Genomic DNA, 57512 nt, shown 5'->3' with positions numbered 1-57512 from the left:
AAAACGCAAAAGTACGCATAAAAAAACTAGTAATGCTACAATGCTACTTTCAACTTGAACGATTAATGAAGAGGCTTGATAGCTAGTAAAGCTAAACTATAACTTTTGATTCCAAATTATATTGATGGCTTGCCAATATTTTATGTGAAAATCCATGCTTTCCTCATCGATCCATTCGTATAGGTATTTCTGCTTACCCTTAGGAGTAAACTGGTATTTGTTATCACTTTTATACAAGCCAACTCTTTCGGGGTGAAACTGAACAGCAAATACATTGGGGTAATGAACGTGAAACATGGCTTCTATAATCTTTTTATCTTCCGAAGTGGCACTTACCTTAAACCCTTTCCCTAATGTTTCAACAGCCTGGTGGTGATAACTATTAACCATTGGAGCGGTATCTGATGTTATTTCTAGCAGATCAGGAAAGAAGAAATCGACAAATGAAATGCTGTGAAAATACGAACCACTTAACTTTCTTTTTAAATGAGGGTGAGTGTGTCGGTAGTAGTTTCGATGAATTTCGTTTTTTTCCAGATGCTTTAATCCTTTCTTTTCATCACTATTGTATATCTCATCTGGTATGTCTTGTATTAATGTTCCGCCAGTTGCAATATTCATAGTCTGCATACCCAAACAAATACCATTGATGAAATAATCAGGTTTTTGAGCAATAAGCGGCGTGTATTCATTGTTTTGATAGCCGCCAAGCAAATGATATAAAAAGGAAGCCTCAAAGTAATGGCGATAAGGATCGCTGACAATCGTTCTTGAATGCGCTTCTTCACCATAGATTGTTGGGGGGATATCAGGACCTCCAAAAAAAATGGCTCCATTGCTTTCTGTAAAAAGTTTCATAAAAGTCTGTGAGCAGGCGTTCTGGCAATACAGACTATCTTCATATAGTGTGTCAGCAATAGCAACTATTTTCATGTTAATGCTGCTCAAGGTATCAATTATACGATGCGATTGTGCGTAATCATATTTCTCATCCTTGTGATAAACACCAAACACTTCACTTGAACCAAGGTCGAGTAATTCTTTTTCGTGCAAGGTTACTATTACTTCAATCGTCGATTGGGTTGGATGCATTATTAATAAACGTTTGTCAATGTTGTTAACGGCAGTGTCGTTGGGTAATTGGGCGCTAACGGTAATTCCTAGAAATAAAAGAAAAATTGTAATATAATGCATGCTGTATTTATTTAGCACTAAAGGTATAAAATGATTAATTATATTCCATCCTGTTTAATCAGATTGATTAAATTTTAATGGTAATACAAAACAATGTGAGTAGAAATAGGTTATTATCTATTATAGAATTAAAACTAAATTAAAATCGAATAAATCTCGCTAACAAAATCATTTTACCCTATGAGCGTATTAGTTAAAAAAGATTCGAAAGTAATAATACAAGGATTCACCGGTGGTGAAGGTACATTTCATGCTACTCAAATGTTGGAATATGGAACCAATGTTGTTGGTGGTGTAACACCAGGTAAAGGTGGGTCAGAGCATCTTAAATTACCGGTTTTCAATTCTGTTGCAGATGCTGTTGCAAAAACTAACGCAGATGTTTCAGCCATTTTTGTCCCCCCTCCATTTGCAGCCGATGCCATTATGGAGGCAGCCGATGCTGGTATAAAAGTTATAGTATGTATCACGGAAGGTATCCCCACTTCTGACATGGTTAAGGTTAAGCAATATCTGGAAGGAAAAAAAGCGCGATTAATCGGCCCTAATTGTCCTGGCGTTATTTCTCCGGGAGAAGCCAAAGTTGGTATTATGCCTGGTTTTATTCACCAAAAGGGAAGTATTGGTGTGGTTAGTCGGTCGGGAACTTTAACCTACGAAGCGGTTGATCAATTGACCAAGCAAGGATTAGGTCAAAGTACTTGTATAGGTATTGGTGGCGACCCGATTATTGGAACAACTACGAAGGAAGCTGTTGAATTATTAATGAATGATCCGGAGACGGAAGGCATTATAATGATTGGTGAAATTGGCGGAAGTATGGAGACTGATGCTGCTCGTTGGATCAAAGAGAATGGCACGAAACCTGTTGTTGGTTTTATTGCAGGTCAAACGGCACCAAAAGGTCGCAGAATGGGACATGCGGGAGCTATTATTGGTGGTAAAGATGATACTGCTGAAGCAAAAATGGCGATTATGAGAGAATGTGGTTTGCATGTTGTTGAATCTCCAGCCGATTTGGGGTCAACAATGGTGGCTGCCCTGAAGAAATAGTTTAAAAGAAATAGATGAGAGAGCCGGGATTGTAATAAGTTCCGGCTTTTTTATATCAATTAAATAAAAAAATCATAGGTAAAATGCCGTTGTATAATCAAAGGGGCTTTAGAAATGAAATGTACTAAAGTCGCATTTTGATTAGCAAACGGTATTAGTTGCTTTTAAGTTCAAAATGTGATAGTTCTCCTTCAAGTTGCTGAGCGGAAGAATTAAGCTGCTCACTACTTTTTAATAATTTACTGGCAATGTTTTTATTCTTCTGCATATCATTGTTCAACTCCCTTAGGGTAGTAGATAATTGACGAATGCCATGGTATTGTTCGGTATTATTGGCTGATATTTGGTTAATGTACTGTGAGTTTTCTTCTAGTTTGGGAATAAGTTCTTCCATGTCATTCCCAGCCTTTTCAGACATCATCAGTGCCTTTCTCGACAATTTTTCAATACCTGCAGTAGCGGCTAAACTTTTATCGGCGAGTTTTTTTACCTCGCCAGCAACAACTGAAAAACCTCTGCCTGATTCGCCAGCTCTGGCAGCTTCAACGGCGGCATTTAATGAGAGAATATTTGTTTGTGTTGCAATATCCTGTATGATTGAAATGCGTTCTGCCACAGTACCCATTGCCTCTCTCATCTTCTGAGTGGCACGATTACTACTTTTTATGCTATCCAGGGCAGATTCGGATAAACTAATACTATGTTTGGCATCAGCCGTATTTTGCTCAATGTCATTTGTAATTTTTTCTATTACCGAGTTAACCTCTTTTGTTGAAGAATTCATTGACGAAGCAACTGTTGAAATCCCGTCAAAATCACTCCCAAGTTGATGCGAAGTGGCCTTTATATCGTTTGATTTTTCTCGCGCCACAGTTATTGTATTATTCAAATCATTGATCACCCTTTGCAGAGAATTGTTTAGAAGATCAAGTTCATTCTTCTCACTTTTGTGGCTTAAGTTACTTGTTAATTTACCTTGTGATATTTCAGACGTAAGGACTGTTGTTTGTGCAATGGGCTTGACTAATTTTGATGTTATTAGATAAATAGCTCCTGCCAGGATTATGAGGCATGATACGCCAATAACGAGTAGTTGTGTTGCGAAAATATCCGAACCAGAAGTTTCGTTAAATGAAGCATTGTGGAATAAGAGGGTAAGGCTTATAAAAACAATGAAAACAAGGCTTGAGGCAAATATTAAAAAAACGGAAAGTTTCTTCTTGAGACTTAACTTCATTTGGGCGAATAATATGATGTGTGCAATATTGAGCTAAATATATAAAAAACTCGATATTTCTATATAATACTTTGACCAATGGTTTGAAAGTATTGGTTTTTGTTGGTTTTTTGTCCACAATTGAATCTGGTCATTGAACGGGTTTGTTATGTTATTTGGAAAAAATATGGTAAAAACCTGATAAATGTTTTACTTTTGTTCATCAAATTGAAAATCAAAGCTCTGTTTGAACTTTGAAGGGAAATGGTCAAATAATAGAGTTTTATAATAATTATTGAAATGAAGTTACTAGAAGGAAAAACTGCCATTGTTACTGGTGCTGCTCGCGGTATTGGTAAGGCTATTGCTATTCGATATGCACAAGAAGGGTGTAATGTTGCATTTACTGATTTAGCTATTAATGATGCTGCTTTGGAAACTGAAAAAGAACTTGAAGCTTTGGGAGTGAAAGCTAAAGGTTACGCTTCTGATGCCAGTAATTTTGATGATACACAGAAAGTTGTTGCTGAAATAGCAAAGGATTTTGGACAGATTGATATATTGGTTAATAACGCTGGAATTACAAAAGATACCTTGTTGATGCGTATGACTGAAGATCAGTGGGATGCTGTTATTAACGTAAACCTTAAATCTGTTTTTAACTTTACAAAAGCAGTTCAGCCAACAATGTTACGTCAGCGTTCAGGTTCTATTATTAACATGAGCTCTGTTGTTGGAGTTAGTGGAAATGCTGGTCAGGCTAACTATTCTGCCTCAAAAGCTGGTATGATTGGTTTTACTAAATCAATTGCTAAAGAATTAGGTTCCAGAGGTATTCGTAGTAATGCGATTGCTCCTGGTTTTATCATTACAGAAATGACTGGTAAATTACCTGAAGACGTGAAGAAGGAATGGGAAAGTCAAATTCCTTTAAAACGGGGAGGTACACCGGAGGATGTAGCTAATATCTGTATTTTCTTAGGTTCTGATCTTTCAACATATGTAAGTGGACAAACTGTTCATGTTTGTGGTGGAATGAATATGTAAGAGTATTTAGGGGCTTTTCTGAAAAGTTCTTTAAAATATAGAATAAAAAGGGTGGTTTTTAATCACCCTTTTTTATTTTTATGCATTCGTGGTACTATTTTTGGTGCAAGAGGTCGATGTGAATGAATTGTGAAATTGGCAATTAATCATTTTTATTAACCTACAACCTACTTGAATTAATGAAGAAAATTGCAATTGTTATATGGTTTATTGTTGTCTTGGTTGGGTGTAAGTCCTATTCAGTATTAAATTACGATGTGCTTAAGCCTGCTAAAAATACCATACCCCCAGAAGTAAAATCCATTGTCTTAGTCGACAATAGTTATCCATTTGTTGATAGTAGTATCCACTTTCTTGAGGTAGATGGAGAAATAGAAATTCTTGATTCCATTTGGGTAGAGGCATTTGCAGATAGTGTTCTGTTGAGTTTAAAGGAGAGTTTACTTTCACAGAATTTTTTCGATACGGTTTTTATTGATACCACTAATTATAATGAGCTCTTATTGGGTAAACCATTAAAGAAATTAACCGCTTTTGAAGTAAATACGATTTGTGCCGAATTTGGCGCAGATGCAGTTTTAGCACTGGATGGGTATAAATATGGCTCAAAACTCGAGATTGTTGATTATGGTGATTCTCAGGGTGCATCATTGGATGTTAATGCAACTTGCTATTGGCGCTTTTATGATTATTATTCACAAACTATTTTGTTTGAAGACCTGCAACAAGATACAATTTATTGGTATGAGGAAGGATCTTCAGCTGTTCATGCCGCAAGTAAATTGCCTAGTATTAAGAATGCTATTAGTGAAATAGGTTTTTATATTGGAGATGCATATGTCAATCATTTGGTTCCTACCTGGGAAACGAGAGAACAACGGCTGTTTATCGCAGGTAATTCCTATTTTGTAAATGCTGCTGAGTGGTATGGTAAATCTAATTACAAAGAAGCTGAAAAGTTATGGGCTTATGTATTTGAGCATGGAAAAAACTTTGAAAAAGCCAGAGCTGCACATAATATTGCTATTTCTTTTGAACAGCAGAATGAAATTGCTTCTGCCTTGAAATGGGCCTTTAATAGTTATAATATATATCGGGAAATCAAATCACCAATATATGCTGAGGAAGTGGCAGAATCAAAAGATTACTACATTTATCTAGCACATCGTAAATCGGAAGTTGAGAAACTGGATCAACAAATTGGAGGAGGATTATGAAGTTTTTAATTGGGTTATTTTTGTGTAGCATTTTCGTTTCGTGTTCCTCGCAAAAATCAGACGAGCAGAATGAAACATTTATTCTCTTATCAAAGAATGGCTATCAATCAATTTCTGTAGTGGATATTCAAACAGGTAAAGTTATTGTGGCAGATAATCAAAATCAGAGATTAACACCAGCATCGTTAACAAAGCTTTTTACCAGTTCGAGCGCACTTGAAATATTGGGGGCAGAATTCTGTTTCAACACACATTTATACTTCAGTAAGCAAGATCAAGTATTATATGTGCAAGGCGCAGGAGATCCTACTTTGGGTTCCGCACGATTCGAAGAAACAGTGCCCGGTAATTTATTTAGAAAGCTCTCTAATGAATTAATAAGAAATGGAATTAAGTCAATTGATGGCGATATAATTATTGATTGTAGCAGATACAATGGGCTTGTTTATCCTTCAAAACGTATTTGGGAAGATATGGCCAACTATTATGGTGCTGTGCCCTCTGCTTTATCGTATAAGGAGAATACTTTTGCGATGACACTTCGTTCTTCAAATGTGGGAGAGAAATGTCAAATAGTGAATTTGGAGCCTAATCCGGGTGTTGAATTTCAATGTAACGTTTTTGGAGCAAATAATAAAAAAGACAGTGCTTATATATATGGCCATCCGAATATGGGAGAATGGTATGTGAGTGGTACCATCCCTGCTAATCGAAAAGCATTTAAGATAAAAGGAGTCTTGCCCAATCCCGCCTTTACCTTTGGTCAGGATCTAAAAACATATCTAAACGATAATGGAATTGATGTGATGGGGAGAGTTCGGGTTGTAAATAATAAAGTTTTGTCAGGAAATGAGGATATAATATATACGCACAATTCACCAGGCTTAAATAAAATTATAGGTGTTGTAAATCAGAATAGTAATAATTTATATGCCGATCACTTATTATTTGAGCTTGGACAATCATCAAAGTTGGCAAATTGGGACGAGGGTACACACCTGTTAAATTCATATTGGCAAGCGAGGTTGCCTGGGTTCAAAGCTCAATTTTACGATGGTAGTGGTTTGTCTCCATTTAACAAATTTTCGGCTAATGATATGGTCAGTTTATTGATATATATGGATAAATCAAACGCATCTGTAGATTTTAGAAAGTCACTATCCGTTTCTGGTGAAAAGGGAACATTAAAGCGATTTCTTAAAGAAGAGAAAGCAGGTTCGGTTATTGGAAAGAGTGGTTCCATGACTGGTGTTCTGGGGTATAGTGGTTATTTGCAAACAGATTCTGGTCGTGAGTTGGCATTTTGTGTATTGGTCAATAATTTTACTGAGCCTTTCTCTGAAATTAGAGCAAATATCGAATCGCTCCTGAGTGAGCTTATTCATGAAAATTAATTTCTGATTAAATTAACAAAATGATTGGAGCAAAATTGTTCTTACTTTTTCTTTATGTTTTATTGCCTGCATTGGCTATTTACCTTTGCGAAAAATACCAATTCCTAAACCGTATTGGTTCCGTTGTTCTATGTTATGTCTTTGGTTTGGTATTAGGGCCATTGGGAGCTTCCAGTTCTGAATTCCATAATCTGTTAGAAATTCTAATGTCGATATGTGTGCCCTTGGCCATCCCTCTTTTGCTGTTTTCTTCTAACGTTAAAGAGTGGCGTAAATTGGCGGTGCAACCCTTCTATTCTTTGCTGTTTGCCATGCTAGCAGTAATTATTTCTGTGGCTTTGGGTTATTTAATTTTTAATGGTAGATCAATAGAGGGGTTCGATAAAGTAGGGGGGATGTTGGTTGGGATATATAGTGGTGGCACGCCAAACCTTGCTTCATTAAAACTTATTTTAGATGTTGATGAAGATGTTTATTTGGCAATTCATTCGTACGATATGGCTATTGGGGCTGTTTATCTGTTTATTTTAATGAGTTTTGGTCAAAGGCTATTTCAATTGATTTTACCAAAATATACAAAATCAGATTTACCAGTTGAAGCGTCTGATTCAAACAGTAGTTTAATCTCCTTATTGAAAGGAAAAAGTACAAGGGGCAAGCTAATTACGGTTTTATTTGTTACAGTAGTGATGGTTGCAGTGGCTGGAGGAGTGATGTTGCTCATGCCTGAATCAGCACAAATGGTTGTTTTTATTTTTCTGATTACGGCCTTTGGAATTTTTGGGTCTTCCATGAAGACAATTCGAACAACTGAAGGATCCTTTGATATGGGCATGTACCTCATTCTTATCTTTAGTATTGTGGTGTCTTCAAAAGTTGAGATTAATAACTTTACCAATATTAATCCTTCTATATTTTATTATATCACCTTCGTTGTTTTTACAAGTTTAATATTACATGTTTTTTTAGCACGCTTAAGAAAAATTGATGTTGATACGGTTATTATTACATCAACAGCATTAATATGTAGCCCCCCGTTTGTACCAGTAGTAGCAGGATCTTTACGTAATCGAAACATCATTGTACCAGGACTTACGATCGGACTTATTGGCTACGCTGTTGGTAACTACTTAGGATACTTAATGTCATTATTGCTCACACTTCTTTAAAATAGATAATTGAGTGTAATGTACAGGCCAGAAGTACCATCTTGCCGATCAAGAGCAAAACCATAATCAGCTGATAATACGAAATTCTCGTTGAGCGCTGCCTTCAAGCCGAGGCCGTAACTCCAGTGGGGTTTTTCTTTGTCGTCGTTGAAGAACATCGCATATTCGTCGTCAGGTACTAATGATTTATCGATTTCATATTTTTGAGATATCCATCCCATATCAATAAAATAATTGCTTGCCAAATAGAAATCTTGCTTAAAAAGTTTGGAACGCCACATTTTCCATCTGGCCTCAAAATTAGCTAAAACACCACCGTCACCAACAACACGATTTCGATTAATACCTCGTAATGTTTTTGCACCACCAAAACCTTGTGATGTTGCAGATGTTAGAGCACTGGATGCAAAATGTGGTAATAGATAGAATGGAATATCTCCGGTAATTTTATGTTGCCACCCAATGCGATAAGCTAATATGAAACTCTTTTTGGGTGTAAAAGAAAAATATTGGCGATGAAATAAGTTTAAGCGCAAGTAGCTACTTGTTTGACTGGATAAAAATGAGGGCATGTAAGATAAAAAGGCTTCGGACCACATGCCTTGTGATGGATTGTTTAGTACGTTTCGTGTATCGTAAGAGAGCCCTCCTTTTAGGTAACTATGAATGCCACCCTCTGCTTCCTCTTTTGAAATGATGTTCCAATCCAAATACTTTTCGTACAAACCATCAATGTCTGGTAGTTTATCGTCTTTTTTATTTCGCTTATTAAGACGATCAATGTCAACGGATTTAATGTCAAATTTAAACATTACTAATCCGCCAATCCATTCAAAGGGCGAGTCTAATCCGCCTATTCGACCTTTGAAATTAGTTAGTATACGAAACATATCTCGATGGTGGCGATAAAAAACGCGTGATTTATAGTCATCCGATTTACTATCCTCCCAAGCTGAATTGTATTGAGCATCGTATCCATTAAAGCCATAAAAATCCATTGCTAAATCTCTAAACCAGGTTATATCTGCTGTGGTTCGGATGTTTTTGATGGCTGTTGGCGAATCGTAATAAAAGCGCAGTAGTGTTGATCCCGCAGTATACCTCGATGCTTCGGCGTAAAGTGAATGCTCATAGTCAGGATATCTGCTCCCATCACCATACCAGTACAAGTTTGTTAATGCTCCATACTGAAAACCTAAATCAGCATCGAATGAAATTGCCGGTAAAACTCCCAGTGTAAAACCTTCCTTCTGGTATGTGGAATCAGTTTGTCCTGTTATATAAGAGGTATTCAAAAGAACACAAAGGATGAAAATGGCTACTGGTAGATGATTTTTCATATTTGTAAAGTTAACTTGTTCTGTTTAAAAACAAAAGCCTCATTTGCACCTTGCTAATAAGGCTGTTAGAAGTATGTCAATTTATTTAATTGTTCGTTAGAGTCTTTTAGGTACGTGCTTATCAGTTGTTCGTGTTTCGTGTGCTAGATCTTTAAAAGGTCGGGGTTCAGTCTATAACAACATAAACTACTGCCTTCTGACTAAAACCGAACAAACTGTTGTAAGGTATTATTCTTTTTTTTCTCTTCGAGCGATTTAGTCATTTGACATGATTAGAATGATTACTTTTGTTTTAGAATTAAGAACAATGGTGAGAGTTTTAAAAACTGCTGTGGTACAGCAAGATATTATTTGGGAGAATGCGACTGAGAATTTAGGTCGTTTGGAAAAAATAATTGGTGATTTTAAGCAGGATTTGGATCTTTTGGTATTACCAGAAATGTTTCATTGTGGCTTTACTATGCAACCTACAAATGTGGTGCAAAAACCTGGAGGTGCAGTTGTAAGTTGGATGCATAAAATGGCAAAAATATTGAATGCCTGCGTGATGGGCAGTATTGTTGAACAGGTGGAACAACAATTTGTGAACCGCTTATATGTTATTGATCCAAATGGTGAAGAAAGTATTTACGATAAACGACATTTGTTTCGAATGGGTGGTGAGAATAAGGCTTATAAATCGGGTGACGAAAGGTTGATTGTAAATATAAATGGTTGGCGTATATGTCCATTAATATGTTACGATTTGCGATTTCCAGTTTGGAGTAGAAATCGAAATGATTATGATGTTTTAATTTATGTAGCAAATTGGCCATCAACTCGACGTGATGTATGGCGTTCTCTTCTCAAAGCGAGGGCGCTAGAGAATCAGTCGTATGTGATTGGTGCCAATCGTGTTGGAGAGGATGGTTCTAATAATTATGCAGGAGATTCTATGATGATTGATGCTAAAGGGAAGGTTTTAGTAGAGGCAAGCGAATTTGTTGAAGAAGTTATTTATAGCGAATTAAGTTACAATGACCTGCATCAGTTTAGAGAAAAATTTCCAGTATGGATGGATAGTGATGATTTTGAGATTAAGATTTGATTTTGTATTAATGTGTTCGAATTGAAATTTTAGAAAGATTATATGTGGGTTCTATTGTGTTTTAGTTTTAATCTTGTTAAATTGTATTAGCCGTGTAGTAGTGAGAACTAATTACGGTTGTAACTTGGTAATTAATACGACAAGTGTGATAGTGTTTAATTGGTAGATTTAAAACATTTAGTAATGAAGGTATATAAAGTATCTGTTTCGGATGATAAAGTGAAGTTTTTTAAGCAATTGTTAGATAATCTAAATATTGATTATTCTGTGGAAGCAATTAAGAAAGAAACAAAAGTGAATATTAAGAAAAGTGTTTCGAAACCAAAAGTTCAAGCTGTGAAGAAGGAGTTGCATTCATCGTACAAGCAAAAAAATACGCAGGAGGGGCAAAAAAGTATTCAGGAAGTATTAAAGAATTTGGAACAATTAAGGGGATAGTAGCTTGTTATGCTATTTACTTAGTTAAATTGTCCGAGTTTATGTAAATGAGTGTTAATATTGGTATGATAATTGTTTAAGTAATTACAGAATTTAATCACAGTTATTATCAATTATCACCCTAATTGTAATTTGAATACTATAATTTGGTGTTGGTTAATTGAAACTAACCACAAAATTAAAATACCATGAAGTCATTAGCAATCATTTTAAGCCTGTTTATAGCAAGTTCAAATTTGTTTAGTCAAGAACGGTTGTTGTCGGAGAATGAGCAGATTGAAACAACGGTTGATAAATTGCCACGTTTAAAAGGAGCGAGGGGGAGTTTTAATCAGTTTATTTCTAAAAAAATTACTTATCCTGAGAACGCTAAGCTAAGAGGTGTTGAGGGAGATGTTTGGGTAGCTTTCGTTGTTACCAAAGATGGAGAGTTAGCTAATGTAAAGGTTGATAAAAGTGTAGATCCTATATTGGATGAGGTTGTTTTGCGCTTTGTTCGAAAATGTAAAGAATGGAAACCCGGGGTTTTAAATAGGGAAAAGGTAAATACTCAAATGTTAGTGCCTGTCAAGTTTACGCTCTCAGATAATGAGCGAAGTTTAGCAGAACAATTAAAGCAATTTGACCATATGGACGTTCCTCCATTATTTGTAATTGATAATAAGCCAATTGTTGGTTTAACTCAAATTGAAGATTACAATGTACGGTCGATTCGTGTTATAAAAGGTGATAAGGCTGTGGCTTTGTATGGAGAGCAAGCAAAGAACGGTGTTGTTGTTATTACTTCAAAAAGAGGAACACCGCCAATTTATTAACTAGCGGTGTTTGTGCTATTTTATTTTTTGATATTCGTGCTTTCAAATATTTTGTCTGCCGATTTGGCTATGAATCCATTAAATAACGAGCCATTTTTCATTTTATATCTTCTGGCAAATTCGTAATAACAAGAAGGAATTTGATAGCTTCCTTCGTAAAATTCCACTTCAATCATATCTGCAAGTGTGCTTGATTGCTCAAGAAATTCCTGAGGTGTTCCTTTAATTTCGCCACCTGATGTGTTTAAAGGGAAGCCGTTTTGTTTCAGAAACGAATTGACTTTTTCAAGTGATTCAAAGTTATTTAGTGTATTGACTAATACGGTGAAGTGGTTAACTTTAAAACCGATAGCGTATAACCATGCTGCATATTCCGATTCTTCTAACAGACTTTCATAAATCTTATATTTGGGTTTCTCCCAGATGTTTCCTGCTGTAAGAATTTCTTCTCTATCAGGTATTTGGTTAAGATTCGACTTAACATGTTTGTTTAAAATATCTTGTGATTTTTGCGATAATAGCTGTGTCTCAAGTTGGCTAATAAATATCTTAGGTGCCGAAGGATCATCAGAATATTCGTAGTGTTTTGCTGTTAACTTTTTTTGTTCAAATCGATAATTAGCCGTTTCTTTGTAGCCTCTTTCAAGAAATGGCTTTGCCAATACATCTATATTTATTTCAGGATAATTAAATGTCCGAAAAGCAATGTGGTCGTTTATAATCGACTCATTTTCATTTTGAAATAAACGGTGTATTTTTTTAACTGATGGATTAATGTTTTGATAATCATTGAATAAGTGGTCGAGTAACTGCTTGTGTGTTGTCATATGTATGTAAATTTATTGTAAGCAAGCTTTAATTCATTATAAACTGTAAGTTATAAAAAATTATTAAAGAAAAGAGGGTGCAATTTATTGGGTTTTGAAATCGATAATTGATCAAATGCTTACAATCTGTAAGTGCTAATAAATCTTAAATAATTTGGCGCACTATTTTCTGTTTTTAAACATCTTAAATAGATGATAAAACGCACATGTAATCTGCAATTTTCAATGTAAATTTGCAGCAAATTGTTAAATACAAACTTTTTTAAAGACAAAAATGGAATTCATTGAACAGCTAAAGCTTAAAGCTAGTCAGAACAAGAAACGCATTGTTCTTCCTGAAGGGTTAGAAGAGAGAACCTTAAGAGCGGCAGATGCCATCTTAGGAGAAGATTTTGCGGAAATTGTACTTATCGGAAATGCCGATAAAGTGATGGAGTCAGCATCTAAATTTGGTTTAAACCATGTTAGTAAGGCAACTATTGTTGATCCTGATCAACATGATAAAATGGATGCGTATGCCGATATGATGGTTGAAATCCGTAAGAACAAGGGACTAACTAAAGCTGATGCTTTAAGTTTAATTAAGAATCCGTTGTATTTAGCAGTCATGATGATAAAGGCTGGAGATGCAGACGGTGAGGTTGCTGGCGCAGATAATGCAACTGGTGATGTGTTACGACCTGCATTTCAATATGTGAAGACAGCTCCTGGAATAAGTGTTGTTTCTGGTGCTTTCATTATGATTTTAAAAGACAAAGAGTTTGGTGAGAATGGTATGATGGTATTTGCTGATTGTGCTGTTCATCCAAATCCTACTGCTGAAGAATTGGCTGAAATAGCTGTTGCAACAGGTAGAACTACTCAGTCAATTGCTGGTATAGAACCAAAAATTGCCATGTTAAGCTTTTCAACTAAAGGGAGTGCTAAACACGAGATGGTTGATAAAGTAACGAAAGCTACAGAATTGGCCAAGCAATTGGCTCCTGATTTAAAGATTGAAGGAGAGTTGCAATCAGATGCTGCTATTATTCCTGCTATTGGCCAGAAAAAAGCGCCTGGAAGTGAGATTGCAGGACAAGCTAATGTTTTGGTTTTCCCAACCTTGGAAACTGGTAATATTACTTACAAATTGGTTCAGCGAATGGCACATGCCGAAGCTATAGGGCCTGTATTGCAAGGTATGGCAGCACCTATCAATGATTTATCAAGAGGTTGCTCGGTAAGCGATATTGTGAATTTAGTCGCGATTACTGCTAACCAAGCAGCAGGTACAGTATAAAGTTTATTAAAGAGCCAGTTTATCTGGCTCTTTATGATTTAGGTTAGATGATAATACTGGTTTTAAACAGCGGAAGCTCATCAATAAAGTTTCAGTTATTCGAAATGAATGACCAAGGGCAGCAATTGCTGTCGAAGGGAATTGTCGAAAGAATTGGAATTAAGGGTGGTGTTCTGAAGCAATGTATTGGGGGTGTTTCTCAGGTTGTTCTTGAGAAGGATATTCCTGATCACACCATTGGTATAAAACTGGTATTTGAAAATCTGACCAAAGGAGCTAATGCAGTTCTGAAAAATCTTTCTGAAATAAATGCAGTTGGGCATCGTGTTGTACATGGTGGCGAATTGTTTAAAGAAAGTGTGTTAGTTGATAATGCTGTGAAACAGCAAATAAAGGAATGTTCTGAGCTGGCTCCCTTGCATAACCCGGCAAATCTGAAGGGAATTATGTCTGTTGAAGCTTTGTTAGATTCAATTCCTCAGGTAGCAGTATTCGATACTTCGTTCCATCAAACAATGCCCACTAAGGCTTACCTCTATGGAATCCCATATAATTATTACGAGAAATATAAGATTCGACGATATGGGTTTCATGGTATAAGCCATAAGTATGTTGCTGAGCAAGCAGCTGAGATGTGTAATAAAGATTTTACTAATTCGAAAGTTGTGACTTGTCATTTGGGCAATGGTGCTTCGGTAACAGGCATAAAAAATGGCGCATCAGTTGATACATCTATGGGTTTTACACCTGTAACTGGTTTAATGATGGGTACGCGATGTGGCACGCTTGATCCAGGCATTCTTTTATATCTTGAAGAAAAAGAACACCTTAGTATTAAGGGGATTAACAATCTTCTTAATAAAGAAAGTGGGCTTCAAGGTGTCTCTGGTTTGTCATCCGATATGCGGGATATTGAGAAGGCGGCGGATGACGGTTTGTACAGAGCTAAATTGGCTTTCGATATGTACACCTATCGTATCCGAAAATGGATTGGATCATTTGTTGGAGTGATGAATGGGATTGATTTACTTGTTTTTACTGGAGGAATTGGTGAAAATTCGTTTAAAGTCAGAGAGGATGTTTGCAAGCAACTTTCGTTTTTTGGAATTACGATTGATGAGGAGAGGAATGTTGGGCTTTGTGGCCAAGGTGGCATTATTTCAGCATCAAATTCAAGCGTGGCGGTTGCGGTTGTCAACACAAATGAGGAACTTGTTATAGCTCAGGAAGTTTTTAAAATAGTAAATAACTAATTGGAATAACTAAAACGTATATAAATGGCTGAAATTCTTGTAGAACCCATTGAATCCTATGCATTAGGTCAAAAGAAAAGAGGTAAAACCTTATTTTCTAAAGTTGGCGTTGTTGGATGTGGAAAAGAGGGACAAAACATTGCTCGTATTGCTAGTTGGCATGGCATGGAAGTGATCTTCATTGAACTAAGTGAGGAAAAAATTGATCTTGCAATAAACAATATTGGCAAAGAGTTAGACATTCGCATCGAAAACTGGGGATTAACAGTTAGCGAAAAGCGTGCGATAATGAGTCGTATTAAAGGCTCAACAGATTTTAATGAGTTAGCTGATTGTGATTTTGTAATTGAGGCTATTCGTGCTGATAACAGTGGTGAACGTAGCATCGATGCTCGTAAAGAAGTTTTCCGTCAAGTAGAAAGTGTTGTTAGCAGCGAAGCAATTATTGCTACCAATGCTACAACGATTGTCATTACAGAATTAGCTTCTGAATTGAAAATTCGTGAGCGTTGTGTTAGCTTACACTTCTTTGTAACTTCTCCTGAGGCTCGTATTATCGAGGTTGTTAAAGGCTTGTATACTTCTGAAGAGGTTTATGAACGTGTATGTACATTTGTAAAATTGATTAATCGCGATGTTATACCAGTTGAGGAATCGGCAGGTATTGTTAGCGTACGTTTGTATGTTACTCTTTTAAACGAAGCTTGTGCTACTTTAATGGAGGGTGTTGCAACGCTCGAGAATATTGACAAAACAATGGAAGTTGGTTTAGGAATGCGCTTAGGGCCTTTCAAAGCTGCTGATGTAATTGGATTGGATAAAGTTGTTAAGTGGATGGAGAACCTACATGAAGAATTTGGAAATCAAAAATTTGCACCTTCTCCATTGGTTCGTCGTCTTGTACGTGCTAAGCGTTTAGGAGCACATGTAGGTGTTGGTTTTTACCGTTACGATCAAGAAGGAAATATTGTTGCTTCTGATGATACAGCCGGTAAATTTAAATCATAATCCATTACAATTTAATTAAGCTTTAAATAAGATGGAGCATGAGGTTTATATGTAAATTGAAGGTTTCATTCTTAAATATAAAAATAGAAAGATGAAACGAGCCATGAGAGAAAGTTTTCACACACGAAGATGACCAAATTGGCGAGTTCCATCCCGATAGCTATCGGGAGACAATTGAAAGCAAATTTATAGGCATATGAAAATATTAGTTCTGAACTGCGGTAGTTCATCTATTAAATATCAATTATTTACCATGGCGGGCTCTGACTGGGACGTGATGGCCGCTGGTGTTGTTGAGAAGATTGGTTTAAAAGGATCATTCTTGAAGCATCAAAAAGAAGGAAATGAAAAAGTATTACTTGAAGGTGAGATTTTAGATCATCAAGTAGGTATCGATTATATTTTAGGAGTGTTGGTTAGCGAACGTCATGGTTGTTTAACCAAACTTGAGGAAATTGACGCTGTTGGTCATCGTGTGGTGCATGGTGGTGAGGAGTTTAATTCAAGTGTATTCATTACCAACGAAGTGATTCGTAAAATGGAAGAGTGTATTGATTTAGCACCATTGCATAATCCTCCAAACTTAAAAGGTATTGAAGCTATCAGTCAGCTATTACCAAGCGTGCCTCAGTGTGGTGTGTTTGATACGGCTTTCCATCAGACTATGCCTAAGCAAGCATACATGTACGCAATTCCTCAATCTTTATATAAGAAATATGGTATTCGTCGTTATGGTTTCCATGGTACGAGTCACCGCTATGTTTCAAAGCGTGCTTGTGAGATATTAGGCGTTGATTATAAAACTCAAAAAATTGTATCATGTCACCTTGGAAATGGTGCTTCTGTAGCTGCCATTAAAAATGGTGAATCAGTTGATACATCAATGGGTTTTACACCGCTTGAAGGTTTGGTTATGGGTACGCGTGCCGGAGATTTAGATCTTGGCGCAGTGACTTATATTATGGATAAAGAGTTGATTGGTACACGTTCGGCAAGTACTTTGTTTAACAAACACAGCGGTATGCTTGGCTTAACAGGTATTTCATCCGATATGCGTGAGATTGAAGATGCAGCCAACAATGGTGATGCTGCGGCTCAGCTAGGTTTAGATATCTATGATTACCGAATCAGAAAATACATTGGTTCTTATGCAGCTGCAATGGGCGGTATTGATATCTTAATTTTCACTGGTGGTATTGGTGAAAATGCAGATGTAACTCGCGCAGGAGTTTGTAAAGATCTTGAGTTTATTGGGTTGGAGTTAGATCCTGAATTAAACAATGGATTAAGAGGCAAAGAGAAGGTGATCAGTAAAAAAGATGCCCGTGCAACTGTTATGGTAGTACCTACTAATGAAGAGTTGGTAATTGCTCTTGATACTAAAAATATTGTTGAGGAATTGGCTAACCGTTAAGACGATAATTACTAATTAGATTCAATAAATAATGTTTAAATCCCTTACAGATCTTCAGACCCTTATTCAAAAGAATAAGGTGAAGAAGAAATTAGTTCTTGCGGTTTCGCAAGACGCGCATTCGCTTGATGCTGTACATAGTGCTTTTCAAGCTGATATTATTGAGCCTATTTTAATTGGATCACGCCCTGATACGGAGACTATTATTGCCGAAAAAGGCTATGATTTCACTGGTGCAACATTTATTCATGAGTTGGATGATGTGAAGGCTGTTGAATTAGCTGTGCGTATGGTGCATGATAACAAGGCAGATATCTTGATGAAAGGTAAAGTAGCAACGCCAGTTTTACTTAAAGGTGTGCTAAACAAGGATTGGGGACTGCGTACTGGTAGTTTGCTTTCCCATTTTGCTTTATTCGAGGTTGAAACCTATCATAAGTTGATTGCTATTACGGATGTGGCAATGAATATTGCGCCTAACTTGAAGGATAAAATCGCCATTGTGAATAATTCAGTGGGGTACCTGAATAAAATGGGTATTGAAAAACCTAAGGTTGCAGTATTGGGTGCCATTGAGATGGTGAATGAAAGTATGCAAGCAACGCTTGATGCCGCATTACTATCAAAAATGAATCAGCGTGATCAGATTAAAAATTGCCTGATTGATGGGCCTTTGGCTTTTGATAATGCAATTAGTTTTGAAAGTGCTAAGCATAAAGGTATCAAGAGTGAAGTTGCTGGTGATACTGATTTGTTGTTAATGCCAGATATTGAAGTTGGAAACGTTTTGTATAAAACTTTGGTTTTCTTTGCAAAAGCAAAGGTTGCCTCGGTTATACTTGGTGCCACAGCTCCAATCGTATTAACTTCCCGAAGCGATTCGGAAGAGTCTAAATACAACAGTATTCTTTTAGCCGCAATGGCTTAATATATTACCATCCGCTTGCATTTGCGAGCGGATGTTTATGAAAATCCCAAAATTGAACAAGTAATGAATTGTAGTAAAATTCTAGTCATTAACCCTGGTTCTACTTCAACAAAGATTGCAGTTTATCAAGGTTGTGAGTCTGTTTTTCTTAAGACTTTGAGACATTCATCAGAGCAATTAGCTCAGTTTGAAAATATTTCAGCTCAATTTGAGTTTCGTAAAGAGACCATACTTAGCGAACTGATTCAAGCAGATATTGAAATCGATGATTTTGATGCTATTGTTGGTAGAGGTGGTTTGGTTAAGCCTATTGAGTCGGGTGTTTATGAGGTAAATGAGCCTTTGAAAGCCGATTTGCGAAAAGGAGTATTAGGAGAGCATGCCAGTAACTTAGGAGGTTTAATTGCTGATGATATTGCTAAAACTATTCCTAATGCACGCGCTTTTATTGCTGATCCTGTAGTGGTTGATGAGTTGGAAGATGTAGCTCGCGTTACCGGGCACCCTGACATGCCACGTCGTTCAGTATTTCATGCCTTAAATCAAAAAGCTGTAGCAAAGAATTATGCCAAAGCAATTGATCGTAAATATGAAGATATTAACGTCATTGTTGCTCACCTTGGTGGTGGTATCTCTGTTGGAGCTCACCGTAAGGGAAAAGTGATCGATGTAAATAATGCTTTGGATGGATATGGTCCATTTTCACCTGAGCGTGCAGGTACTTTGCCTACCGGTGCATTAATTGATATGTGTTTCAGCGGAAAACATACTTATGAAGAAATGCGTAAGTTAGTGAACGGTAAAGGTGGTATGGTTGCGCATTTAGGAACTAATCAGGCCCATGAAGTTGAAGCAAAAGCCGTAGCAGGAGATGAGCATAATATGTTAATCCTAACTGCAATGGCTTATCAGATAGCTAAAACGATTGGAGGATGTGCTACTGTCTTAAAAGGTGAAGTAGATGGTATTGTAATTACTGGAGGTATTGCTCATGATAAGACGGTAATTGCATACATTAAAGCCATGGTTGATTGGATTGCTCCAATGAAAGTATATCCTGGAGAGGATGAAATGAAAGCATTGGCAGATAATGCTTTGAGTGTTCTTTCTGGAGAAGTAACTTGTAAAGTGTATCAATAATAATTGATAATCGAAATAGTAAAGATTGCCATGGACTTTGTCTGTGGCAATTTTTTTATATCTTAATCCAAATATAATAAGGGTTATGGAGGGTATAAATGCATATTATTTAATAATTGGTGCTGCTATAGTGATTATAGTTTCTTATTTGTTTAATGTTATTGCGCGTAAAACTAATATTCCAAGTGTCATATTGTTAATTGTTTCTGGATATGCAGTTAAAGAATTAATCGGTTTTGAATTTAATGAAGCGGATTGGTTTTTGCCATTGGAGATATTAGGAATTGTTGGTTTAATACTAATAGTGCTAGAGGCGGCTTTAGATTTAGAGTTGAAGCGGAGTAAAGTTAAAATTATCTGGCAATCATCCTTGGTTGCCACCTTGTCTCTTTTTTTTAATACTTTTTTTCTAGCCTATGGTATTCAGTTTTTCATAGGTAATATGGATTGGCTAACAGCCGTAATTTATGCAATCCCATTAGCTATAACTAGCAGTGCTATCGTTATACCAAGTGTTGCCGGCCTTAATCGTGAAAAACGAGAGTTTCTTATTTACGAGAGTACCATATCAGATATTCTTGGAATTATGTTTTTCTACCTTTTGGTCGAAAACCTGGATACACAAGGTGCAACTATGGTTGGGCTTAATGTACTTTCTAATATTGGTGGTACCTTAGTGCTGAGTGTGTTGATTTCCTATGCCATGATTTTCTTGTTTCAGAAAATGCGCTCAGATGTTAAGCTCTTTTTATTTTTTGCCGTTTTAGTGCTCATCTATGGCATAGGTAAACTATTCCATCTGTCATCCCTTTTAATGATTTTAGTGTTTGGATTAATATTAGAGAATCGAACACTGTTTTTTAGTGGCAAATTAAAACGTTTTCTCGATGAGGCGAATGTAACAAAGGTGCTTGGTGAGTTTAAGCTTCTTACCCGAGAGAGTTCTTTTGTAGTTCGCACTTTCTTTTTCTTTGTATTAGGTATATCCATCACGCTTGCGGGTGTTTTTGTACCGTCCATACTAATGCTTACTACTTACTTTATAGTGGGCATGTATGGCTTTCGATGGTTAATTTTTAAGCTCATTTTTAAACGCGATTATTTTCCTCAGTTTTTTATAGCGCCTCGTGGATTAATATCTGTTTTGCTCTTTTTTGCCATTCCGAAGGAGTTTCGTATTAATGATTTTGAATTGGGAATTCTGTTATTATCCATAGTTGTAACCAGTTTAGTAATGGCATGGTCTTTGGTTCATGATAGCATGGGGAAACATGGTCGCATTAAACGTTATTTATTATTTCGTAGAATGGTACAGCGAGGTCAATCGATTTCTCGAAAAAGAGAATCAAATGCGAAGAAATGATTGTGGATTCCGAAACCTTTTAATGATATTATTGTAGAAAGTTGTATGCTTAAAAAGATTATAATACTTCCGTTATTTTTTATTGGTTTTTGGTCAAGTGCGCAAGTATCGCATGGTGGTTCTCCTGATTTTGTAAATGACAACTTACAATCAATTGAATTAAGTGCAGATCTTGAACCGATGGCCAAAGCAATGAGAGAAGATGAGCTGAATAAGGTAGGACCGCTAAAGTTTGCTCAAGCAATTTTTGTGGATTATACACCAAAGAATTCAGGTAGCTGGGAGATAGGGTTGGATGGAAAAATGGTTTGGCGATTGGCATTAAAATCCGCAGGTGCAAAAAGTCTGAATTTGATTTTTGATAAATTTAAACTATTAGAAGGTGCTAAGCTGTTTGTTTATAACAAGGAGGGGAGCCATATTCTAGGCTCTTTCACTGAAGAAAATAATAAACAATCAGGTTTATTTGCAATAGCACCAGTTATGGGTGATGAAATTATTGTTGAGCTGCAAAGTGAAAGTTATAATGCTTATGATCATGAATTGCAAATTAGCGCAGTAAATCACGATTATTTGGGGGTGTTTGATTATTTGAAACGCTTCAGTGATTTTAATGATTCAGGTGATTGTAATATTGATGTTAACTGTGATGATGGTTTGTCCGATGAAATAAAGCGATCGGTATGTAAAATGGTTGTACAGATTGGTCATGGTTCTTATTTATGCTCAGGTACTATGGTAAATAATACTGAGTATGATGGGAAAGCATATCTTGCAACAGCTGGTCATTGCATCGATGGAGATCAAACAGCACAAAACATTATATTTTACTTTAATTTTGAATCACCAAAGTGTGGTGTAGCACTGGCTGGTACCGATGCCCAAACCTTATCAGGAGCTGATGTGAGGGCTTATGTTGAGAATATGGATTTTGCCTTACTTGAAATGTCCAGCATGCCACCAGAAACATATCGACCTTATTGGGCAGGATGGGATAGGACTACTAACTTAAGTCAAAATGCCTTTTCTGTGCATCATCCAAGTGGAGATATTAAAAAAGTTTCTGTTACTAAAACTATTCCAATAGAAGAAGATTTTATATTTGGAGGAAAATTTATTGCTGATTGTCATTGGGAAGTGGCTGAGTGGGAGAGTGGTGTTACTGAGGGCGGATCGTCAGGCTCTGGTTTATTTACTCAGGAAGATAAACTAATTGGCTTTCTCTCTGGTGGAGAGGCTTATTGTGGTAATCCATACAACGATTATTACGCGCGCCTTAATAGAGCATGGGATAACCATCCGGAAGATACTAAGCAATTGGCCAAATGGCTCGATCCAGCTGGTACAGATGTAAATGACTTGGTTGGCTTCGATTTTTATGAAGGAAATATTCAACGCATTAGTTCTTTAACTGATGGTTTGGCACCAGATACCCTATACAGTAATAACTTTAAAGGCTCTTGGGGAGGGAATAACGAACGAAACTATTCGGCCTTTGCACATCAATTTACAGAATATAGTTCAGCAACGTTACATGGAGTTTACGTGTTGCCGGCAAAAAGTAAATATAATTCGGATGAAACCATCAATGTTAAAGTGTGGTCAAGTGATAATGATGAACCAACAACTATTTTGGCTGAGAAGAATAATATTACATTAAAGTCAATGTACTCAAGAGAAACGCTGATTGAGTTTGAAGATCCATTAACCATTAATGGTTCATTTTTTATTGGCATAGAGTTAAATAACCCTAGTTCAGTAGATACATTTTCTCTTTATAATGTGATTGAGTCGGGTGCTGCTTTGCCTTGCAATAAAGCATTTATCAAAGACAATGGAACATGGAAAGCCTTTAGTACTTTACATCCACAAGATGATTATGGGGCTTATTGGTTTGATTTCCTAGGTTCTGATATGAGTTTGTCAACCGAAGTATGTAGCACTGATGTTGAAAGCCCAGGTTTTACAGCAATTAGTCCAAATCCTGTTCGTAATGGTTACTTGAAGTATCAAACAAATATTGAGGATTTAAGATCGGTTGAAGTATATACTGTTAACGGGCAGCTTTTAATAAATTACACACGAGATGGCGAACAAAAAGGCGAATTAAAATTACCCGCTAATGCAGGTAGTGGCCTCTACATTGTTGTATTTAAGGGTGCTGTTGAGCAATCAACCGAGCGTATGTTGTTAATTAGGTAATATTTCTAAGATTTAACCTTTAAGTTGTCGAGACAGAAATACGAAGGTATCTGGTTTTCTTCAAGGTCATTAATTGATGAAGTCAATTTAAACCCAATGGAAACCACATTGCCTAAATCCTCAAGGTCAACTGTTGACCAGGATGAAATAATTTGTCTTTCGGCTATGGTTTCAAAACGATAATCGGCTAAATAATATTCAACTACTCCGGTAGTTGCTCCGCTTTCGTCGTATCCTGTAATGGTCAATAAAAAGAAATCTTTATCTTCCTTTTTCTCGAAGAATTGGTTCATGCTTATATAGGCAAGCGTTGTATTGTTAACTTCTATCGATTTAATAGCATGACTTTTTCCGTCGCTAAAACGAATGTGGTGATTTATACTCTCTGATTCTTTGAATACAGAAAATAGCTTTGAGTCATCGGCACCGGATGAATTGTAAACACTAAATTGATTTGATGCATCACCGGTTATTTTATCCGTATTATCACTTACGGCAAAACCACTCCAGGTTTCAATATTAGCATCGGGGTTGTGGTTACTGAACTCAATGTGATCAAATACAAAATACCCTCCATCAGCTTGATTATTATAGCCATCGTCGTTAAGATTCTCAAAATCATCGAAAGTTACAATGTCAAGATTGTGAACCGGAATTTCCATTTGATCCGATCCTGCCGAAGTCGTTACCGTAAAGGTATAATTGAAAGTAGCTAAAATTTGGTCTTCAAATACCAGGTCACGTTCTGTTTGAACAAGCTCTTCATCTAGTATCCATTCATAATTAGATCCTTCATCATAGGTGATTTTTGGAATAATTACTAATGTACTGTCCTTATCAATATCAAAACCACCCTCCGGCATATCCAAGTAAACCGTAGGCGCAGGAAGTTCCTTACTGTGGTCCTTACAGGCTGATAATGAAATCAATGAAAGTACAACTATATTTAAAAATAAGATCTTCATTTACAATAACTTTAAATAATGGTCCAGAAATCCTGGAATCTGTTCAGCTGCTAGTCGTTTGGCTTTGATTTGCTTGTTTTTATCAAGAATGTATATGACAGGTGTACTATAAATATCGTAGTTACTTCTAAAACCACTTTTATTATAGGGGTCGTATAAATGAATCCATTCCTCTAATGCATTGTCTTCTATAAATTTTTGCCAAGGTTCTTTTTCATGCTGTGTGTAGATTGCTATAATTTTAACCCCTTTATCGGCATATTTCTGCCACACTTCTTTATTTAATCTAGGGACCTCTTTTTCGCAATGGCCGCATTCGGGCTCCCAGAAGATGAGAATTGTAAATAAGGCATCTATTTCGCTTAAGCGAAAAACTTCTCCAGTAATTGATTCCATCTTAAAATCCGGGGCAATATTGCCAATTAAATTGGGTTTGAGTTTATCAACGCGCTCTTGTAGTTTGGCAATAAACTCCTCATTGGCCCAATCGGCTTTTCCACTGAGATAATATTTTTCACCAACATGAACCATTACACGATCCATTCCCATTACTTTGCTTTCGTTGGCCCAGTTGAATAGGAATTTAATAAGATAGTCTTGAACTTCATCACATCCTTCAGCTTTTTCTATCATCTGGTCTATCCCTTTGTTTATTGTGTCGGGTACAACAAGTGCCTGACTCAGATAACGTTCAATTTTATTAGCGAAATAAGGCGTGCGTAAAAAACGTTCATCCTGAAAGTCGATATTGTCGAAATAATGTGCTTTGTAATAATCAAATCGTTTCTGTTGTATTATAGAATCAGGGTTTGCAGTACCTTCGGGAGCATTCATTTCTGGCACTTCTACTTCTTGAAGACCTTGTAAGAATGATGCAAGAAATGTGTTTGGGTTGGCTTGAATGAGTTGAAGTGCTTTCTGTTGAACTTCATCACCCATGTCCCGAAGTTGTTGTTGTAGTTTCTCTTTATTACTAGTCTCTTCTTCAGCTTTTAATACATCTTGTATGCTTTTAGCTTCACGTTGTTTTGTTTGAATAAACTTTTGATATTCTAAAAAATTACTGCTTTCATTAGAGCCGTTGATTATAATGGAATGAGGTAGGTTGTTGGCGTCAATATTTATATTTAGCTTCTGCTCTTTACCAATTAAAACATCAAATAGTTTTTCGCTATTGAGATATATAACATAAATGCCTTGTTTTAAAGGGGCATTACCTTCAAAAGTAAAACCGCCTTCAGGATTGATATAGGCAGTATCTTGCACTAACATCTGTTTGTTAAAGTGGTAACCTAAGATGATAGATGTGTCATTGCTATTGCTTACTGATACATTAATATTATGGCCTTGTGCATTACTACTAAATGTAGCAATAAGTAGTATGAATAAGAGGGGTATGTATTTTATATTCATGATTGTAATTTCTGTTATTCTGATCAAAGTGTTGAATAATAACCTAATTTATAAAAATCGAACAGCCACAAATTTGGACTCTTTGAATGCATTGATTTTTCAATTGCTTTATTGGTTTTTCGATATGCAAATCTAATGATAGGCAATAAGCCTGCCAACTTGCTAAGTTCATAATACTTGATAATTTTTATTCTTTTTTTTACCAGCTTGTTGTTTTGCTTAACACTCATTATGAGTTTTAAGGTTTCTAGTCGGTTTCTGTTTTTTAATATGAATTCATCGTTACTCTCCAGACCAATATGTGTGACAGCATTATCAATGTGATTAATGCATATTCCTTTTTCTTCAAGCTCAATACCAAACATTGTATCCTCATGCCCCGATCGTTTAATGCTTGCGTTAAAGCTAACTTTATCAAATAGTTCTTTTTTAGCCAGAAAATTGTTGGACATAAAACTTTTGTTGGGAATAATTCGCCTTTGTTCAGCGTTAAAATCTTCCCTTTTTTTACCAACTTTCCATCTTAAGGATTTATCTGCCGACGGTAACTTTATGGGGTGCACACGTCCTCCATAAGTTATTAAAATGTCGCTTTTTAATAATGGTTGATATTTCTTAAGGTAGTTTTTTGGCAAAGCAGAATCACTATCTATAAAAAGTATATTAGAAAACTTAGCCCAAACCGCCATTTGATTTCGTGTGGCGGCGCATCCTATGTTTTCTGCTGCTTCATAATACCGAACTTCATTTATAGTTTTTAATTCTGCAAATAGATTCTTAAAACTTTGGTCAGAACCATCGTCATATACAATTATTTCAATGTTTAAATCTATAACCCTGGCTTGATTAATTAATTCAGTTATTAAAGGACGAAGGTCGTAGTTGTATACCGGAATGCAGATTGAAAGCATGTAATTAGATGGATTGAGTTTTTAATTTTAACCATTCTTTTACATCACCTTCAAGTTGCTGTTCTAGCAAATCTCTCACTTTTGAATGATAATCGTTTAACCAGATCTTCTCCTCATCAGTAAGTAGGTTTGTATCAACGGCATTTAAGTCAATAGGACAAAGTGTAAGTGTTTCGAAATTCATGAAATTACCGAATTCGCTTCTTAAGGCCTTATTGCAAAGAATAAGGTTTTCGATACGAATTCCATGTTTGCCCTCTCGATAAATCCCTGGTTCATTCGAAGTAATCATGCCCGCCTTCAACTCAACTCCATTGTCTTGTGGACGAATGCTTTGTGGGCCTTCATGCACATTCAAGAAGTGGCCAACACCATGTCCGGTGCCATGTCCATAATTTAAGCCTTGACTCCAAAGTGCCTGACGAGCTAAAATATCTAAATGAACACCACGTGTGCCTTGTGGGAAAGTTGCTTTGTCGAGGGCTATATGTCCTTTTAATACTAGCGTGAAATCTTTCTTTTCATCCGAACTTAATTCGCCAAGTGCTATTGTGCGAGTAATATCAGTTGTTCCTTCGAGGTATTGACCGCCTGAATCAATCAGATAAAATCCTTGAGGTTTAAGTTCTGCTGCCGAATCTTTTTCAACAGAATAGTGAACAATAGCGCCATTGCCGGCATAACCACTTATGGAATTAAACGAATCGCCTTGATAGTTTTCTTGTTGCTTTCTAAATGATTTCAGTTTCTTTGCTGCAGAATACTCATCAATATATTCTTTACCAATAGCGCTATCTAACCAGTGAAGGAACTGCACTACAGCCACCCCATCTTTAACCATTGCCTTACGAATGTTATCTATTTCCGTAGGATTTTTAATGGCTTTTAATTGGTTTATCAAACTCTCTTCTTCAATTTTTGCAGCTTGCGATGGGAGGTGACTGAAAACAGAACTGTTAACACGATTTGGATCTACAAGAATTATTGAATCTTGTAACATGTCTTTTATGAAGGCATAAAAATCGTTGTATAAGAATATTTTAATTCCCTCGCTAGTTAGCTGTTTACCTAAGGTAGAAGTTAATTTATGTGGATCAATAAACAGATTAATCTGATTTTCAGTTATGATCAGATAGGAATGGAAAACAGGGTTGAATGAGACATCAGTTCCTCTGAAATTTAAGAACCAGGCAATCTCGTCTAAAGCCGCAATCACATAATGTGTAGCGCCTTTTTCCTTCATCAACTTTCTTATGAATTGGATTTTCTCTTTTCGACTGACACCACAATATTTAGTTTCTAATTCAAAAATACCATCTTCCGGAATTGGAGGGCGTCCTTCCCAAACTTCATCTTCAAGTGAAAGTCTGCCATCCAGACGTATGTCAACTTTTTTTAGTGTTTTGGCCAATTCGCGATAAGCATTTACGGTTATCATTTTACCGTTAATGCCAACAACACTTCCTGAGTGTAATTCCACGCTTAGCCAATCTTTATAATCCGGCGTGTCAGCTTCCCCCATTTTAAATAAGGTGATCTCAGCTTCGTCCAGCTGTGTTTCGGCTTGAAGAAAATAGCGTGAATCAGTCCATAAACCAGCACCTTCCATTGTAACAACTAAAGTGCCTGCCGAGCCAGTAAAGCCCGAAAGCCAATCTCTAAACTTCCAGTGGTCTGCAATATATTCACTTAAATGTGGATCGCTGCTCGGAATAATATAGGCATCAACTCCTAGTGAGCCCATATAACTTCTTAACTTAAAAATATGGTCGGCTGCTGACATAGTTATTTGTTTTGAATGTTTAAATCGGAATGTTCGTTAAATAAGATAAACTCAGAAGTGACTATTTCGTCGCTGCCAATTTTTCCGGAAAATGATAATTTATCGTATTCTTTAATTAATCGTAGCAACGATGCATTGGGATGGGAAAAATTACCACTAGTAACTTCTCCATTTAAATGATAGCTTAAAGAGCCAGGTACTTTAATGCTTGTGTTGACATTTTGATTTGAAACCGTTAATTGCTTAATACTTTCTTTTAGGTCGATATTTAGCAAGCCATTATTTATCTCAAAATGGCCGTAGCTATTTAAATTTGTGCATTGAGCGATTAACTGCTTACCCTGTACTGTTGCACTGTCGCAATTGTTGAGTTGTATTCTGTCTGTAAATGATTTAATATCTGCTCTTGCGCTATTTTCTATTGTTAGCATCGAATATTCACTCTCAGCATCGAGTTGAATTAAGCTGTCTGCACTAAAAGTACAATTCGAAAAAGTGCCATTAACAGCGTTTGTTTTTTCAACCAAAGCTTCAATAAAATTCAATTTAAGTTCGTGCTGAATTAAATTATTTGATTGAAGCAAATGTAAACGGCCATATGATTGATCAAGAATGATTTGGCCAAGAATGTTTTGAATGATTATATCACCAAGTTTATTTTTAATTTTTAGGTTTAATCGACTTGGCAGTTTAATGTGGTATTCGATGTTGAATGGGTAATTTGAGAAAAACTCTTCATCAAATTGAGTGCGAAATATTAATTTTTCTCCTAGTTGGGCACGTTGAATAGAAATAAAATCAAGCACTTCTTCGGCTCCATTTGGTCCTGGTGAGTTAACATTGATCAGTGTATGTATTTCAATATTTTCTTTGTCCCAACCTTCAATTGTAATATTTCCGTGTTGATTTTTTAATTCCAGCAGCTTAATTCCATCCGCTTCAATCTCTATTTTTTCTTTGATGCCATAGCCATTTTCATTCTTTGAATATTCTTGCCCGCTTGCCCCAATGCATATAAAAAGAAAGGTTAATATGGAAATCAGTGAATTATGTGTTGTGTGTATCATGTTTCTTACCAGTTATAGCAGGCTAATTTAATCAAAAATAAAGGGGTTTTAAAATAATCCTTAAACGAGTTGAATGCAAAGAACACTGGCATGGTTTAATGTCGTAGAATAAGTCTCTAATTAACGGTTAATAACCATGTGCAGCTTTCCTTTTTTTTTACCTTTGCGGCTTCTTATAATTTTAATTTTTTAATGATGAAAAAGAATAATTTTTTTAGTGTGAATGTGATGTGTTTTAAGCAGTGGAAAGGCAACAACTATGCCATATTCAATAGTTTAAACCGAGTGCTGAAAATAGGAACTTTAATGGCGGCTTATTTTTGCTTGTTTGGTATGAAGCAAACTTTTGCACAAACGGATACTGCTTCGATAAATAAGAAAATAAATCTTGAGGAGGTCGAGGTTTCGGCTCGTCGTTCGCCAGCGGTTTACTCCGAGGTGGGACGCGTTCTACATGTTATTTCCAGAAAGGAGATTGAATCCCTGCCAGTGCATAGCGTTCAGGATTTGTTACGTTATGCTTTAAATGTAGATGTTCGCCAACGTGGCCCGCTAGGTATTCAGGCCGACGTGAGTATTCGAGGCGGCTCATTCGACCAGGTGATGATTCTGTTTAATGGCATTAATGTTACTGATCCGCAAACAGGTCACCTTAGTTTAAATCTACCCGTCAGCATGCAAAGCATTGAGCGTGTTGAAATATTGGAAGGACCTGGTGCTCGTGTATATGGGCCAGGAGCTTTTAGTGGAGCCATAAATTTTGTGACTGGCTCAAAAAAGAATGATAATCTTACCGTAAATGCCATGGCAGGCGAACATGGGCTCTACAATGTTGCTGCCAATTCTACCATTAACACTGGTATATTAAAAAGTTATGTAGCTGCTGATATTGCCTCAAGCGATGGCTATATCCATAATACTGACTTTAAAGGTCATAGTTTATTTTACCAAGGTCAATTAGATTTTGGACATGAGAAGCTTGATTTTCAGCTAGGACAAAGCAAAAAGGAATTCGGAGCCAATTCTTTTTATCCAGCAAGTTTTCCTAATCAATTCGAGACAAATAAAACAACATTTGCTTCTGTCGCTTTAACGGCAGGATCTATTGTTAAGGTTTCGCCTAAATTATACTGGAGAAGACATCAAGATCGTTATATGCTTAAAAAAGAGGACCCAAGCTTCTATGATAATCATCACTTAACTGATGTTTATGGAGCAAGTGTTAATGCTTCGATGCCTTGGTTTTTAGGAACTACCTCTTTGGGTGGAGAGATGCGTGGAGAAAATGTCTGGAGTAATAATTTGGGTAATTTAATGGCAAACCCAATTGATGTGCCAGGACATGATGCACAGTTCGACAAATCATATCACCGAAATAATGCCTCATCTTTCATTGAGCATGTTTACACTTATAATCGTTTTTCTGTTTCCGCAGGAGTATTAATGAATTGGAATTCATCATTAGGATTTAAAGTTGATTTTTTCCCAGGTATTGATGCCAGTTATTGGTTTAATGATAATGTTAAAGTTTTTGCTAGTGCTAATAAAGCTTTGAATTTACCTACTTTTACTGATTTGTTTTACGATGGTCCTATTGCAGAAGGGGATCCTGAGTTAAAGCCAGGTGAGGCATGGACATATGAAGGAGGCCTTAGGTTATCAAGGAGTTGGATAACTGGTCAAACTAGTATGTATCTCCGAAAAGCAGACAATGTAATTGATTGGGGTAAAGCTGGTGGTGAAGCAACATATACACCAAGAAACTTATCTGATATTAATACGTTTGGTTTTCAGGTTGATGGCCGTTTAGACTTTGATGCATTATTTGGCGATATTCTATTAAATTATTTTGAAGTAGGTTATTCATATCTTGATCAAGCTAATGGGGATGTGCCTGCGGATTATGAATCTGTCTATTTGCTTGATTATCTAAAGAATAAAGTGACACTTGGCCTAAATGTGAGTGTGTTTCAGAAGTTAAGTTTATCGGTAAAGACAATATATCAGGATAGGCAAGGTTCTTATGAATCATACCCATCAATGGATATTGTAGATTATAAGCCATTCTGGTTAACCGATCTTCGTTTGCAATGGAGTGAGAAGAAATACAAAGTATTTATTGATGCTAATAATTTATTTGATACGCATTATTATGATTTAGGAAATGTTCCACAACCTGGAAGATGGATGAAAGCTGGCGTTCAAGTTAGTTTAGATTGGTGAAAAAGTTGATTGTCTGAATAAAATAGTGGCCGGTTTCTATCTTTGGAAATCGGCCTTTTTTATGCCTTTATTATTTTCATTTCACACGCTTGACAATCAAAGGCGAGATGGTAACTGTCTTTCTCATTAAATAGTGTGAGAGGAAGTAAACCTTTGGCTTCCGGGTGTTCTTTTAAGCATTTGCCTTCCATGTATAGTATGCAATGCTTGGTACTCATTACTTCAATAGAAGAGTGAGGGGCTGATTTTTCATACCCCCAATCACTTAATGTAACGCCGTGTCGCTCGTAAAATTCTTTAGCCTTTTGATTTGTGATGTTTGCTTTAAAGTCCACTTTTTTTGTTGGAAAAGGAATGTTGTTAGGACTTATTGCTCTTTCTGTTCTTTTGTATAATCGAATGCGCTTTGAGATGTGTTGTTCGCATAATTCTCGTCTAAGATGATTGAGCTGCGACATTGGTACGAACCAAGTGTTGTCGAATTCGATACTAAGATTATTTACTTCAAAAGGTGTGTTGCCAAATTTTGATAATTGTTTCTCTATTTGAGTTAATGTTTTGTTTGCATCCTTCGCCAATTCTGCATCTGAAATATCTAGTGTGTTGGAACTGATAAGGCCATCAGAGTCACATAAGTTGAGAGTTAGCTCTTTGTTAGTTTCAACTAGCGAGAGGTCTATGTTAATTTTGCGTACCGTTTGGTTTTTATTTATTTCTTGCTGAAAACTAATGTCGTGATTCCTGTATAGTTCAAGACCTTTTGATAAACCATTCATTTGGTTTGGAACTATTTGTTTTCCATTAACTGTATTGATATTGAAACCAGATAATTGCTTTTTTTTATTTAAGAAGCAAAGCCCATCACCATTGTGAAGAGTTAAGTTTGTATCTATTTCGAAATGTTTATTTTCAATATGCGTTATGCGCCCTACCTTTTCTCCCAAAGCCTTAGGGGTGTGAATCGACCAAGGTTTATCACTTCTTTCATTTAAATAATAATGAGTAAACCCACGATTAAAGCTTTTTTGTGGTTCGGGACTGAATTTACTTATACTTCTGCCGCTTGAGGCTTTTACCAAGTCACTTCTTTTGTCAATAATTTGGTCTAGCTGCTGGCGGTAATGAGCTGTTATATTGGCAACATAGTCTTTATCTTTTAAGCGCCCTTCAATTTTAAACGATGTTATTCCGGCATCTATAATGTGTTCTAAATTTTTTGTTTGATTCAGGTCTTTTAATGATAAAAGGTGTTTGTCTTTATAAATAAGTTTGCCGTTTTTGTCTTTTAATGAATATTTTAATCGACAAGGTTGGGCGCATTCGCCACGGTTTGCGCTGCGCCCATTAATAGCTGCACTCATATAGCATTGGCCACTGTAGCAAACGCAAAGTGCACCATGTATGAAGTATTCTAATGGTACATTTGTTTTTGAGCTTATCTTATTTATTTGATTTAAACTTAATTCACGGGCAAGAACCACTTGATCAAACCCAACTTCTTCCAGAAATTTGACTTTTTCTACTGTTCGATTATCGGTTTGTGTACTTGCATGAATTGGAATGGGAGGTAGTTCCATTTCTAATAGACCCATATCCTGAATAATAATGGCATCGGCTCCGATCTGATACATTTGATGAATCAACTCCTGCGCCGTTTTCAATTCTTTATCGTACAGCACAGTATTAATGGCAATATATACTTTGCTATTAAAGAGATGAGCATGTTTGATTAGTTCTTCTATATCTTCAACGGAATTACCGGCTTGTTTTCTTGCGCCAAAACCTGGACCACCAATATATACAGCATCTGCACCATGATTAATGGCTGTAACGCCGCATTCGAGGTTTTTTGCTGGAGCTAATAATTCTATTTTTCGATTCATGTGTTTGTATTTTGTTCTTTGTTGCCACATGGAACTTGCCAAAATAAATCATGCACATGTGTGTGAAGCAATTCTCATGGCTCGTTTCATAAATGTGTCTAACAATGCTGGATAAATAACAAACGCTCATGTAATCTCACTAAAATTCGAATATTCATTATTAATTCATATTTTTGCTTGGCTTGCGTTTGTTTAAGCAATTGACAAAAATAAGCATATTATTTGACCCCATACACATGCAGCATTTTGATGTTATTATAGTTTTTGTGGTGATTGCTTTCATATTGATTTCCTTATACAAGGAATTGATGGGGGCGGCATTTACATTTTTTATAGCAGTAATGACATTGGGTGTGTTTGGAATCTTAACACCTTCGGAGATTCTGGCGGGATTTGCAAATGAACAGGTTGCGGTCATTATTATGTTATTACTCTTGGGGGATGCCATTCGGCAAACATCCGTTATTGAAATATTCTTTGCACGTATTTTTCCTGTTTCATCCACGTATAAGAGCTTTTTACTCCGAATGATGCTATGGGTTGGTGGTTTTTCAGCATTCTTGAATAATACACCTTTGGTTGCGGTTATGATGCCCTATGTACACCAGTGGAGTAAGCGTAATAATGTACCATCATCCAAATTATTAATTCCCTTATCGTATGCTGCTATTCTTGGCGGTTGTGTTACTTTAATTGGAACGTCTACCAACTTAATTGTAGGTGGTATGGTAAATGATCAGGACATCATTCCAGGTATGAGGCAATTGGAGATGTTTGATTTCTTTTGGGTGGGTTTCCCTATGTTAATTCTTGGATTCTTGTATTTGTATTTCTTTAGTTACAGGTTGTTGCCAAATCGGACTACGGTAATTGACGTTTTTAAGGAGTCGGAACGAACTTACCTTGTTGAAGCGGAAGTTAGGAACCAGTCGAGTTTAATTGGAAAGGTGCTTAAAGACGTTGATATTAAAGGTAAATATGGATTGCTGGTTGTGGAGATTTGTCGTGGAAAAGAGATCTTTCAAATTCGTGAAGGTAATTTTGTTTTGGAGGAGGGTGATTTATTGCGCTTTGCTGGCGATCATACTAATATTGCTCGACTTTTAGCCGATACCAGTGATCTGGTTGTGCCGTCGGTGGGGATGATGTCGAAGTTGAAACGATCACAAATTGTTGAAATAGTGATATCGCACAATAGCTCCTTGATATCTAAACAGGTAAAAGATATTTATTTTAGAGGTAATTATGATTCTGCATTACTCGCAGTTCATCGAAATGGAGAACGAATTAAAGGTGCTATAGATGATTTGAAATTAAAAGCGGGTGATGTACTGTTGTTGTTAGCTGGTGATAATTTTACTTCACACATTCAAAATCAGATCGACTTCTATGTGATATCTCGTGTGAAAGAATTGCGTAAACCGGAGCGATACAAGATTTGGGCCTTATTTGGAGGCACCTTGTTGGCTATTTTCTTAGCTGCTGTAAAATTGGTACCACTCTTCCTTGGTTTATTAATTGTTTTGGCAATGATCAATTTGCTGAAGGTAGTGTCGGCAAAGGATTTGCCTAAGAGTATTGATTATAATTTAGGTGTAATCATAGCTCTCTCTCTAGCATTGGGTACAGCCATGATGAAAACGGGAGTGGCGGATATGATTGCTAATTTTGTTATTTCTGTTTTTCTACCTTTTGGCAGGGTTTCCTTATTGATAGGAATATACCTTATTACCTCTGTATTGGCAGCTTACATTACAAACAAGGCTGCCGTCGCCATCTTATTTCCAATTTCTGTTACAGCCGCTAAAAATCTTGGATTCGATCCAATGCCTTTTGTATTAGTTGTTTCTTTTGCAGCAGCGGCCAATTTTATTACTCCCATTGGTTATCAAACCAATTTGATGGTATATGGGCCTGGAGGCTATAATTTTAAGGATTTCTTTAAAATTGGATTTCCACTAACCATCTTATATATGATTGTAACGGTTACTATTTTAAGTTTGATGTATTTCTAATAATGTCCTAGTTGCTTGGCTATCTTATTGATGTTGCTGTTTTTATTGGGATCTAATGGTTGATTGTTCGATTTAGCTGTTAGTAGTTCTTTGCGAAGCTCAATAAATAGTTTTGATACTTCTGAAATATTTTGCTGGCTTTTAATTAGCTTTTGTTCCATGTTTTTTATCGACTTGGTCTGATTTTCAAGTTCTTTCTCCAAGTCAACCTTTGCCAAACCCGTTTCGCTTAACTTCTTCTTCGAAGCCATAAGTTCTTCTTGTAGTTTACTGCTTCTGTCTTTAGCCATTTGTATAGAGTAATGCAGGCTTGCCGTATCTCTTTTCAATGCTGATATCATGCGTTGAGAATTTTTTAAATCCTCTTCAGCTAAATAGCCCGCTTTCTCTTTGGCTTTAAACTTGCCTAAGGTTTCGTTAAACTTAGTATTAAGAGCAATGCTCTCATCTTCGAGCTTTGTAACTTTAATCATCAAGTCTGCAATTTCATCGGAACGTAAAGAGTTGCTCTTTCCAAAATCGTTTTTCATTAGTTCGAAATCTGAAATTGCTTGGTTCAGATTGCCTTCCAGCTCTTTGTTCTCCTTGGTCTTGTCCGATAGATAGTCAGCCAACTGATTCTTTTCAATTAATAGAGCATCGTACTTCTTTTTTGAAACAATGCATGAGCTAAAAACAAGAGCTAGCGAAATCAGTAGGAAAATATTCTTAAGCATATCTGAATGATTTATAAAATGGTTTTATAATTTTATCAAAAATATAAATTAATAGTAACAATCTGATTAATAAAGGTGAAATATTTTCAATTGGGAACATTTAACTGTTTTTGTTCCCAGTTTTGTTATATTTGTTCCCATAGACTTATGAATAATGAGTAGCATAAAATTTAATTTAAAAGATACCCGTAAGCCAGAAAAATTAGATAGCCGTATTAGCTTAAAAATTAACCATTCTGGTGAACGTCTTCAGTTTGTTATCCCAAATCTAAGAATAACATTTGATAATTGGGACAAACAAAAGAATAGAAGTTACATAAAAAACTCAACCTTCAACAAAGTATTAGATGTTATTCAGATTGAATGTCAGAAGATTATTAACCGTACTCCTGAAATAGAAAGTTTAAAACACTTTAAAGGTGACATCAATATTATTCTTGAGAATATAGAAAATATTTATTTGGAATATTATCCAACACAAACGATTGTTGATAAATTAGGTGATGTTGTTGTTAAAGATATAACAAAGGCTAAAATATCATATGTTGAGAAAGACACCATTGAAGTGTTATTTGATAATCATTTGTATGACTATCGGAATAAACTTACCGATGTGCGATTGCTTAATATTAAAAGCTGTTTAGAAGCTTTAAAGAAATGTAATCTGAGTCGCATTGATATTCATAAATGGAATAACCATCATTTTGACGAGTTTGTTGAGTACTTTCTGGATAATGGGCGTCTAAATTCAACTATAAAGGAGAAAGTAAGGGTAGTTAAGAGTGTGATTCGTAAATTTGATTCTGATCATACTACGTTAAAATTTGATCCGCCAAATGTGATCAATCATAGAAATAATACTATTTTAACAGAAGCACAACTGGTAATTGTTGAAAATCTTACTTTGGAGGATGCGGGTTTGAAAAAGGTTAAGGATTTATTCTTGTTTGCTTGTTATACTGGTCAGAGGTTTAAAGATATTCAGTGTTTAAGCAAGTCTGAAATAAAAGATAACTTTTGGAGTGTAAATCAAGAAAAAACTGGAAATGACGTAAATGTGCCAATAATAAAGAAGGCTAGACTAATTCTTGAAAAGTATAATTATAACCTACCTAAAATTAGTATCGTTGGTTTTAATGCTAAGCTGAAAATAATTGGGAAGGAAGCCAATTTGGATGAACCCTATATAAAGAAAAGAAAGCAAGGTAATAAACGTAAAGAGGACAAAAGACCTTTATATAAATGGATGAGTAGTCATATCGCAAAAAGAATTTTTATTACTCATAGTTTAAATAAGGGTATTCCCATACATATAATTGCAGAGGTAGTAGGTAACGATTTGGTTAGTATGGAGCATTACATTCAGGTTACTAAGGATGTGATTGGGAGTCATTATTTTAAAGATAATACACATGAAAAAGAAAAAGGAAATAATAATTAGGATATATAATAAGGAAAATAATGAATTCATTTTGGAAGTTCCTCTAAAGAAGGGTGAAATTGATGCGGGAGAACTTCTTCGTGATGATGTTATTGATTATTTACTGAAGAATAATATAATTAAAGATGCGTTGCCTGATAATGTGCGTGTTGAAGTTGAAATGAGAAATTCGTAATCTTCTCATTGCAACTACTACCTCACTTCGTCCCCATATTAAGTACTATGACATAGTTAAATACCCATTAAAAGCGGTAGGATATGTAAAGGATGTTATAAAGCAAAGAGATGTAGGTAAGATTAATGGTGTATGGTGTGATGCAAATAAAAAGTTGTTTTATGAGTTTATTGATATGAAAAAAATATTGTAGCCACACCACCAACCCCAAATTAAACCCAACTCTATGACCCCAATAGAAATAATAACAAACCTAGCCAGACCCCGTCAATTTTATATTATCCACCACCCCCAAATTAAGCCAACCACGTTAAATGGCACAGAACTACGTTCACAATTTACACTTCAATATTCAGCAGTAAAGGTCAAAGAAGATGAAGAATATTCATTTGACATGGTATTATTGAGAGGTAAGAAGGTTTACATCAACAAGAGGGAAAATAAGACCATTTCACCATACATCTATGTCGTGGATGACAATATTAAGAAAATGATATTGGAAGCCTTAAAAACGTTCGAGAATGGCGAATATGAAAGGTTGGATGGTGAACCGGAAATGCTAGACCGATATGAGGACGATTTAGTTAGATGTACGGTGTTTGCTGAAGAGAAAGATGTAACTTCAATCTATGGGGAAGTGTTGGTATGACTTCAAAACCAATTAAATACAAAGGGTGATAACAGAATGTTATCACCCTTTTTAAATATCGAAAATGAGAAATTTGTAATGTTAATTATCCGTTATTGATGCTGCCAGCGATATCGACTCTCCGATGAAGCATTTCTTTTACACTGCGTCCCCTTTTGAGTGGTTGCCTGACATCGACCGCTATGAGTGGTTTTTGTTTCAATCTTTTTAACCGCACCCGATGCTTGCCCTTGGTGCACGTGACAATGTCCATTTGCATTGGTAGTCTTATTCTTGCACCTAACCCCAAGACATTGCTTACTTGTTGGTTCATTCGAACTCTCGGTTTTGTAGGTTGATTTATGGGAAGTAAACGTCCACAATGAAGCATCGGAACTAGCTTCCAGTTGATTTTCAATCGAATCCTCAAGACCTGAAAAGAAGTCAATACCAGTTATGGATTCCACATGATCTACCGTGACTACAAATTTTTGTAGAGGTTGACTACTCTTCTCATTTGGCAATACTAGGGCAATCATTTTCTCAGCACCTATGGGGTCAAATATGACTTTGTAATAGTATTCTGGTATTGCACTTTATTTGCTTCAATAGTGCCTTTATTTGTGCTTAAAATTGGTCTGGTGACTATTTACAGTCCTATTAAAACTCTACGTTTTGGGAGAAGGTCAATATGTAAACTTACCTTCTTCTTATTTTACAGAAGAAGTCAATTAGAGTATTCTATTAAACTGATTATTTTAATTGAAATTCATTACCTCCAGTGTGTTTTGAGTTCACCATCTCGGATAGGTGTATTGTTTAAATCAAAATTGTAACGACTACTGTAATAAGAACTACTCCATGATGTTGAACTATTATCTGGATTAAAATATATTACTCCAGTGAAGTAATCTGAACTATTCCAGTTACTCTTGTCACGCTGATGATAATTCTTAGTAAAAGTAAATGTTCCCTTCTCATTTAATGTAAATTTTTCTAACGTATCTTTAGGAATTCCATACCCATGATCATATAGCAATTCAAACTTATAGTTTAAATAATAATTGCCAACCGAATCAATTGTTATTTCTCCTTTGGGTATACTAAATCGATGCCCTTCTATCGGAAATTGAAAGCTATTATAATAATTGTCATGAAATGTAAGTTCGACCCAAAATAATCCCGTTTTGTAATGAAAATAAAAAGGTTTTGACTCATCTACAATTTCGACATCTTTATTACAAGATTCAAATATCAAAAATATGGCTATAGTATAGCTGATAATTTTCATATGATGAATAAATGTCAAATTTAAAGCTGCCTATACCAAATGTCAATAAAATTTAGGTAACTGGTTTCTAATTAAGAAGCGATGCATACCTGAATAGACAAAAACTATGCTTTCACATTTGTGTCCTGATGCATATTTGATAGTTTTGTTCATCACTCTACAATTAAGTCCGATTCATCATATTTTTCAATCATCCCCTTTAGTATATTATTGAAAGTTTCTGGTTGCTCCATCATTACAAAATGACCACAGTCTGACATAGTAACAACTTCAAAGCCTACCTTCTGAAGATTATCAATTTTTAATGGTTGGTAATCGGAATTAATTAATGTCATTGGTATATGCCTTTGTTTTAATTGATTGATAATTGGAGTGTAATCGTTACTAAATAAGTTCTCCATTGCCGATAATGCTACTTTTGGATCAGCTTGTGACATATCTTTAGCTATCCACTCAATTAATTCAGGATCAGATTCTGGCACGAACATTACCTGTTTTATCCATTGTGAGGAAGCAGTTACAAAATCATCTTTGAATGGCTGTAAAAAATTATCAAAGCTTTCACCTATCCATGGCATTGGAGTATCATTAAATCTGTCCACTAAAAACAGTTCAATATTATTCTCACCCCATTTATTAGCTGCTTCCAAGATAACATCTGAACCCATTGAGTGACCAGCTAAGTACGCTTTTTGAAAGTCCATTTTTTTAAGCACCGAGTTAATATCATCCCCATAAGCTGACATTGTCCAGTTATCTCTATTTAATCCAGATTTTCCGTGACCACCAAGATCAATAGTTACAACATGATATTCTTGTTTAAAGTAATCAACCTGTTTACTCCAGTATGATTTATCACATGACCATCCATGTATGAGTACGATTAATTCTTCACCTTGACCATATTCGGTGTAACAGATTTTTACACCATCTGATGATTTACAGTATTGGTCTTTACCTTCTTGGGTTTGGCAGGAAAATACAATTGCTAATACAGCGCTTAAAATGAATAAACCACATCGTTTCATGATATTTTGTTTAAGTTCTATAATATCTGGTATCAAGATGAAAGTTACGACATTGACGCTTTGAAATCAAGGGTGTTAATTCAAGAAGTGTGATGTGTTTTGAGCAAACCTTTTTACCTCCCCAATCCCCCTCTTAATACCTTCAATCCTTCCCCTAAGCTTTTCACGACTAGCTTTACGGTCGGTATCATTATTTATTAATCGGAATTCGATTTCATGAATTTGCTCGTTTAAGACATTAATTACGGGTGATAAATCGAATTCGCTGTAGATTGGTTCAATCATTACTTATCTATTTAATGGATTAACCTCCATGTTATTGACCTCATTCGCAACTATTGCCGTGATAATAATTGCTACAATAATAATCGTTCCTATAATTGAAATTGTCTTGTCTGCATCCTTGAGTGTTTTGGAATATTTATAAATCCCGGTTTTATTAATTTTTATAGATAATAGGTTGTCTGTTCGTTCAACAATTGTCATGTCATATGAATAAATCGTAAGGTTTTTCCATTGTGGCGTTAGCTTATCAATTTTAATTGCTTTGGCTGAATAATATGTTTCAAAGTCAATAATTTCATGAAGTTTATAGTAGTTTTTATTAAAGTAGAGATACACTTCTTTGGCATTACGCATACTATTTTCAGATTTTATAACTTCCTTATAACCTGAGCATCCATTGAGTAAGATAATAATGGCAAGTATTACTGATAATAAGTTCTTTGATATCATTATTTCTCAATTTCAATCCATTCTAGATAATGAACTCCCTCTGGACTCCTATTGAAAGAATCCATAATAAGTATCATAGGTAGATCGGATTTTTGAAATGAAGTACGGTATTTAACACTCCAATCTTGGTGGTGTTCTTTTGAGGTATTGAAATGAATGTTTCCAGAATGACCAGTTGGATTAGTGAAACTTCCCTCAATAAACTTAGAATCAAATGAATATTTACCTTCATCTTCGAATTTTTCAGAATATATTACTTCCATAAACTCAGCTTTGTCATACAGACCTAATGTAACTGAATACTGAAGAAAGTATCTTTCATCACTCTTTAACTCTAGTGTCCCTGAATATGACTTAACCCGGATTCTTGTCTTGGTATAAGCATTATAATAGGGCATATTGTTATAATAGCAGCCGACTTTATCTAATTTATATTCATTAATTAGTTTTACTTGAAATGGTTTTACTTCTTTAACAAGATCATCATCCAAACTGCAAAAGTTCATTGTAGTAAATACCCCCAACAGCATTAAGTTTCTTAGGAATAAAGTCTGCCGAATATGAGAGTTTAAAATCATAATAGGCTATAATTCAGATGTTAAAATGACATATAAAATGACAAAGTTACCTGTGATTTTTGGCTGTGTCAATAAAAAAACTAAGTATTATTTTCCGGTGAAATTTTGCTGATGTATGATAGCTATGAGATTGTATTGCTTATATTATATTTATCAATCATGCCCATTTAAATTAATACTCATACCACACCAGTCCATCAAACCCCTTAATGTTGAGTATGACTTTATCGCCATCAACTTGCAGCTTGCTGATGTCATACGATACCTCTTTGGTGAAGTATGCATCACATACCTCTTCGTTTTTCAGGGATAGCCGTAGATTTCTTATTGGAGGGTAGGTTTCGATCATAACATCTGAATCGATCAATTTCAAAACCCAAGTGCTTCCATCGCACCCGCTTGAGCCGAAATCAATTACCAGACAATCCCCTTTGATTTCGATGTTGTTGATTGTTAGGTGATGATCTGGAGCATTGAGGTATTCACTGGCACTTATTATAACTTTGTCTTCACAAGTTGTTAAAGGGGTGTCATCATCTTTTTTGCATGATGTTAGGTTTGTTAAGATTAGAACTGAAACAATTGTTTGGATCAATGTTTTCATAATTGTATTGATGCTTAAGTAAAGAGTTGTTAATCATTAGTGTAAGTGCTAAAGTTACGATATTAATGAAGAGAATTCAAGGTTGTCAAATTGAAATATTCCGATGTGAAGAGAGAAGTTTGTTGAGTGATAAAATAAGGGTTGAAACAGCTATTTATACACCAATATATATAGTTAATGATGTTGTAGATGAGTTATTGTGAATTACATGTCTTTATTTGGGTATTTATGATTGTAGTTAAAATAAGATGTTAACTCTATTTTTTTGCACCTCTCTGCAATAATGGCTCGTGACTGTAAATGCCTATAATTACGTTCGGTTAAGACTCAATTATTCTATAATATTATAGCGAACAGAAGAAAAATTTGGATTTTCTTCCTATTCAAAAAGTTAAATAGTGATAATGAAAGTTAAATAATGTCTACGTGTATTTAACCAATATGAATTTACCAAGTGTTCAATAGTCATGTTTTCAATTTGTTATGTTAACACTTTTTAATTTAAAAGTGTATTACTCTTAAAACAACTTTTTAATTTAAATACCTGTAGAGCAGTGTGTTAAAAAGTTTGTATTATTGCAATGTGAAATTTATTTAATGATTAAAATTTAAAGTTATGTGTAAAGTAGATTTAGAGGTTTGGATTGTAAACAAGAATTATGCAAGTCTTGAAGAGACACCTGAGAATGCCAATATTAATTTGACCTTAACAGATAAGGAAGGTAATACCGTGATTGATGATTTGGTATCGATGCAAGACTTTGAAAGAAGTTATTGTGATGAAGTTCCTGCAGGTAAATATCATTTGTCAATATCTTCTCAAGAACTTGATTATTATGAAATAGAAGAAGATATCGTTGTTGAAAATGATGCTAATGTGTTTGAATATGAGGTTATAGGCGAAGAAATGATTAGCCTGTAGGTCAGGGAGCAAGGCATCGATTACGACTAATGCCTGAATCATATTATACCTCTGACTGTGCTAAGTCATAGTGTAGACCCCTTTAAATAGGGAGTCCCTAATTTTAAAAATGTAATACTAGATTTTGAATGAATATAACTAATCCAGTTGTGGATCAGAATGGGATTCGTTTGCTTAAAAATTAATAAATAAAGTGTCAAATTATAAATATTAATATCATGAAAAAAACAAATGAGATAAAGGATTTGAGTCCAAATAAACTAATGAGTAGTGAGGATAGCCAACTGTTTATGACAATGTTGCTGGACAAGAGCAATAGTTTTAAGAAAGTTATTAGGTCACATTCAGAACTAGACGATCTACTTGGTGCACAAAAGTTATTAAAATTACTAAAAACTAAAGCAGACCATGATTTAACTCTTGGTTCGGCAGTGATGTTGGAGATTTGCATTGATGATGAAAATGATGTCTCAATATATGCCAACTACATATGCCATAAATTAACGAAGAGTACATTAATTGATATGAATGTTCTTGCTGAAGACCTCTTCCCTTGGGGATTTATTTCTGATGACCAAAAGAAAGAGATAATGTCGATGATTAAGAAATAATTTTAATTAAAATCTAAAACCAATGAAAGAGTTCATAACAACATTAATAAACAACGATTACACCATCAAGCACGATCCCCTAAATGAGGAGCATGATAATATTGACGAGATCAAAGCTGATATGCATGATTCCGGTATAGAACTATCAGAGCGATTAAGATATATTGAAATTAACGGTCATAGATGCAGTATCTTCTTGAGAGAGGAGTTAGATCAGCAGTTCAATGAGTTCCGGCTGTATATTGTCGAGAACAAACCCCTAGAGGTAATTGAGGAATGTTCCCAACAAATTAAATCAGCAAGAGAGCAGTTGGGATATTATCTTCAAAATGAGGTCAGGTGTTTCGATGATATTGGATTTACAGATATTGTTCGGGTGAAGATGGATTATTGTGATGAAACACTGGAGTTTCTTAAAGGGTACGGTAAACAGGTTATCGATAAGAAACCAAGGTTTAAAATACGTCCAGAAGCTAATAAGAGGAAACATGATATTCTGGCATACATCCATAAGGATTTCAAAAGAGAAGGTTATATTGATTGTAATCTACCGGATTTCAAGAAAGTATTCACTTCAGATAATCCTGCCCTAATTGTATGGTTTAAAACCTACGCTCACTTGAGTTACTTCATCAAAGAATTATCGAAGGAGTTTATTGAGGATAGCAGGAAACCATCAAAATATGAGGTTGCACTATTGTATTTCATTAACCACGAGACAAATAAGTTGTTTGAGGTTAATAGAAGACGATGTGATACTCTTCCCGGTAAAGTGGATAAGAAGTTTATTGACTTCACACTTAGCAACTCAGTTGGGCATTACCTGAACCTATAGTAGGTACTATCCGATAGACGTTAGATTACTCTAACATATTTTGAACATTAGGTTGATTGCAAGTGATTAGTAATCAATCATTCCCCTTAATGTAATAACCGACACTTTTACCGACAATAGCTTTTGTCGCCTGATATTGTCGTGCCATTTGGGGTAGGTTTGACACAAAATAAAGTATTGAAAATTAATTTTTTAAAGATGAAAAGTAATATTTCAGCTACAGTCGGCTCAAGGAGCAAGAGTAGCAATAAGGAAGAAACAAGTAATTTAAAAAGTAGTAAAATGAAACACAAGATTGAATGGACAGAGAAAACATGGAATCCTTCGGCTGGCTGTACTAAAGTAAGTTCAGGGTGCAAGAACTGCTACGCTGAAACAATGGCTACCCGTTTACAAGCAATGGGGGTAGAAGGATATGAGAATGGATTTGAGTTCAATACTGTTCCGTCACGTTTGAATGAACCTCTAAGGAGAAAAAAGCCGACAGTGTATTTTGTAAACTCTATGAGTGACACCTTTCACGAGGATATGCCTAGAGAGTATTTAGATGAAATTTTCAACGTTATTGAACAAACACCACAGCACACCTATCAGATTCTGACCAAGAGAGCCAATAGGATGTATGATTATTTATCACAACGAACAATACCAAGAAATGTATGGCTTGGTGTTACTGTAGATAATCGTAAAGAAGGGTTGCCACGGATTGATAAATTGAGAAACCTGCAAGCAAGTGTATTATTCTTATCTGTAGAGCCATTGCTTGAGGATTTAGGGGAAATAAACCTAGCAGGAATTCATTTGGCAATAGTTGGAGGAGAAAGTGGGCATAAAGCCAGACCCATGGAAAAAGATTGGGTATTAAACATCAAGCAACAATGCGAAACAGATGGTATTGCATTCTTCTTTAAGCAGTGGGGGACATGGGGAGAAGATGGAATAAAACGAAGTAAGAAGTTAAATGGTAAAGAACTAGACGGAAAAGTCTGGCAACAATATCCCGAAATTATTGAACAGCAATTTGCAGTGAAATAACTTGGAGTAGCAATGCCAGTGCCTAATCGATTAGGTGGCTGACAGCCGATTATATTGATTGTCAATTACCTGAATCGATAGAAGGTGCTTATCCGACAGACGTTAGATTACACTAACAGCATTTGAATCTTAGATTGATTACAAACGATTAGTAATCAATGACTCCCCTTAATGTATTTACGGGCACTAATAACGACAGTAGATATTGTCGCCTGATATTGTCGTGCCATTTGGGGGAGGTTAGTAACGAAATTATATGGATACCCGATGCCTTAGGAGGGAATTATTAACAATTTAATTTTTATAAAATGAAAAACAATTCAAAAACAGCTATTGTGGACTTAAGAAGTACTAGTAGCACATCAGAAGCTTCAAATTTCATGGAAGCATTAACATCTTCAATGTTAAAAACTAGAAAATTTGACTCCAACTCGCTTATCGCTCTCGCATCATTTATGAACGACAATGAGGATTTAGCAGGGTATATTAGTGGATTAGATGAGGATGAAAGCATGATTGTCAATAAATCATTTAGAACAGTATCCAATAGCCTTAATTTTAATTGTCATCTGCATAGATTGGTAATGATTGAACTAAAAGGAGTGTTTACATCCCAGCAACTTGCATACATTTTCCAAGCTTACAATGGGACATCGATTCAATATAATCAAGGTTGGTTCTCTAATTCTAAGGATAACTTATTGGATTCTATTGAATACGGTGATGGAGTCATGTGTTATTTAGGTGATCTAAGTGAATTTAGAACAAAAATTGCATCTATTGATCATTTTAAATTCGAAGTATTTGTGAATTTGATTTATGAATCATGGAGATCAAATAACATTAGTTTTAATGAGGTTTTAAGTGCCATAGCAAGTGATTGATGGGTTGCTAATGCTGATCTATAACGAGCATAGGATTTGAATATTTTTCTCTCACGATCCCCCTTTGATGGGGATTGCTACTCAAGGTGTACACCTTATAGTATTGCGCAATATTATTTTTCAACGTCTGGTCTGACCCTGACCAATTTAAAGTAGGGTGAAATTAATCTTGATGTTAAATCGGGATAGTTATTAATCATTAAAATATAATATCATGAAAAACGATAATTTAAAAAACTCAGAATCGACTGTTTCAAAAAATGAAACTAAAAAGAACTCAGCAACAATCGAAGTAAAAGCAGATTGGATATTGGATGTTTTCTCAGAATCCCAATATGCAGATGGTAATGGTAGTGTAAGTCTTTACACCTCTTGTGTTCGAGATGCACAATGGATGGAATTAGCATTGAGTACATTGAATGTAAAGTTTGAATATCAGGAGATGATAGATAAAAATGATGAATTCCTATTCGAGTACAATTTTCTACTTGGTGATATTGAGGATACCTGTCCTGCTCTGTATAAGAATCTAAATGAGTTGAACTCGAAGCTTCATAAATTCTTTAAAGCAATCTGAGTTCAATAAGTAATAGAAATATAATGTTTAAAATTAAAGTATCATGGAAAAAAATCGTGAAGAATTAAAGCTAAAGTTTAACAGCTATGTAGAGGAGTTTACTGATAAACAAATACGTGGTGAGTTGATTAACCTATGGGAAATTTATGAGTCCTATGGTAAGCCAGAAGGTAAATCACCATTAGAGTTTATGAGTACTTCCCAAAGTAAGGAAATTATTCAATTGGCATTGGTAGATAATGACATGCAAGAGAACAAGGTCATCCTCCGCAAGGGAGAGGTTGTTCTAGTCAACTTCAACCTAGCTTTGAGTTATTTAAAAGAAGTCGATACATATAATTCGTTTTTGTTTATCGATCTGCTTATGGGGGCAGGGTTCAATATGAATAAGATGATGAATATGCTTGGGGATGCCTAACAATAGTCTTACTTATTATTCTCCCCAATGTTGGCTTAGAGATCAAAAACTATCTAAGGGTAGACAAGGTGACAAGGTGACAAGCAGGTTTAAAACTTTCTAAATACAGTACAGTCGATATTAGGGGGTGCAAATACCTACTGTAAATGTATCTAATTTCAGTAAAATATAGGGTTCTAGCTTGTCGCTTGTCTACCCTAAACAAAAAATAATAAAAAAAATACCTCTGTTTGGTGTTCAAAACGCACAAGCTGAGTATTTATGAGTACGTGACGGTGTTAAGTATTATCAGTCAGGCGAAAAATAACTTTATAGTTAAAATCAAGAAGATCATGAGAAAAAGTAAAAAAAATGATCAGAATGTAAGGTTGAACCTTTACCTAGAAAAAGGTCTAAATGAAAAATTAAAGCAAACTGCTCAGGCAGAGTATCTGCCTGTGACAGTTTACGTCAAACAGCTAATTGCGAAAGCTGTACTAAAAAATAACTCTATGTATAATCCTTTAAACAATGAAAATTAATGAAGAAAACGACCAACTAACACCAATTCCTCCTGTAGATATAAATACTACAGAATCAGGGAAAAGTAATGATCTAGACCTGTCAATAATACCAGTAAACAGCAATAAGTGTCCATTTGGAAAGTGGAAGCAATATCAGTCGGAAATTGCACCATATAAGCAGTGGAAAGAACATTTTGACAATGGTGGATATGTTGGAATAATTACTGGAGAAGTATCCGGTCATTTAGAATGCATTGACATCGATGTAAAGAATGATCCTGATAAAGCAATATTTGCCGATTATCACAAGATAATTCCTGAAGACCTTGCATCCAAGTTGATAATTCAGAGAACCCCAAATGAAGGTTATCACTTCATCTACAGATGTACGGATGCCGTTATTGATGGTAATCTGAAATTAGCACACTCAGAGCAAGGCGAAGTAATACTAGAAACTCGTGGGGAAGGAGGTTACTTCTGCCATCACCTTAACGACTATTCAGTAAGACAAGGTAAAATGGATTTCATTCAAATGAATATTGATATTCCTGTTATAACACCTGAAGAGAGAGACACATTATTAACCCTAGCACGTAGTCTGGATCGTAATGCTATAGCTAAACAAAAAGAGGTTAAACCGCATGAATACAAAGAGCCAGCAATTGTAAAGTTCAATGAGGAATACAACATCATCGAACTGTTTAAAAAGCATGGATGGACTGTTTATGCCGAAGATGATCAAATGGTGAAGTTGACTAGACCCGGTTCAAGTGCTGCCTTCAGTGGGTACTATTATAAGGATTCAAAGGTTTATATGTGCTTTAGTGGTTCAGCAGGTTTTAAAGTCAAACAGCCGAATAATCATTTTCAAGTTCTTAAAGTTCTGGAAGGTAATGGTGACAATAGAAAAACTGAAAGTCTCTTGCCCCAATATGGTTTCGAAGTTAAGGGCAAAGTAAGAACCAATAGTATTAGTTCAGACGATATTGCTGCTTACCTGAATGAACAGGGAGTTCAATACGATGCGTTCCGTCAGGACATCATTAAAGATGGTAAGATCATTACGGAAATGACTTACAATACCCTGTTCATCGACTTGAAAAAGTACTTTGGGAAGGAAGTGCCAAGGACTCGATTTGAAGAGGTAATTAAGTCCAATTACATCAATCAGTTTCACCCGATCAAAGCTTTTATTGAAAAACACAAGGATCGTCATCCTCTCGGTACGTTTGAAAAGTGGATGGACTGCATTGAGTTGAAGAATAAAGACATTGATAAGGGCATCGTTCTTCATTTCTTCAAAAAGTGGTATGTAGGCATCATTGCTCAAGCACTCGGTGGAGAGTTCGCCAATGAATTCTTCTTGTGCCTTTTGAGTACGGAGCAAGGTATTGGTAAAACTACTTTGTTGAGAAAGTTCATATTGCCGGAAGAGTTACGAACCTATCAAACAGAACATCCTATTGCATTTGACGAGGATTTTAAGGTGTTAATGGGGCAGTCGTTACTAATCATTGATGATGAGATGGATGGACGCACATTTAATGCAGAAAAAACATTCAGGAATATCCTGAGTCAAAGTTCCTTCTCTACACGTAGGAAGTACGATAGAAGAATTTCAGTTATTGACCGTAACTGTTCATTTGCAGGTTCAGGGAATCAGGTTCATATTATTCGAGATAAAGGTAACCGTAGAATCATTCCCCTAGAGTTGGAGATGATCCACCAGAAGAAATTACCTCAATTGGATTACATCGACTTGTTCATGGAAGCATATCACTTGTACGCTAATGACTTTAAGTACTCATATGAACCAACAGATAGGGACTTGTTGGATCAAATAACAGAAGACCATATGCAGCAGAGCGATGTGGATATGGTATTGGATGATTATGTTGAGTATCCTATTAAAGGTGTTGAACCATATTATATATCAACATTGGATTTAGTGCTGATTCTAGGCAGGGAATTCCCTCAATTTGGAAAGAGGATCAATGTTCCATCATTGGGCAAGAAGATGGCTGAAAGAGGCTTTAAAACCAAAAGAAGGGGCAAGAAGCGAGTAACGTGTTATGCCATTAGTCCAACTAGTTCCCTGTTGGAACTGATTGAAAATATGAATATTAATAACAATGATAAAACAAATTAAAATGAAAAAAATCGATGATTTAAAAGAACTAATAAAAGAGAATATTTATGATTTCTATAAATACGACATGTTCATCACAATTGATGAGGATAATGATTATGAACTGAGAAGAGGACGGTATCAGGAGAGTCATGAAATTCTTTGTGGATCATGGCTGGTGTATGGTCATGCTGATAGTAAATATCAGGACAATCAGAAGGAAGAAATGCTTTCAGATTTTGAAATTGATAATATCGAAATTCCTGAAGAGGTCAATGATGATTACGATGATGTAGATGACAATGAAAAGTATTTGCTTGAGGAAGAGTTTTATCGTCAGGTTTATGAGCATCCCAACTTTATCAAGGCTGTTGAAGCTGAAGAAAACAGAGTTATCGATGAACTGGCTGAAGTTTTAATATTCAAGTTTGAAGAAAAGAAGGAAATGTTTGAGGAATAAGTTTTTACTCTGTCAATATGGGCAAGAAACCCTAAATAATTAAAAGCAGTTGGCTTTGAATGGAGTCAACTGCACTTAAAACATTAAAATTATGTGTAAAAAAATAGAGTTAACAGCAGATTTTATTCTAAACCAATACACTGTATTTGTTAATAACGCAGACGACAATAAATTCGAGTTGTATACCACATATGATGATTGTGGATGGATCGAAATGACACTTAGAGAGTGCGGTGTTCAATATGAATACAATGAGTATCATAACTATCCAAATGGGAATACGCTACCTAATGGGGAGATGCATGATATCTTACCTTATTATTCATTTAGTGGGGAGGAGATTAAAGAGCATGCACCAATCATGTATGATAGAATAATGAACCAAGACGATGATTGTGATTTTTTCACTAGACAACTCTTTTTTGGAAAACCAGATGAGTTAATAAAAGGAGTAGCTAATGAAAAATAATAACATAACCTCGGAGCAAGAAAAAGTAATTGATACCATTCACAATCTGGTATGGCATCGAATAACACATGAAGATCATTACCTTGAAGCTATTCCAGAGATTGATTCCAAGGGTTTTCGTGATTGGATTTATTCTGTAACCTATAAGTTCCATGAATATGATGATAGCTGGGTGGAAGCAGTAGTATATTTGAATGGTAAGCACTATGAGTATTGTAATACTCTGCAATTCTTGAATTCAATTTGGGTAAATGAGATTAAGGAGTCTGAAGTGAGGGATAAAATTGTTGAAATAGGAGGTTTTATAGACGATCATTTCGAAATATATGATTCCCATAAGCCATTACCTGAAGAAGGGGTGGCGAAGTTGAATGCATTATTAAATAAGAAGAAAGCAGCAGATGAACATGATTACGATGATTTGCCCTTCTGATAATAGAATTAAATGGTTCAGTCGATACTGAACCATTTTTTAATTAATTGAAGAGGTGATTTTAATCCGCATTAATTAATAATTAAATCAGTAATTACCATTATTTGGCATTGTATTTTCCCTTTTATTACTACGGCTATCTTGAATTAAATTATCCATCAGGAATTTACGAACAAAAGTTGATGGGGGTAAGTGCTCCAATTCAGCATGTAACTTAATTAAATCATATAATTCCCTTTGTATTCGAATATTCATTTTCTTCAGCATTAGTGTTTTATCCATTTTAATTAGTATTTATTTCGGTACAATTATTTACTGTCCACCATTGGGGGACGATGTTTAAAATAAATACTTGATTATTTTAAAAACGATTATCGTATTTGAATATTTGCCATAGTTCTTTACTGTATGACAATAAATGTAATATTGATTGGATCAAATTTATTTTAATGATATGATTCTATTTATGTTGACATTATAGTTTAATATTTATAATATTGGATAAAAGAATGTGAATATCTCTTATATAATATTAATCTTAAACTACGGGTAAATGAAGAGTCTAATTTTTGTGTTTTGTGTTATGATAGCTTTACCGTCTTTGTTACATGGACAGGGTAGAATAAACTACTACAATATAACAAAGGAAAATTATGATTTAATTGTTAGTGGAAAGTCAGGGTCAAATTACGAATTAGGTAGTGGACTAAATTTTAATGAAGCAAGTTCTCCTATTTCAACACCATTAAAAGCATTCCATATTGATCCCATAGAAGAAACTGGTAACAAACAAATTGATTTAAATTCCATTGTGAATTCAAGGTTTAGTTTTATTGAAACGAACACAACGGAAGAACTGTCGGAGATGCTACATGCATATTTTAAAGGTAGTTATGGGTTCACGAGTGCGAAAGCTTCGATGAAAAAGGCTAAGAAGATAAGTAAAAATTCAACTTCAGTTTTTATTCTCATTGAAAATACCAAAACTGGAAAATCCATTTCTGAAAAATCTCTTGAATGGAATGAAAAACCTCTTTCTGAAAGTAAATTAATATCAACTGATGAAGAAAGATTGAGACAGTTTATAGCTGATTATGGCTCTCATTATATTGCATCAATCGATTATGGCTTTAGAATAGCAATTCAGGGAAAAATTAAATCGACTAACAGTCAGGAAATCGAATCTTTTAAGTTAGCTGTTAAGTCTTCATTTGGTAATGGTTCAGCTAGTGGAGGAATTAGTGCTTCAAACTCAAAAATCCTAAAGTCATCAAAAGTAGAGTTAAGGTGTGAGATAACAGCAGGCGACATTAAACCTATACATTCTGGGATTATTGATGGTTTTGAAAATATTTATGCTTTTTTGAATAAACTTAAACAAGATGAAATAAAGATTTATTATGGACCAATTTCATGTAAGGTTAATTCATATTGGCATACCTTACTTGATTATCCAAAAACAAGAGAACTTTTTAAAACTCAAGCGGGTGATAAAGCAATTGCTCCGTACGGTGTCCCTAAGGGGACTGTTTTGGCATGGCAACCTCAGATGGGACTGCTAGAAGGACAATCAATTGAAGAGATCGTTCCAAATGGATGGGCAGTTTGTGATGGAAGTAATGGGACACCTAATCTTGTTGGGCGGTTTATTATGGGAACTGACACATATTCAGATACGGATGTAACAGGAGGAACAGAAAGTCATAAACATACAGGTACTACTATAAGAGCAGGTAATAGACAGAGGAAAGGATCGAGTGGAAGAGATGCATCTGATAGAAATCACGTTCATGATTTAAATATTAACAGTACAAAACACTTACCTCCTTATTATAAGTTAATATACATAATTAAGATATAGGGTATGAAATTTTTTAAATAATAACTTGCGATACTAATCGCAATATTTTATGATGTATCAAGTTTCTTTGAAAGAATTGATTTAACCACTCTATCTTGATAATGAAATGTGAGTGTTAGTGGTTGGTTGTCGTTTGGAAATTAGGTAAGTGTAATGAGTTGTTTTTTCTGTTAAAATATTAATCTATGCAATTTTGGAAGAACGTTTTTCAAAGAAGTCATTCAACCCCCTCAAATAATTGCCACACAGGTATGCAATAAATATCGGCAAGACGAAGGTATGTCAGAAAATGCACTGGCATGCCTCGTTCTGCTCTCTCGACCAGAGATCGACTAATCCCATATTCACGAGCAAAATCATCCCTCGAAAGCATTGTTTCATACCTGTATTCACGTAACAATCCCCCAATTTGTTCCATTCTCATCTGATTAAGACCATCACATGGGGTACGGTAGTATTTTCTTTTCTTCTCTGGCATTGGTGTTTTAATATAAATACTGCCTATGGAGGTTTAAGTAAATATCATATTTAAATTGACAATTATTTTGGTGGGTAGTAACTTGCAGAGAAAACAAATGTTTTTTCGAATCAAATCAATTCACCGTATTATTTCGATATTTATTATCGCTATCCATCTGGTGGGTTGCTCTGGTTACAGATGGACAACAGACTATGATCAAACAGTAGAGTTAAAAGGTGAGTACAAGGTTTTTATAAATCAAAAATATCAGGATCATTACTATCAACTGCATGACGCTCGTGTCTTAAATGATACCCTTATCGGTTTTATAAAACTTGAGGATGAAATTAATTCTGTGTCACGTAAATTGAATTCTTTTGTTATTACTTATGAACCTCAAATTAATATTAGTGGGATAGTTGATTTGTCGGAAATCTCAATACCATTTAATTCAATAATAAAAGTAAGAAAGTTCGAATACAGTAACAAGACCAAAAACTTAAGGACATTTGTTGCTGTGTTAATACCTGTTGCGTTGATCGTATTAATTGTGGTTGAGATAAATAATATGGAAATGAAGGTGTCACCAATGGATGGATGGGGATCATCTAATTAGCATCTTTCGATCTGTATGTTGAGATAACTAATCCATGTACTGATATTATGAACGTTTAAGTATTCATCATATTTAATTGACATTGCCTATAAGTTGGTAGTAACTTGCATAGAAAAACACATGTTCTTCCAAATAAAACCAATTCATCGCATTACTTCCGTTTTGATTATTCTTACCCACCTTGTTGGGTGCTCTGGTAATAGGTGGATTACTGACTATAATCAAGAAGTGGAATTAAAAGAGGAGTACAAGGTTTTTATAAATCAGAAATATCAAAAGTATCACTATGAATTGCACGATGCATATGTATTAAATGATACACTAATAGGTTTTATTAACCTTGAAAATAAACTAGAGTTTGTCTCACGTAAAGTGAATTCCTTCGTTGTTTATTATGAACCTCACTCTAATATTGGTGGAACAATTGACTTGTCAAAGGTCACCATCCCTTTTGATTCAATAATTAAAGTTAAAAAGTTTGAATACAGTCAAGAGGTTAAAACAATGAGAACAGTTGTTGCCGTGCTAATCCCTGTTGTGTTGATCGTATTGATTGTGGTTGAGTTAAATAATATGGATTTGGATGGTCGTTATGGTTAGTGATCCATCCATCCATCCATGTCAATATGCTCTCTCTCTTCTGTTTGTTTACCAGTTATATCTCACCCATTTTAATATGCGTATATGCGTACTGGAATAAATGATTAGTGTACCTTTTAATTGGTTTAACTATAGTTTATTAAGTGTTTTTATAGTACTAGGAAAGAAGTGGATGTTCTTGGAAGTCCTAATTACCATCATTTTAGGGGAGGAGTGTGCCCCCCATGAAGAGGTTTACAGGTAAAATAATAAATATTTGGGGAGGATTATAATATTTTATAAAATATCCTCTCCAAAGAAATCATCAATAGTTATATCCAAAGCCTTCAGCACCTGAAGTAAGGTGCTCATCCTAAAGTTTTCACCCCTTTCTAATTTTGATAGTGTTACTTTGTTAATGTCATGAGTCTTGGCAAAGGTCTCGTAATTTGGTTCACTGGCTCTACGAAACTGTCGAACACGTTTGCCAATCTCTACAAGCACTTGTTTTATTTCTTCAGGGTATTCCTCTTTTGGTTTTGTCATTGAGTTGTTATTAGTGTCGTTGTCTATAATTTGCAAAGTCAATTGAAAACATTCTTGATGTCAATGACATTATTAATAATAAGTCCTATAAATAAAACCATAACACCAATGTTGATTGTGAGAGAAATTACTTTCTTGACTGATATCTTGTCCTTACGACCCTTTATTAAATAAATTGAACCTACTACTCCAAGATATCCAGCAATTAGAAAAGGAACGCCTATAATAAACTCACCTTGCGGAATTGAATTCCATACCTTCAGGAATACACCTATATAGGTTATCACAAAAAGCAATAAGATTATCATTGCATATATAAAGGACTTTTCGGTGTTGGTTTTAACCTTATTCATTATTATACTGGATTATTTTAGAAATGTTGGCTGTATTGCAAAGATAAGCAAATGCATAAAAAGGTATGCAAATATTTTCACATACATACTATAGTGTGTATATTTGTATCGAATTACTAATTAAAGGGGATCAGTTATGTACATGCGAGAACTACACCACGATCAAAACAAGCAGATCAACATCTACCACAGTGAATTATTACTTAATAGGCATCGAGAAACAAACCTCTTTATAATTACCGAAGAAAAAGAAGATTTAAATCAAATTCGAAACTATGCAGTGGAGATGCCAAAGTTTATTCGTGATCGAGTTCACTTGACTCCAGAGATGAAAACTTTTTACTGGTATTGCTTGAATTAAGCACATCCAACCGTTTCCCTTTTTATCTTAATTAAAGGGGAAACAACTTCAGGGGAGTCGATCCCTTATTTTTTGGTTTAGTGAGTGTAAAATTAGTGTGTGATTAAAATGGCAACAAAAATGAAGATAAAATACAACCGAGTTTCAACGATTCAACAAAGTGGGGATCGTTTTTCTGTAGATAATGAAAAATACGATTTGGTGTTGATGGATAAGATTTCTGGTTCAGTTTCATTCAAGGATCGTCCTAGAGGGAAAGAAGTAGTGAAATTGGTTGAAGGTGATCAAGTGAAAGAATTAGTAGTTGAAGAATTTTCACGTCTAGGCAGAAACACCGGGGACGTTATTCAAACACTAGAATGGTTGGAAGAGCATCAAATAAATGTGGTCGTTAGAAATAACGGCTTGCAAAGTCGTCCTAACGGAAAAAGAAACCCGATCTGGAAAATGATATCCTCAGTGATGAGCAGTTTGTATGAAATGGAATTGGAGAACATTAAAGAACGTACTGCTATGGGGCGCATGGTTGGAGTTGCTAAATTTACACGGACGATTTTTTAGAGATATTAAGACCAAAATAATATCTTAGAAAAATGAGTACACAGAAAAAGTATTACAGTA

60 protein-coding genes are annotated in these 57512 nt (G+C 35.3%); 38 read left to right on the top strand and 22 right to left on the bottom strand.

The genetic code is table 11. The features are described 5' to 3' along the window. Positions 1 to 96: 96 nt before the first annotated feature. Positions 97 to 1194 (bottom strand): gamma-glutamyl-gamma-aminobutyrate hydrolase family protein, encoded by a 1098-nt coding sequence (locus ACRD7B_RS10725; protein WP_430824550.1) that lies wholly within the window; start codon positions 1192 to 1194, stop codon positions 97 to 99. A 180-nt stretch (positions 1195 to 1374) separates the two neighbouring features. On the opposite strand from ACRD7B_RS10725, the gene sucD reads away from it, so the two are divergent. Next, a complete protein-coding gene (gene sucD, locus ACRD7B_RS10720; RefSeq protein ID WP_430824549.1) occupies positions 1375 to 2247 on the top strand; it encodes a succinate--CoA ligase subunit alpha in 873 nt (290 codons plus the stop codon). Positions 2248 to 2401: 154 nt separating this feature from the next. Here the strand turns inward: sucD and ACRD7B_RS10715 are convergent, their stop codons facing one another. Next, a complete protein-coding gene (locus ACRD7B_RS10715; protein WP_430824548.1) occupies positions 2402 to 3484 on the bottom strand; it encodes a methyl-accepting chemotaxis protein in 1083 nt (360 codons plus the stop codon). A 279-nt stretch (positions 3485 to 3763) separates the two neighbouring features. Between ACRD7B_RS10715 and fabG the strand changes: the two genes are divergently transcribed. The 4 genes from fabG to ACRD7B_RS10695 all read left to right on the top strand — a co-directional run bounded on the left by fabG (position 3764) and on the right by ACRD7B_RS10695 (position 8290). Beyond that, positions 3764 to 4510, top strand: a complete 747-nt coding sequence (gene fabG / locus ACRD7B_RS10710; RefSeq protein WP_430824547.1) for a 3-oxoacyl-[acyl-carrier-protein] reductase — start codon at positions 3764 to 3766, stop codon at positions 4508 to 4510. Between the two features lie 179 nt (positions 4511 to 4689). After that, positions 4690 to 5727 carry a DUF6340 family protein gene (locus ACRD7B_RS10705; protein WP_430824546.1) on the top strand — a complete coding sequence of 346 codons (1038 nt, stop codon included), beginning with the start codon at positions 4690 to 4692 and terminating at the stop codon, positions 5725 to 5727. Beyond that, complete coding sequence (gene dacB, locus ACRD7B_RS10700; protein WP_430824545.1) at positions 5724 to 7121, top strand: D-alanyl-D-alanine carboxypeptidase/D-alanyl-D-alanine endopeptidase; 1398 nt, start codon at positions 5724 to 5726, stop codon at positions 7119 to 7121. The genes ACRD7B_RS10705 and dacB overlap by 4 nt, the downstream gene beginning before the upstream one ends. A gap of 20 nt (positions 7122 to 7141) precedes the next feature. Then, on the top strand, positions 7142 to 8290 hold the full coding sequence (locus ACRD7B_RS10695; RefSeq protein WP_430824544.1) for a DUF819 family protein: 1149 nt from the start codon (positions 7142 to 7144) through the stop codon (positions 8288 to 8290). On the opposite strand, the gene omp85 is transcribed toward ACRD7B_RS10695, so the two are convergent. Further along, the gene (omp85, locus tag ACRD7B_RS10690) at positions 8287 to 9630 is read right to left on the bottom strand and encodes an Omp85 family outer membrane protein (protein ID WP_430824543.1); all 1344 of its coding nucleotides are present in this window, start codon (positions 9628 to 9630) and stop codon (positions 8287 to 8289) included. The genes ACRD7B_RS10695 and omp85 overlap by 4 nt on opposite strands. A gap of 307 nt (positions 9631 to 9937) precedes the next feature. On the opposite strand from omp85, the gene ACRD7B_RS10685 reads away from it, so the two are divergent. From ACRD7B_RS10685 to ACRD7B_RS10675, 3 genes are all read left to right on the top strand, one after another. Continuing rightward, positions 9938 to 10717 (top strand): amidohydrolase, encoded by a 780-nt coding sequence (locus ACRD7B_RS10685; protein WP_430824542.1) that lies wholly within the window; start codon positions 9938 to 9940, stop codon positions 10715 to 10717. A 183-nt stretch (positions 10718 to 10900) separates the two neighbouring features. Further along, positions 10901 to 11155, top strand: a complete 255-nt coding sequence (locus ACRD7B_RS10680) for a hypothetical protein (RefSeq protein ID WP_430824541.1) — start codon at positions 10901 to 10903, stop codon at positions 11153 to 11155. A gap of 188 nt (positions 11156 to 11343) precedes the next feature. Continuing rightward, positions 11344 to 11970, top strand: a complete 627-nt coding sequence (locus ACRD7B_RS10675; protein WP_430824540.1) for an energy transducer TonB — start codon at positions 11344 to 11346, stop codon at positions 11968 to 11970. 20 nt (positions 11971 to 11990) lie between these two features. On the opposite strand, the gene ACRD7B_RS10670 is transcribed toward ACRD7B_RS10675, so the two are convergent. Further along, positions 11991 to 12797, bottom strand: coding sequence for a DUF1338 domain-containing protein (locus ACRD7B_RS10670; protein ID WP_430824539.1), 807 nt, complete (start codon positions 12795 to 12797; stop codon positions 11991 to 11993). 274 nt (positions 12798 to 13071) lie between these two features. On the opposite strand from ACRD7B_RS10670, the gene pta reads away from it, so the two are divergent. The 8 genes from pta to ACRD7B_RS10630 all read left to right on the top strand — a co-directional run bounded on the left by pta (position 13072) and on the right by ACRD7B_RS10630 (position 23384). After that, positions 13072 to 14076, top strand: coding sequence for a phosphate acetyltransferase (gene pta / locus ACRD7B_RS10665; RefSeq protein WP_430824538.1), 1005 nt, complete (start codon positions 13072 to 13074; stop codon positions 14074 to 14076). A 47-nt stretch (positions 14077 to 14123) separates the two neighbouring features. Beyond that, positions 14124 to 15329 (top strand): acetate/propionate family kinase, encoded by a 1206-nt coding sequence (locus ACRD7B_RS10660; RefSeq protein WP_430824537.1) that lies wholly within the window; start codon positions 14124 to 14126, stop codon positions 15327 to 15329. A 24-nt stretch (positions 15330 to 15353) separates the two neighbouring features. After that, positions 15354 to 16337, top strand: a complete 984-nt coding sequence (locus ACRD7B_RS10655) for a 3-hydroxyacyl-CoA dehydrogenase family protein (RefSeq protein ID WP_430824536.1) — start codon at positions 15354 to 15356, stop codon at positions 16335 to 16337. Positions 16338 to 16533: 196 nt separating this feature from the next. Further along, positions 16534 to 17751, top strand: coding sequence for an acetate/propionate family kinase (locus ACRD7B_RS10650; protein ID WP_430824535.1), 1218 nt, complete (start codon positions 16534 to 16536; stop codon positions 17749 to 17751). Positions 17752 to 17782: 31 nt separating this feature from the next. Further along, positions 17783 to 18679, top strand: coding sequence for a bifunctional enoyl-CoA hydratase/phosphate acetyltransferase (locus tag ACRD7B_RS10645; protein WP_430824534.1), 897 nt, complete (start codon positions 17783 to 17785; stop codon positions 18677 to 18679). A gap of 63 nt (positions 18680 to 18742) precedes the next feature. Beyond that, entirely contained in the window at positions 18743 to 19819 is a 1077-nt protein-coding gene (gene buk / locus ACRD7B_RS10640) for a butyrate kinase (RefSeq protein ID WP_430824533.1), read from the top strand. Between the two features lie 85 nt (positions 19820 to 19904). Further along, positions 19905 to 21182 (top strand): cation:proton antiporter domain-containing protein, encoded by a 1278-nt coding sequence (locus tag ACRD7B_RS10635; RefSeq protein ID WP_430824532.1) that lies wholly within the window; start codon positions 19905 to 19907, stop codon positions 21180 to 21182. Positions 21183 to 21227: 45 nt separating this feature from the next. Further along, complete coding sequence (locus tag ACRD7B_RS10630) at positions 21228 to 23384, top strand: trypsin-like peptidase domain-containing protein (RefSeq protein ID WP_430824531.1); 2157 nt, start codon at positions 21228 to 21230, stop codon at positions 23382 to 23384. Between the two features lie 5 nt (positions 23385 to 23389). Here ACRD7B_RS10630 and ACRD7B_RS10625 read toward each other — a convergent pair whose 3' ends face one another. The 5 genes from ACRD7B_RS10625 to ACRD7B_RS10605 are packed head-to-tail and all read right to left on the bottom strand — an operon-like array spanning position 23390 to position 29523. Then, the gene (locus tag ACRD7B_RS10625) at positions 23390 to 24349 is read right to left on the bottom strand and encodes a DUF4465 domain-containing protein (protein WP_430824530.1); all 960 of its coding nucleotides are present in this window, start codon (positions 24347 to 24349) and stop codon (positions 23390 to 23392) included. Further along, on the bottom strand, positions 24350 to 25762 hold the full coding sequence (locus ACRD7B_RS10620; protein ID WP_430824529.1) for a redoxin domain-containing protein: 1413 nt from the start codon (positions 25760 to 25762) through the stop codon (positions 24350 to 24352). Positions 25763 to 25785: 23 nt separating this feature from the next. Continuing rightward, positions 25786 to 26673 (bottom strand): glycosyltransferase family 2 protein, encoded by an 888-nt coding sequence (locus ACRD7B_RS10615; protein WP_430824528.1) that lies wholly within the window; start codon positions 26671 to 26673, stop codon positions 25786 to 25788. Between the two features lie 4 nt (positions 26674 to 26677). Continuing rightward, complete coding sequence (locus tag ACRD7B_RS10610; protein ID WP_430824527.1) at positions 26678 to 28456, bottom strand: aminopeptidase P family protein; 1779 nt, start codon at positions 28454 to 28456, stop codon at positions 26678 to 26680. Between the two features lie 2 nt (positions 28457 to 28458). Beyond that, complete coding sequence (locus tag ACRD7B_RS10605; RefSeq protein WP_430824526.1) at positions 28459 to 29523, bottom strand: hypothetical protein; 1065 nt, start codon at positions 29521 to 29523, stop codon at positions 28459 to 28461. 195 nt (positions 29524 to 29718) lie between these two features. Between ACRD7B_RS10605 and ACRD7B_RS10600 the strand changes: the two genes are divergently transcribed. Next, positions 29719 to 31746 (top strand): TonB-dependent receptor, encoded by a 2028-nt coding sequence (locus ACRD7B_RS10600; protein WP_430824525.1) that lies wholly within the window; start codon positions 29719 to 29721, stop codon positions 31744 to 31746. A 59-nt stretch (positions 31747 to 31805) separates the two neighbouring features. Here the strand turns inward: ACRD7B_RS10600 and ACRD7B_RS10595 are convergent, their stop codons facing one another. After that, on the bottom strand, positions 31806 to 33629 hold the full coding sequence (locus tag ACRD7B_RS10595) for a peptidase U32 family protein (protein ID WP_430824524.1): 1824 nt from the start codon (positions 33627 to 33629) through the stop codon (positions 31806 to 31808). Between the two features lie 236 nt (positions 33630 to 33865). Here ACRD7B_RS10595 and ACRD7B_RS10590 point away from each other — a divergent pair, with 236 nt between their 5' ends. Beyond that, positions 33866 to 35644 carry an SLC13 family permease gene (locus ACRD7B_RS10590; RefSeq protein WP_430824523.1) on the top strand — a complete coding sequence of 593 codons (1779 nt, stop codon included), beginning with the start codon at positions 33866 to 33868 and terminating at the stop codon, positions 35642 to 35644. On the opposite strand, the gene ACRD7B_RS10585 is transcribed toward ACRD7B_RS10590, so the two are convergent. After that, on the bottom strand, positions 35641 to 36360 hold the full coding sequence (locus tag ACRD7B_RS10585; protein WP_430824522.1) for a hypothetical protein: 720 nt from the start codon (positions 36358 to 36360) through the stop codon (positions 35641 to 35643). The two genes, ACRD7B_RS10590 and ACRD7B_RS10585, sit on opposite strands and share 4 nt — an antisense overlap. A gap of 154 nt (positions 36361 to 36514) precedes the next feature. Here ACRD7B_RS10585 and ACRD7B_RS10580 point away from each other — a divergent pair, with 154 nt between their 5' ends. The 3 genes from ACRD7B_RS10580 to ACRD7B_RS10570 all read left to right on the top strand — a co-directional run bounded on the left by ACRD7B_RS10580 (position 36515) and on the right by ACRD7B_RS10570 (position 38625). Next, positions 36515 to 37801 carry a tyrosine-type recombinase/integrase gene (locus tag ACRD7B_RS10580; protein ID WP_430824521.1) on the top strand — a complete coding sequence of 429 codons (1287 nt, stop codon included), beginning with the start codon at positions 36515 to 36517 and terminating at the stop codon, positions 37799 to 37801. Beyond that, on the top strand, positions 37773 to 37976 hold the full coding sequence (locus ACRD7B_RS10575) for a hypothetical protein (protein WP_430824520.1): 204 nt from the start codon (positions 37773 to 37775) through the stop codon (positions 37974 to 37976). Before ACRD7B_RS10580 ends, ACRD7B_RS10575 begins: the two co-directional genes overlap by 29 nt. A 226-nt stretch (positions 37977 to 38202) precedes the next feature. After that, a complete protein-coding gene (locus ACRD7B_RS10570) occupies positions 38203 to 38625 on the top strand; it encodes a hypothetical protein (protein WP_430824519.1) in 423 nt (140 codons plus the stop codon). A 92-nt stretch (positions 38626 to 38717) separates the two neighbouring features. On the opposite strand, the gene ACRD7B_RS10565 is transcribed toward ACRD7B_RS10570, so the two are convergent. From ACRD7B_RS10565 to ACRD7B_RS10535, 7 genes are all read right to left on the bottom strand, one after another. Beyond that, on the bottom strand, positions 38718 to 39194 hold the full coding sequence (locus ACRD7B_RS10565) for a DNA/RNA non-specific endonuclease (protein WP_430824566.1): 477 nt from the start codon (positions 39192 to 39194) through the stop codon (positions 38718 to 38720). Positions 39195 to 39376: 182 nt separating this feature from the next. Next, positions 39377 to 39895: a hypothetical protein gene (locus ACRD7B_RS10560; protein ID WP_430824517.1), complete on the bottom strand. Its 519-nt coding sequence runs from the start codon at positions 39893 to 39895 to the stop codon at positions 39377 to 39379. Between the two features lie 152 nt (positions 39896 to 40047). Further along, positions 40048 to 40923 (bottom strand): alpha/beta fold hydrolase, encoded by an 876-nt coding sequence (locus ACRD7B_RS10555; RefSeq protein WP_430824516.1) that lies wholly within the window; start codon positions 40921 to 40923, stop codon positions 40048 to 40050. A 75-nt stretch (positions 40924 to 40998) separates the two neighbouring features. Further along, entirely contained in the window at positions 40999 to 41208 is a 210-nt protein-coding gene (locus ACRD7B_RS10550) for a hypothetical protein (RefSeq protein WP_430824515.1), read from the bottom strand. A 3-nt stretch (positions 41209 to 41211) separates the two neighbouring features. After that, entirely contained in the window at positions 41212 to 41658 is a 447-nt protein-coding gene (locus ACRD7B_RS10545; protein ID WP_430824514.1) for a hypothetical protein, read from the bottom strand. Continuing rightward, positions 41658 to 41921, bottom strand: a complete 264-nt coding sequence (locus tag ACRD7B_RS10540) for a hypothetical protein (protein ID WP_430824513.1) — start codon at positions 41919 to 41921, stop codon at positions 41658 to 41660. Before ACRD7B_RS10540 ends, ACRD7B_RS10545 begins: the two co-directional genes overlap by 1 nt. 487 nt (positions 41922 to 42408) lie before the next feature. After that, the gene (locus ACRD7B_RS10535; RefSeq protein WP_430824512.1) at positions 42409 to 42840 is read right to left on the bottom strand and encodes a hypothetical protein; all 432 of its coding nucleotides are present in this window, start codon (positions 42838 to 42840) and stop codon (positions 42409 to 42411) included. Positions 42841 to 42905: 65 nt separating this feature from the next. On the opposite strand from ACRD7B_RS10535, the gene ACRD7B_RS10530 reads away from it, so the two are divergent. The 13 genes from ACRD7B_RS10530 to ACRD7B_RS10470 all read left to right on the top strand — a co-directional run bounded on the left by ACRD7B_RS10530 (position 42906) and on the right by ACRD7B_RS10470 (position 52115). Continuing rightward, positions 42906 to 43043 carry a hypothetical protein gene (locus tag ACRD7B_RS10530; RefSeq protein WP_430824511.1) on the top strand — a complete coding sequence of 46 codons (138 nt, stop codon included), beginning with the start codon at positions 42906 to 42908 and terminating at the stop codon, positions 43041 to 43043. A gap of 413 nt (positions 43044 to 43456) precedes the next feature. Continuing rightward, the gene (locus ACRD7B_RS10525) at positions 43457 to 43762 is read left to right on the top strand and encodes a hypothetical protein (protein WP_430824510.1); all 306 of its coding nucleotides are present in this window, start codon (positions 43457 to 43459) and stop codon (positions 43760 to 43762) included. A 218-nt stretch (positions 43763 to 43980) separates the two neighbouring features. Further along, the gene (locus ACRD7B_RS10520; RefSeq protein WP_430824509.1) at positions 43981 to 44373 is read left to right on the top strand and encodes a hypothetical protein; all 393 of its coding nucleotides are present in this window, start codon (positions 43981 to 43983) and stop codon (positions 44371 to 44373) included. A gap of 22 nt (positions 44374 to 44395) precedes the next feature. Further along, positions 44396 to 45208, top strand: coding sequence for a hypothetical protein (locus ACRD7B_RS10515; protein WP_430824508.1), 813 nt, complete (start codon positions 44396 to 44398; stop codon positions 45206 to 45208). A gap of 198 nt (positions 45209 to 45406) precedes the next feature. Continuing rightward, complete coding sequence (locus ACRD7B_RS10510; protein ID WP_430824507.1) at positions 45407 to 46243, top strand: phage Gp37/Gp68 family protein; 837 nt, start codon at positions 45407 to 45409, stop codon at positions 46241 to 46243. Positions 46244 to 46551: 308 nt separating this feature from the next. Next, positions 46552 to 47127, top strand: coding sequence for a hypothetical protein (locus ACRD7B_RS10505; RefSeq protein ID WP_430824506.1), 576 nt, complete (start codon positions 46552 to 46554; stop codon positions 47125 to 47127). 214 nt (positions 47128 to 47341) lie between these two features. Beyond that, a complete protein-coding gene (locus ACRD7B_RS10500) occupies positions 47342 to 47704 on the top strand; it encodes a hypothetical protein (protein ID WP_430824505.1) in 363 nt (120 codons plus the stop codon). Positions 47705 to 47747: 43 nt separating this feature from the next. Next, complete coding sequence (locus tag ACRD7B_RS10495) at positions 47748 to 48122, top strand: hypothetical protein (protein ID WP_430824504.1); 375 nt, start codon at positions 47748 to 47750, stop codon at positions 48120 to 48122. 332 nt (positions 48123 to 48454) lie between these two features. Continuing rightward, complete coding sequence (locus tag ACRD7B_RS10490; RefSeq protein ID WP_430824503.1) at positions 48455 to 48643, top strand: hypothetical protein; 189 nt, start codon at positions 48455 to 48457, stop codon at positions 48641 to 48643. Further along, the gene (locus ACRD7B_RS10485) at positions 48633 to 50774 is read left to right on the top strand and encodes a VapE domain-containing protein (protein ID WP_430824502.1); all 2142 of its coding nucleotides are present in this window, start codon (positions 48633 to 48635) and stop codon (positions 50772 to 50774) included. Before ACRD7B_RS10490 ends, ACRD7B_RS10485 begins: the two co-directional genes overlap by 11 nt. A gap of 1 nt (position 50775) precedes the next feature. Next, positions 50776 to 51213, top strand: a complete 438-nt coding sequence (locus ACRD7B_RS10480; protein WP_430824501.1) for a hypothetical protein — start codon at positions 50776 to 50778, stop codon at positions 51211 to 51213. Between the two features lie 91 nt (positions 51214 to 51304). Further along, positions 51305 to 51682 (top strand): hypothetical protein, encoded by a 378-nt coding sequence (locus ACRD7B_RS10475; protein ID WP_430824500.1) that lies wholly within the window; start codon positions 51305 to 51307, stop codon positions 51680 to 51682. Further along, positions 51672 to 52115 carry a hypothetical protein gene (locus ACRD7B_RS10470; protein ID WP_430824499.1) on the top strand — a complete coding sequence of 148 codons (444 nt, stop codon included), beginning with the start codon at positions 51672 to 51674 and terminating at the stop codon, positions 52113 to 52115. Before ACRD7B_RS10475 ends, ACRD7B_RS10470 begins: the two co-directional genes overlap by 11 nt. An 87-nt stretch (positions 52116 to 52202) precedes the next feature. Here ACRD7B_RS10470 and ACRD7B_RS10465 read toward each other — a convergent pair whose 3' ends face one another. Further along, entirely contained in the window at positions 52203 to 52397 is a 195-nt protein-coding gene (locus tag ACRD7B_RS10465; RefSeq protein WP_430824498.1) for a hypothetical protein, read from the bottom strand. Between the two features lie 271 nt (positions 52398 to 52668). Between ACRD7B_RS10465 and ACRD7B_RS10460 the strand changes: the two genes are divergently transcribed. Further along, on the top strand, positions 52669 to 53976 hold the full coding sequence (locus tag ACRD7B_RS10460; RefSeq protein WP_430824497.1) for a hypothetical protein: 1308 nt from the start codon (positions 52669 to 52671) through the stop codon (positions 53974 to 53976). A gap of 217 nt (positions 53977 to 54193) precedes the next feature. Here ACRD7B_RS10460 and ACRD7B_RS10455 read toward each other — a convergent pair whose 3' ends face one another. Next, positions 54194 to 54394 carry a helix-turn-helix domain-containing protein gene (locus ACRD7B_RS10455; protein ID WP_430824496.1) on the bottom strand — a complete coding sequence of 67 codons (201 nt, stop codon included), beginning with the start codon at positions 54392 to 54394 and terminating at the stop codon, positions 54194 to 54196. A 157-nt stretch (positions 54395 to 54551) separates the two neighbouring features. Here ACRD7B_RS10455 and ACRD7B_RS10450 point away from each other — a divergent pair, with 157 nt between their 5' ends. Both ACRD7B_RS10450 and ACRD7B_RS10445 read left to right on the top strand, forming a co-directional pair. Next, positions 54552 to 55052, top strand: a complete 501-nt coding sequence (locus ACRD7B_RS10450) for a hypothetical protein (RefSeq protein WP_430824495.1) — start codon at positions 54552 to 54554, stop codon at positions 55050 to 55052. A 120-nt stretch (positions 55053 to 55172) separates the two neighbouring features. Further along, the gene (locus ACRD7B_RS10445; RefSeq protein ID WP_430824494.1) at positions 55173 to 55652 is read left to right on the top strand and encodes a hypothetical protein; all 480 of its coding nucleotides are present in this window, start codon (positions 55173 to 55175) and stop codon (positions 55650 to 55652) included. A gap of 276 nt (positions 55653 to 55928) precedes the next feature. Here the strand turns inward: ACRD7B_RS10445 and ACRD7B_RS10440 are convergent, their stop codons facing one another. Further along, positions 55929 to 56177 carry a helix-turn-helix domain-containing protein gene (locus tag ACRD7B_RS10440; RefSeq protein ID WP_430824493.1) on the bottom strand — a complete coding sequence of 83 codons (249 nt, stop codon included), beginning with the start codon at positions 56175 to 56177 and terminating at the stop codon, positions 55929 to 55931. 38 nt (positions 56178 to 56215) lie between these two features. After that, on the bottom strand, positions 56216 to 56530 hold the full coding sequence (locus ACRD7B_RS10435) for a hypothetical protein (RefSeq protein ID WP_430824492.1): 315 nt from the start codon (positions 56528 to 56530) through the stop codon (positions 56216 to 56218). Between the two features lie 481 nt (positions 56531 to 57011). On the opposite strand from ACRD7B_RS10435, the gene ACRD7B_RS10430 reads away from it, so the two are divergent. After that, entirely contained in the window at positions 57012 to 57452 is a 441-nt protein-coding gene (locus ACRD7B_RS10430) for a recombinase family protein (protein WP_430824491.1), read from the top strand. Positions 57453 to 57512 lie beyond the last annotated feature (60 nt).

Source organism: Carboxylicivirga fragile (genome assembly GCF_050589805.1).
In the GTDB taxonomy this organism is placed as follows: Bacteria; Bacteroidota; Bacteroidia; order Bacteroidales; family Marinilabiliaceae; genus Carboxylicivirga; species Carboxylicivirga fragile.
This window is presented reverse-complemented; position numbering and strand designations above follow the sequence as displayed.

Coding starts and splice junctions, on each gene's coding strand:
- ACRD7B_RS10525 (WP_430824510.1), top strand. CDS start 43,457: ATGTGTAAAGTAGATTTAGAGGTTTGGATTGTAAACAAGAATTATGCA.
- ACRD7B_RS10625 (WP_430824530.1), bottom strand. CDS start 24,349: ATGAAGATCTTATTTTTAAATATAGTTGTACTTTCATTGATTTCATTA.
- ACRD7B_RS10550 (WP_430824515.1), bottom strand. CDS start 41,208: ATGATTGAACCAATCTACAGCGAATTCGATTTATCACCCGTAATTAAT.
- buk (WP_430824533.1), top strand. CDS start 18,743: ATGAATTGTAGTAAAATTCTAGTCATTAACCCTGGTTCTACTTCAACA.
- ACRD7B_RS10605 (WP_430824526.1), bottom strand. CDS start 29,523: ATGATACACACAACACATAATTCACTGATTTCCATATTAACCTTTCTT.
- ACRD7B_RS10560 (WP_430824517.1), bottom strand. CDS start 39,895: ATGAAAATTATCAGCTATACTATAGCCATATTTTTGATATTTGAATCT.
- ACRD7B_RS10590 (WP_430824523.1), top strand. CDS start 33,866: ATGCAGCATTTTGATGTTATTATAGTTTTTGTGGTGATTGCTTTCATA.
- ACRD7B_RS10435 (WP_430824492.1), bottom strand. CDS start 56,530: ATGAATAAGGTTAAAACCAACACCGAAAAGTCCTTTATATATGCAATG.
- ACRD7B_RS10445 (WP_430824494.1), top strand. CDS start 55,173: ATGTTCTTCCAAATAAAACCAATTCATCGCATTACTTCCGTTTTGATT.
- ACRD7B_RS10610 (WP_430824527.1), bottom strand. CDS start 28,456: ATGTCAGCAGCCGACCATATTTTTAAGTTAAGAAGTTATATGGGCTCA.
- ACRD7B_RS10655 (WP_430824536.1), top strand. CDS start 15,354: ATGGCTGAAATTCTTGTAGAACCCATTGAATCCTATGCATTAGGTCAA.
- ACRD7B_RS10620 (WP_430824529.1), bottom strand. CDS start 25,762: ATGAATATAAAATACATACCCCTCTTATTCATACTACTTATTGCTACA.
- ACRD7B_RS10455 (WP_430824496.1), bottom strand. CDS start 54,394: ATGGAACAAATTGGGGGATTGTTACGTGAATACAGGTATGAAACAATG.
- ACRD7B_RS10470 (WP_430824499.1), top strand. CDS start 51,672: ATGAAAAATAATAACATAACCTCGGAGCAAGAAAAAGTAATTGATACC.
- ACRD7B_RS10485 (WP_430824502.1), top strand. CDS start 48,633: ATGAAAATTAATGAAGAAAACGACCAACTAACACCAATTCCTCCTGTA.
- ACRD7B_RS10500 (WP_430824505.1), top strand. CDS start 47,342: ATGAAAAACGATAATTTAAAAAACTCAGAATCGACTGTTTCAAAAAAT.
- ACRD7B_RS10575 (WP_430824520.1), top strand. CDS start 37,773: ATGAAAAAGAAAAAGGAAATAATAATTAGGATATATAATAAGGAAAAT.
- ACRD7B_RS10450 (WP_430824495.1), top strand. CDS start 54,552: ATGTTTTTTCGAATCAAATCAATTCACCGTATTATTTCGATATTTATT.
- omp85 (WP_430824543.1), bottom strand. CDS start 9,630: ATGAAAAATCATCTACCAGTAGCCATTTTCATCCTTTGTGTTCTTTTG.
- ACRD7B_RS10510 (WP_430824507.1), top strand. CDS start 45,407: ATGAAAAGTAATATTTCAGCTACAGTCGGCTCAAGGAGCAAGAGTAGC.
- ACRD7B_RS10705 (WP_430824546.1), top strand. CDS start 4,690: ATGAAGAAAATTGCAATTGTTATATGGTTTATTGTTGTCTTGGTTGGG.
- ACRD7B_RS10715 (WP_430824548.1), bottom strand. CDS start 3,484: ATGAAGTTAAGTCTCAAGAAGAAACTTTCCGTTTTTTTAATATTTGCC.
- ACRD7B_RS10660 (WP_430824537.1), top strand. CDS start 14,124: ATGATAATACTGGTTTTAAACAGCGGAAGCTCATCAATAAAGTTTCAG.
- ACRD7B_RS10580 (WP_430824521.1), top strand. CDS start 36,515: ATGAGTAGCATAAAATTTAATTTAAAAGATACCCGTAAGCCAGAAAAA.
- ACRD7B_RS10475 (WP_430824500.1), top strand. CDS start 51,305: ATGTGTAAAAAAATAGAGTTAACAGCAGATTTTATTCTAAACCAATAC.
- ACRD7B_RS10520 (WP_430824509.1), top strand. CDS start 43,981: ATGAAAAAAACAAATGAGATAAAGGATTTGAGTCCAAATAAACTAATG.
- sucD (WP_430824549.1), top strand. CDS start 1,375: ATGAGCGTATTAGTTAAAAAAGATTCGAAAGTAATAATACAAGGATTC.
- ACRD7B_RS10555 (WP_430824516.1), bottom strand. CDS start 40,923: ATGAAACGATGTGGTTTATTCATTTTAAGCGCTGTATTAGCAATTGTA.
- ACRD7B_RS10650 (WP_430824535.1), top strand. CDS start 16,534: ATGAAAATATTAGTTCTGAACTGCGGTAGTTCATCTATTAAATATCAA.
- fabG (WP_430824547.1), top strand. CDS start 3,764: ATGAAGTTACTAGAAGGAAAAACTGCCATTGTTACTGGTGCTGCTCGC.
- ACRD7B_RS10695 (WP_430824544.1), top strand. CDS start 7,142: ATGATTGGAGCAAAATTGTTCTTACTTTTTCTTTATGTTTTATTGCCT.
- ACRD7B_RS10480 (WP_430824501.1), top strand. CDS start 50,776: ATGAAAAAAATCGATGATTTAAAAGAACTAATAAAAGAGAATATTTAT.
- ACRD7B_RS10585 (WP_430824522.1), bottom strand. CDS start 36,360: ATGCTTAAGAATATTTTCCTACTGATTTCGCTAGCTCTTGTTTTTAGC.
- ACRD7B_RS10675 (WP_430824540.1), top strand. CDS start 11,344: ATGAAGTCATTAGCAATCATTTTAAGCCTGTTTATAGCAAGTTCAAAT.
- ACRD7B_RS10630 (WP_430824531.1), top strand. CDS start 21,228: ATGCTTAAAAAGATTATAATACTTCCGTTATTTTTTATTGGTTTTTGG.
- ACRD7B_RS10645 (WP_430824534.1), top strand. CDS start 17,783: ATGTTTAAATCCCTTACAGATCTTCAGACCCTTATTCAAAAGAATAAG.
- ACRD7B_RS10440 (WP_430824493.1), bottom strand. CDS start 56,177: ATGACAAAACCAAAAGAGGAATACCCTGAAGAAATAAAACAAGTGCTT.
- pta (WP_430824538.1), top strand. CDS start 13,072: ATGGAATTCATTGAACAGCTAAAGCTTAAAGCTAGTCAGAACAAGAAA.
- ACRD7B_RS10460 (WP_430824497.1), top strand. CDS start 52,669: ATGAAGAGTCTAATTTTTGTGTTTTGTGTTATGATAGCTTTACCGTCT.
- ACRD7B_RS10680 (WP_430824541.1), top strand. CDS start 10,901: ATGAAGGTATATAAAGTATCTGTTTCGGATGATAAAGTGAAGTTTTTT.
- ACRD7B_RS10670 (WP_430824539.1), bottom strand. CDS start 12,797: ATGACAACACACAAGCAGTTACTCGACCACTTATTCAATGATTATCAA.
- ACRD7B_RS10495 (WP_430824504.1), top strand. CDS start 47,748: ATGGAAAAAAATCGTGAAGAATTAAAGCTAAAGTTTAACAGCTATGTA.
- ACRD7B_RS10685 (WP_430824542.1), top strand. CDS start 9,938: ATGGTGAGAGTTTTAAAAACTGCTGTGGTACAGCAAGATATTATTTGG.
- ACRD7B_RS10570 (WP_430824519.1), top strand. CDS start 38,203: ATGACCCCAATAGAAATAATAACAAACCTAGCCAGACCCCGTCAATTT.
- ACRD7B_RS10600 (WP_430824525.1), top strand. CDS start 29,719: ATGAAAAAGAATAATTTTTTTAGTGTGAATGTGATGTGTTTTAAGCAG.
- ACRD7B_RS10515 (WP_430824508.1), top strand. CDS start 44,396: ATGAAAGAGTTCATAACAACATTAATAAACAACGATTACACCATCAAG.
- ACRD7B_RS10725 (WP_430824550.1), bottom strand. CDS start 1,194: ATGCATTATATTACAATTTTTCTTTTATTTCTAGGAATTACCGTTAGC.
- ACRD7B_RS10595 (WP_430824524.1), bottom strand. CDS start 33,629: ATGAATCGAAAAATAGAATTATTAGCTCCAGCAAAAAACCTCGAATGC.
- ACRD7B_RS10505 (WP_430824506.1), top strand. CDS start 46,552: ATGAAAAACAATTCAAAAACAGCTATTGTGGACTTAAGAAGTACTAGT.
- ACRD7B_RS10490 (WP_430824503.1), top strand. CDS start 48,455: ATGAGAAAAAGTAAAAAAAATGATCAGAATGTAAGGTTGAACCTTTAC.
- ACRD7B_RS10530 (WP_430824511.1), top strand. CDS start 42,906: ATGAAGAGAATTCAAGGTTGTCAAATTGAAATATTCCGATGTGAAGAG.
- ACRD7B_RS10545 (WP_430824514.1), bottom strand. CDS start 41,658: ATGATATCAAAGAACTTATTATCAGTAATACTTGCCATTATTATCTTA.
- ACRD7B_RS10540 (WP_430824513.1), bottom strand. CDS start 41,921: ATGGAAGTAATATATTCTGAAAAATTCGAAGATGAAGGTAAATATTCA.
- dacB (WP_430824545.1), top strand. CDS start 5,724: ATGAAGTTTTTAATTGGGTTATTTTTGTGTAGCATTTTCGTTTCGTGT.
- ACRD7B_RS10615 (WP_430824528.1), bottom strand. CDS start 26,673: ATGCTTTCAATCTGCATTCCGGTATACAACTACGACCTTCGTCCTTTA.
- ACRD7B_RS10465 (WP_430824498.1), bottom strand. CDS start 52,397: ATGGATAAAACACTAATGCTGAAGAAAATGAATATTCGAATACAAAGG.
- ACRD7B_RS10635 (WP_430824532.1), top strand. CDS start 19,905: ATGGAGGGTATAAATGCATATTATTTAATAATTGGTGCTGCTATAGTG.
- ACRD7B_RS10430 (WP_430824491.1), top strand. CDS start 57,012: ATGAAGATAAAATACAACCGAGTTTCAACGATTCAACAAAGTGGGGAT.
- ACRD7B_RS10535 (WP_430824512.1), bottom strand. CDS start 42,840: ATGAAAACATTGATCCAAACAATTGTTTCAGTTCTAATCTTAACAAAC.